Origin of the sequence: uncultured Brevundimonas sp. (assembly GCF_963974615.1) — a bacterium.
In the GTDB taxonomy this organism is placed as follows: domain Bacteria; phylum Pseudomonadota; class Alphaproteobacteria; order Caulobacterales; family Caulobacteraceae; genus Brevundimonas.
This window is the reverse complement of sequence record NZ_CAXBDH010000020.1, coordinates 1-40,856: the sequence shown is the minus strand read 5'-3', so window position 1 is coordinate 40,856 and position 40,856 is coordinate 1. Positions and strand designations below refer to the sequence as shown.

General features: G+C 68.0%; 39 protein-coding genes and 1 tRNA gene. 21 read left to right on the top strand and 19 right to left on the bottom strand.

Going from position 1 to position 40,856, the window contains the following annotated elements:
- Positions 1-247: 247 nt before the first annotated feature.
- The 5 genes from AAC050_RS13095 to AAC050_RS13075 all read right to left on the bottom strand — a co-directional run bounded on the left by AAC050_RS13095 (position 248) and on the right by AAC050_RS13075 (position 7,002).
- The gene (locus tag AAC050_RS13095; RefSeq protein WP_339915534.1) at positions 248-826 is read right to left on the bottom strand and encodes a hypothetical protein; all 579 of its coding nucleotides are present in this window, start codon (positions 824-826) and stop codon (positions 248-250) included.
- A gap of 518 nt (positions 827-1,344) precedes the next feature.
- Positions 1,345-2,784, bottom strand: a complete 1,440-nt coding sequence (gene lpdA, locus AAC050_RS13090; RefSeq protein ID WP_339915533.1) for a dihydrolipoyl dehydrogenase — start codon at positions 2,782-2,784, stop codon at positions 1,345-1,347.
- A gap of 165 nt (positions 2,785-2,949) precedes the next feature.
- Positions 2,950-4,689 carry a 2-oxo acid dehydrogenase subunit E2 gene (locus AAC050_RS13085; RefSeq protein ID WP_339915532.1) on the bottom strand — a complete coding sequence of 580 codons (1,740 nt, stop codon included), beginning with the start codon at positions 4,687-4,689 and terminating at the stop codon, positions 2,950-2,952.
- 1 nt (position 4,690) lies between these two features.
- The gene (locus AAC050_RS13080) at positions 4,691-5,767 is read right to left on the bottom strand and encodes an alpha-ketoacid dehydrogenase subunit beta (protein WP_339915531.1); all 1,077 of its coding nucleotides are present in this window, start codon (positions 5,765-5,767) and stop codon (positions 4,691-4,693) included.
- A gap of 2 nt (positions 5,768-5,769) precedes the next feature.
- Positions 5,770-7,002, bottom strand: coding sequence for a thiamine pyrophosphate-dependent enzyme (locus AAC050_RS13075; protein WP_339915530.1), 1,233 nt, complete (start codon positions 7,000-7,002; stop codon positions 5,770-5,772).
- 147 nt (positions 7,003-7,149) lie between these two features.
- Here AAC050_RS13075 and AAC050_RS13070 point away from each other — a divergent pair, with 147 nt between their 5' ends.
- The gene (locus AAC050_RS13070) at positions 7,150-7,638 is read left to right on the top strand and encodes an Lrp/AsnC family transcriptional regulator (RefSeq protein ID WP_339915529.1); all 489 of its coding nucleotides are present in this window, start codon (positions 7,150-7,152) and stop codon (positions 7,636-7,638) included.
- A 78-nt stretch (positions 7,639-7,716) separates the two neighbouring features.
- Positions 7,717-8,628 carry a pirin family protein gene (locus tag AAC050_RS13065; protein ID WP_339915528.1) on the top strand — a complete coding sequence of 304 codons (912 nt, stop codon included), beginning with the start codon at positions 7,717-7,719 and terminating at the stop codon, positions 8,626-8,628.
- An 11-nt stretch (positions 8,629-8,639) separates the two neighbouring features.
- Here AAC050_RS13065 and AAC050_RS13060 read toward each other — a convergent pair whose 3' ends face one another.
- Complete coding sequence (locus AAC050_RS13060) at positions 8,640-9,902, bottom strand: hypothetical protein (RefSeq protein ID WP_339915527.1); 1,263 nt, start codon at positions 9,900-9,902, stop codon at positions 8,640-8,642.
- Between the two features lie 137 nt (positions 9,903-10,039).
- The gene (locus AAC050_RS13055; RefSeq protein WP_339915526.1) at positions 10,040-10,999 is read right to left on the bottom strand and encodes an alpha/beta hydrolase; all 960 of its coding nucleotides are present in this window, start codon (positions 10,997-10,999) and stop codon (positions 10,040-10,042) included.
- Positions 11,000-11,050: 51 nt separating this feature from the next.
- Between AAC050_RS13055 and AAC050_RS13050 the strand changes: the two genes are divergently transcribed.
- A complete protein-coding gene (locus AAC050_RS13050; protein ID WP_339915525.1) occupies positions 11,051-11,887 on the top strand; it encodes an aldo/keto reductase in 837 nt (278 codons plus the stop codon).
- A gap of 515 nt (positions 11,888-12,402) precedes the next feature.
- A complete protein-coding gene (locus AAC050_RS13045) occupies positions 12,403-12,891 on the top strand; it encodes a hypothetical protein (protein WP_339915524.1) in 489 nt (162 codons plus the stop codon).
- A 151-nt stretch (positions 12,892-13,042) separates the two neighbouring features.
- Here AAC050_RS13045 and AAC050_RS13040 read toward each other — a convergent pair whose 3' ends face one another.
- Genes AAC050_RS13040 through AAC050_RS13030 form a run of 3 tightly spaced genes read right to left on the bottom strand, consistent with a single transcriptional unit; the run spans position 13,043 to position 16,832 of the window.
- On the bottom strand, positions 13,043-15,223 hold the full coding sequence (locus AAC050_RS13040; protein WP_339915523.1) for a 3-hydroxyacyl-CoA dehydrogenase NAD-binding domain-containing protein: 2,181 nt from the start codon (positions 15,221-15,223) through the stop codon (positions 13,043-13,045).
- Positions 15,220-15,621, bottom strand: a complete 402-nt coding sequence (locus AAC050_RS13035; protein ID WP_339915522.1) for a cupin domain-containing protein — start codon at positions 15,619-15,621, stop codon at positions 15,220-15,222. Before AAC050_RS13035 ends, AAC050_RS13040 begins: the two co-directional genes overlap by 4 nt.
- Positions 15,622-15,626: 5 nt before the next feature.
- On the bottom strand, positions 15,627-16,832 hold the full coding sequence (locus AAC050_RS13030; protein WP_339915521.1) for an acetyl-CoA C-acetyltransferase: 1,206 nt from the start codon (positions 16,830-16,832) through the stop codon (positions 15,627-15,629).
- Positions 16,833-17,070: 238 nt separating this feature from the next.
- On the opposite strand from AAC050_RS13030, the gene AAC050_RS13025 reads away from it, so the two are divergent.
- Positions 17,071-17,589, top strand: coding sequence for a hemerythrin domain-containing protein (locus AAC050_RS13025; RefSeq protein ID WP_339915520.1), 519 nt, complete (start codon positions 17,071-17,073; stop codon positions 17,587-17,589).
- Between the two features lie 6 nt (positions 17,590-17,595).
- Here the strand turns inward: AAC050_RS13025 and AAC050_RS13020 are convergent, their stop codons facing one another.
- A complete protein-coding gene (locus AAC050_RS13020) occupies positions 17,596-18,828 on the bottom strand; it encodes a PQQ-dependent sugar dehydrogenase (protein WP_339915519.1) in 1,233 nt (410 codons plus the stop codon).
- Between the two features lie 193 nt (positions 18,829-19,021).
- On the opposite strand from AAC050_RS13020, the gene AAC050_RS13015 reads away from it, so the two are divergent.
- Positions 19,022-19,098: transfer RNA gene (locus AAC050_RS13015), tRNA-Met, on the top strand.
- Between the two features lie 88 nt (positions 19,099-19,186).
- The gene (locus tag AAC050_RS13010; protein ID WP_339915518.1) at positions 19,187-19,510 is read left to right on the top strand and encodes a hypothetical protein; all 324 of its coding nucleotides are present in this window, start codon (positions 19,187-19,189) and stop codon (positions 19,508-19,510) included.
- Positions 19,511-19,537: 27 nt separating this feature from the next.
- On the opposite strand, the gene AAC050_RS13005 is transcribed toward AAC050_RS13010, so the two are convergent.
- Positions 19,538-20,182 carry a TlpA disulfide reductase family protein gene (locus AAC050_RS13005; RefSeq protein ID WP_339915517.1) on the bottom strand — a complete coding sequence of 215 codons (645 nt, stop codon included), beginning with the start codon at positions 20,180-20,182 and terminating at the stop codon, positions 19,538-19,540.
- Here AAC050_RS13005 and argH point away from each other — a divergent pair.
- Genes argH through lysA form a run of 3 tightly spaced genes read left to right on the top strand, consistent with a single transcriptional unit; the run spans position 20,163 to position 23,089 of the window.
- Positions 20,163-21,587, top strand: a complete 1,425-nt coding sequence (gene argH / locus AAC050_RS13000) for an argininosuccinate lyase (RefSeq protein WP_339915516.1) — start codon at positions 20,163-20,165, stop codon at positions 21,585-21,587. The genes AAC050_RS13005 and argH overlap by 20 nt on opposite strands.
- Positions 21,584-21,808 carry a hypothetical protein gene (locus tag AAC050_RS12995; protein ID WP_339915515.1) on the top strand — a complete coding sequence of 75 codons (225 nt, stop codon included), beginning with the start codon at positions 21,584-21,586 and terminating at the stop codon, positions 21,806-21,808. The genes argH and AAC050_RS12995 overlap by 4 nt, the downstream gene beginning before the upstream one ends.
- 3 nt (positions 21,809-21,811) lie before the next feature.
- Positions 21,812-23,089, top strand: a complete 1,278-nt coding sequence (lysA, locus tag AAC050_RS12990; protein ID WP_339915514.1) for a diaminopimelate decarboxylase — start codon at positions 21,812-21,814, stop codon at positions 23,087-23,089.
- 23 nt (positions 23,090-23,112) lie between these two features.
- Here the strand turns inward: lysA and AAC050_RS12985 are convergent, their stop codons facing one another.
- Positions 23,113-23,658, bottom strand: coding sequence for a phosphoribosyltransferase family protein (locus tag AAC050_RS12985; protein WP_339915513.1), 546 nt, complete (start codon positions 23,656-23,658; stop codon positions 23,113-23,115).
- The gene (locus AAC050_RS12980) at positions 23,651-24,544 is read right to left on the bottom strand and encodes an MJ0042-type zinc finger domain-containing protein (protein WP_339915512.1); all 894 of its coding nucleotides are present in this window, start codon (positions 24,542-24,544) and stop codon (positions 23,651-23,653) included. The genes AAC050_RS12985 and AAC050_RS12980 overlap by 8 nt, the downstream gene beginning before the upstream one ends.
- A gap of 71 nt (positions 24,545-24,615) precedes the next feature.
- Between AAC050_RS12980 and AAC050_RS12975 the strand changes: the two genes are divergently transcribed.
- From AAC050_RS12975 to AAC050_RS12955, 5 genes are read left to right on the top strand one after another with little or no spacing between them, the layout of a single operon-like run.
- Positions 24,616-25,326: an ATP-binding cassette domain-containing protein gene (locus AAC050_RS12975; RefSeq protein WP_339915511.1), complete on the top strand. Its 711-nt coding sequence runs from the start codon at positions 24,616-24,618 to the stop codon at positions 25,324-25,326.
- Positions 25,323-26,204 (top strand): ABC transporter permease, encoded by an 882-nt coding sequence (locus AAC050_RS12970; protein ID WP_339915510.1) that lies wholly within the window; start codon positions 25,323-25,325, stop codon positions 26,202-26,204. The genes AAC050_RS12975 and AAC050_RS12970 overlap by 4 nt, the downstream gene beginning before the upstream one ends.
- Before the next feature lie 8 nt (positions 26,205-26,212).
- Positions 26,213-26,851 carry a YdcF family protein gene (locus AAC050_RS12965; RefSeq protein WP_339915509.1) on the top strand — a complete coding sequence of 213 codons (639 nt, stop codon included), beginning with the start codon at positions 26,213-26,215 and terminating at the stop codon, positions 26,849-26,851.
- A complete protein-coding gene (locus tag AAC050_RS12960; protein ID WP_339915508.1) occupies positions 26,848-27,591 on the top strand; it encodes a lysophospholipid acyltransferase family protein in 744 nt (247 codons plus the stop codon). Before AAC050_RS12965 ends, AAC050_RS12960 begins: the two co-directional genes overlap by 4 nt.
- The gene (locus AAC050_RS12955; protein ID WP_339915507.1) at positions 27,581-27,865 is read left to right on the top strand and encodes a hypothetical protein; all 285 of its coding nucleotides are present in this window, start codon (positions 27,581-27,583) and stop codon (positions 27,863-27,865) included. Before AAC050_RS12960 ends, AAC050_RS12955 begins: the two co-directional genes overlap by 11 nt.
- A 44-nt stretch (positions 27,866-27,909) precedes the next feature.
- On the opposite strand, the gene AAC050_RS12950 is transcribed toward AAC050_RS12955, so the two are convergent.
- The gene (locus AAC050_RS12950; RefSeq protein WP_339915506.1) at positions 27,910-28,224 is read right to left on the bottom strand and encodes a type II toxin-antitoxin system RelE/ParE family toxin; all 315 of its coding nucleotides are present in this window, start codon (positions 28,222-28,224) and stop codon (positions 27,910-27,912) included.
- Positions 28,225-28,228: 4 nt separating this feature from the next.
- Positions 28,229-28,483 carry an addiction module antitoxin gene (locus AAC050_RS12945; RefSeq protein WP_339915505.1) on the bottom strand — a complete coding sequence of 85 codons (255 nt, stop codon included), beginning with the start codon at positions 28,481-28,483 and terminating at the stop codon, positions 28,229-28,231.
- A 315-nt stretch (positions 28,484-28,798) separates the two neighbouring features.
- Between AAC050_RS12945 and AAC050_RS12940 the strand changes: the two genes are divergently transcribed.
- The 5 genes from AAC050_RS12940 to AAC050_RS12920 are packed head-to-tail and all read left to right on the top strand — an operon-like array spanning position 28,799 to position 35,648.
- Positions 28,799-31,519 (top strand): ATP-dependent DNA helicase, encoded by a 2,721-nt coding sequence (locus AAC050_RS12940; RefSeq protein ID WP_339915535.1) that lies wholly within the window; start codon positions 28,799-28,801, stop codon positions 31,517-31,519.
- Positions 31,520-31,563: 44 nt separating this feature from the next.
- Complete coding sequence (locus AAC050_RS12935) at positions 31,564-32,613, top strand: DUF2125 domain-containing protein (RefSeq protein ID WP_339915504.1); 1,050 nt, start codon at positions 31,564-31,566, stop codon at positions 32,611-32,613.
- Complete coding sequence (locus AAC050_RS12930; protein WP_339915503.1) at positions 32,613-33,296, top strand: hypothetical protein; 684 nt, start codon at positions 32,613-32,615, stop codon at positions 33,294-33,296. Before AAC050_RS12935 ends, AAC050_RS12930 begins: the two co-directional genes overlap by 1 nt.
- Positions 33,297-33,310: 14 nt before the next feature.
- Positions 33,311-34,429 (top strand): histidinol-phosphate transaminase, encoded by a 1,119-nt coding sequence (gene hisC, locus AAC050_RS12925; protein ID WP_339915502.1) that lies wholly within the window; start codon positions 33,311-33,313, stop codon positions 34,427-34,429.
- 19 nt (positions 34,430-34,448) lie between these two features.
- The gene (locus tag AAC050_RS12920; protein ID WP_339915501.1) at positions 34,449-35,648 is read left to right on the top strand and encodes a winged helix-turn-helix domain-containing protein; all 1,200 of its coding nucleotides are present in this window, start codon (positions 34,449-34,451) and stop codon (positions 35,646-35,648) included.
- Positions 35,649-35,669: 21 nt separating this feature from the next.
- On the opposite strand, the gene AAC050_RS12915 is transcribed toward AAC050_RS12920, so the two are convergent.
- The 3 genes from AAC050_RS12915 to AAC050_RS12905 form a co-directional block, all read right to left on the bottom strand.
- Positions 35,670-36,482, bottom strand: a complete 813-nt coding sequence (locus AAC050_RS12915) for a TIGR02186 family protein (protein ID WP_339915500.1) — start codon at positions 36,480-36,482, stop codon at positions 35,670-35,672.
- Positions 36,479-37,402 (bottom strand): sulfite exporter TauE/SafE family protein, encoded by a 924-nt coding sequence (locus tag AAC050_RS12910; protein ID WP_339915499.1) that lies wholly within the window; start codon positions 37,400-37,402, stop codon positions 36,479-36,481. The genes AAC050_RS12915 and AAC050_RS12910 overlap by 4 nt, the downstream gene beginning before the upstream one ends.
- A 133-nt stretch (positions 37,403-37,535) precedes the next feature.
- Entirely contained in the window at positions 37,536-40,373 is a 2,838-nt protein-coding gene (locus AAC050_RS12905) for a hypothetical protein (RefSeq protein WP_339915498.1), read from the bottom strand.
- 221 nt (positions 40,374-40,594) lie between these two features.
- Between AAC050_RS12905 and AAC050_RS12900 the strand changes: the two genes are divergently transcribed.
- Positions 40,595-40,801, top strand: a complete 207-nt coding sequence (locus AAC050_RS12900; RefSeq protein WP_339915497.1) for a hypothetical protein — start codon at positions 40,595-40,597, stop codon at positions 40,799-40,801.
- The last annotated feature ends 55 nt before the right edge of the window (positions 40,802-40,856 follow it).

Sequence of the window (40,856 nt, the reverse complement as noted above, 5' to 3'; positions counted from 1 at the left end):
CCGGATCAAAGCCAGACTATCAGACGATCAACACACAAGGTGGGCGGCGGAGCCGTCCGGATGAGGGGGCTCTGTCCGGGGCACGATGGCTGGAGCGGGTTGAGTCTGATCGTTGACGGGGCGGCGGCGGAACCAGCCCCCTCATCCGTCTCGCGCTGCGAGCCACCTTCTCCCACAAGGGGAGAAGGACGTGAGGGACGGTCCGTGCCTGAACAGATCGCGCGGCGAGCGGCAGCGCTCCGGGACGTCAGCGAGGTTCCGCCCGCTCCCGGCACCAGACGTCAGACGGCAGACCCCAACTGCGGATCAGCGCTCCCAGTCGTTCGCGGTCGTAGTTCAGGCTATTGCTGTAGGGATGCAGGAAGACGCCCCCCTCGAACGGGAACAGCGCCGGAAAGGCGTCCGCACCGCTGCAGCAGAAGCAGACCCTGATCTCAGCGACCAGCGTCCCCACATCGTCGTAATAGCGGAAGAAGTGATGCGGGATGAAGCAGGCATCCACCGCGCCTCCCCGGCTTGACCGTTTCGACAGGGTCGCCTCAAACGCCGCCCTCTGGGTGGTGCTCAGGGGGCGGCCCTGCGGTTCGAGCCAGTCTCCGTCCGACGAGGGGTCATCGGTCTGGACGAACAGCCGAACCGTCTTCGCCTCGGGATAGGGATGGACGGCGGTTTCGGAAACCACCTCATAGGGCCGAGCCCCATGTTCATCCGGTGGCCAGATCCGGTTCTCCAGCGGTAGCGCCCAATGATCGACCGTCGCCCAGCCAACACCGACAATCAGGCCGACCGCGAGCGCCGCAAGGCCGAGAATTTTGTATCGCTTCATGGATCACCCCGCCCGGAAGGGACGAGAGGCCGACAAGTTTGTCAACCGGAGCTAGATACAGATCGCGTGATCCGCTCCCTACCCGAAACCCGGTGCCTCACGACAGCACTGGGTCCCCGCCCTGGCTGCTACGCGCCGCCCTTCGGGTCGCGGGGATGATCGGGGTTTGTTGCACTCTCCCGCTGTCGTCATCCTGCGGCGAGCGCCCGCGTCAGCGGGGGCGAGACCGGAGGACCCAGCGGCGCGCGGCAGCGCGAAAGGGTCCGGCACGATGCGGTGGACAGATTTCGCGATCGCTGACGCGACCGCGCCGCTGGGTTCTCCGGTCGCTCTGCGAGCGCCGCAGAATGACGACAGCTTTTGGGGGACTCGAGGGGAGAAGGGCGTGGCGGCACGGTCCCTGCCTGAACAGATCGCGCTCCGCGCGCCGCTGGGTCCCGGGGTTCGCTGCGCGCCCCCGGGATGACGACAGCAAAGGAGGGGGGGGAGGTCCCGCAGGGCCGACGACCGCGGTCCATTCAGATATGAATGGCGTGTCCCAGCGCCCGCAGGGATGCCTCGTGGAAGGCCTCGCCGAGAGTGGGGTGGACGTGGATAATGCCGGCGACGTCTTCCAGCACCGCGCCCATCTCCAGCATCTGGGCGAAGCTGTTGGACAGTTCGGCGACGTGCTGGCCGACGGCCTGGACGCCGAGCAGGCGGTGGTCAGACTTGGACGCCAGCACACGGACGAAGCCGCCGTCGTCGCCGGCCTCGATGGCCAGGGCGCGACCGATGGCGGCCAGCGGGAAGACGGCCTGAATGACGTCGTCGCGGCCCTCGACGTCGAGCGGGCCGAGGCCGGCGGAAACGATCTCGGGCTCGGTGAAACAGACGGCGGCGATGGTGACGGGGTTGAAGGTCTTTTCCTGGGCGCTAGCGCTCGCGGCGCGGCCGCTCGCTGCCTGAGCGCGCCCGGCGATGATCTCGGCGACGACCTCGCCCTGGGCGCTGCCCTTGTGGGCCAGCATCGGTTCGCCGGTCAGGTCGCCGACGGCCCAGACGTTCTTCATCGAGGTGGCGCAGCGCTCGTCGATCTTCACAAACGGCCCGGCCATGGCCACGCCCATGTTTTCGAGTCCCCAGCCCTGGGTGCGCGGGCGGCGGCCGACGGTGACCAGCACCTTGTCGGCCTTGAGCTTGATCTCTTTGCCGTCCTTGGTCGTGACGTTGAGCTGGCCCTTCTCGAACGACCCGGCTTTCGCGCCGAGGTAAAGGTCGACGCCGTGCTTCTCGAGCCATTTCTGCACCGGATCGGTCAGGGCCTTGTCGTAGAGCGGCAGCAGGCGGTCGGCCATTTCGACGATGGTGACGTCCGCGCCAAGTTTGCGGAAGGCGATGCCCAGTTCCAGCCCGATATAGCCGCCGCCGACCACGACCAGCTTGCCGGGCACCTTGTCCAGCGACAGGGCCTCGGTCGAGGAGATGACGTCGCCGCCGAATTTCAGGAACGGCAGTTCGACCGGCTCGGAGCCGGTGGCGAGAATGACGTGTTCGGCCGAGATGGTGATGTCGCCCTCGGCCGTCTTCACCGTGCAGGTCTTGGCGTCGGTGAACTCGGCCCAGCCCTTGATGACCTTGACCTTGGACTTCTTCAGCAGGGCGGCGACGCCGTTGTTGAGCTTCCTGACGATGCCGTCCTTCCACGCCGTGGTCTGGGCCAGGTCGATCGCCGGTTTGGCCGCCGTGATGCCCAGGGTGCCGCCGCTGGCGGCCTTGGCCACCGTCTCGAATTTCGAGGCCGCATGGATGATGGCCTTGGACGGGATGCAGCCGACGTTCAGACAGGTGCCGCCGAGGCCGTCACCACCGTCGACCAGCACGGTCTCGAGGCCCAGCTGGCCACAGCGGATGCCCGCGACATAGCCACCGGTGCCGGCGCCGATGATCAGGACTTTGGTTTTCAGGGTCTGGGTCATGTCTTGCTCGCCATTCTGACCCCTCTCCCGGCGGGAGAGGGAGGGGCCCACTCGCGAAGCGAGTGGGAGGGTGAGGGGTTACAGAGGTCGATCATCGGCACCGTAAACCCTCATCCGGCCGGGCTTCGCCCGGCCACCTTCTCCCACCGGGAGAAGGGTCTTCATTCACATCCACAACGTCGCCGGGTGCTCCAGCAGGCCCTTGATCCGCTGCACGAACACCGCCGCGTCGTGGCCGTCGACGATGCGGTGATCGAAGCTGGACGACAGGTTCATCATCTTGCGCACGACCATTTGGCCGTTCTTCACGACCACCCGTTCGGCGATCTTGTTGGGGCCGACGATGGCGACCTCGGGGTGGTTGATGATCGGGGTGTGGATGACCCCGCCCAGGGTGCCCAGCGAGGTGATGGTGATGGTCGAACCGGTCAGGTCTTCGCGCTTGGCGCTGCCGTCCTTGGCCGCGGTCGAGACGCGGCCGATCTCCAGCGCCGTGTCCCACGGATCGCGGGCCTCGGCGTGGCGGACCACCGGCACCATCAGGCCGTTCGGCGTCTGGGCGGCGATGCCGATGTGCACTCCGGCGTGGGTGGTCAGGACGCCGGCCTCGTCATCGTAGTGCGAGTTGATCGTCGGCTGGTCGCGCAGGGCCAGGATGATAGCCCGGGCGAGGAAGGGCAGCAGGGTCAGCTTGGGCTGGTCCCTGGTCTTGGTCGCATTCAGGTGGGCGCGCAGGTCCTCGAGCGCGGTGACGTCGATCTCCTCCACATAGGTGATGTGGGGGATGCGGCGCACGGACTCGGCCATCTTCTCGGCGATCTTGCGCCGGATGCCGATGATGCGGGTCTCGGTCGTGCCGTCGGCCTGGGCATAGGTCGATCCGGTCGATGATCCGGACCCGGACGATCCGCGACCGCCCGAGGCGACGAAGGCGTCCAGATCGCCGTGCTCAATGCGTCCGGCCGGGCCGGAGCCGGGCACGAACTGCAGTTCGATACCGAGGTCGCGGGCCCGGTCACGCACGGCGGGGGAGGCGAGGGGGCGTTGGTTGCGGGCGGACAATTTCCGGGAGCCCTCCCCCTTGATGGGGGAGGGTTGGGTGGGGGTGGAAGCGGTGGCCGGTTTCGCGCTGGAGGCGGCGGGGGCAGCGGCGGGCCGTTTGGCGGCACTGTCACCCCCATCCCCGGCCCTTCCCCCATCAAGGGGGAAGGGAGCAGAGGCGGCGGACGCGACAATGTTCCCCCTGCCCTCGACCTTGAAGCTGACCAGCGGGCCGCCGACGGCGAGTTGCTGGCCGGGTTCACCGTGCAGGGCGACGACCGTGCCGCTGACCGGGCTGGTCAGTTCGACGGTGGCCTTGTCGGTCATGATGTCGGCGACGATCTGGTCCTCGACGACGGTGTCGCCGACCTTCACATGCCAGCCGACCAGTTCGGCCTCGGCCGTGCCCTCGCCGACGTCGGGCAGTTTGAAGATGTGGTTGGCGCCGGGGGCGGACCCACTCGAGCCCTCCCCCTTGATGGGGGAGGGTTGGGTGGGGGGGACGGCGGGTGCGGTTTCGGCGGCGGCGGTCGACGCGGATGCAGTGTCACCCCCATCCCCGGCCCTTCCCCCATCAAGGGGGAAGGGAGAAGAGGCGGGCACCTCACCGGAATTGCCCGCGCCCTCGACCTCGAACTCGACCAGCGGCGAGCCGACGGCCAGTTGCTGGCCGGGTTCGCCGTGGGCGGCGGTGACGGTGCCGGCGACCGGGCTGGTCAGCTCGACCGTGGCCTTGTCGGTCATGATGTCGGCGAGGATCTGGTCCTCAGCGACGGTGTCACCGACCTTGACGTGCCAGGCGACCAGTTCGGCCTCGGCGGTGCCCTCACCCACGTCGGGCAGTTTGAAGACGAAACGACCCATCTCAGCGCGCCCCCGTGTTTTGGCCAGACATGACGGATTTCAAGGCGTCGGACACCCGTTGCGGGCCGGGGAAATATTCCCATTCGAACGCGTGCGGATAGGGGGTGTCCCAACCGGTGACCCGGGCGATCGGGGCCTCCAGATGATAGAAGCAGCGCTCCTGCACCAGGGCTGACAGCTCACCGCCGTAGCCCGAGGTCTTCGGGGCCTCGTGGACGATGACGCAGCGGCCGGTCTTCTTCACGCTGGCCTCGATGGTTTCGATGTCCAGCGGCACCAGGGTGCGCAGGTCGATGACTTCGGCGTCGACCCCGGCGTGCTCGGCCCCGGCCAGGGAGACCCAGACCATGGTGCCGTAGGCGAGGATGGTGACGTCATTGCCCTCGCGCATGATCCGCGCCTTGCCGATCGGCTCGATGTATTTGCCGGTCGGGACCTGGGCCAGGTCCTGGGTCTTCCACGGGCTGACCGGCTTCTCGTGCCAGCCGTCGAACGGGCCGTTGTAGAGGCGTTTCGGCTCGAGGAAGATGACCGGGTCGTCGTCCTCGATGGCCGCGGTCAGCAGGCCCTTGGCGTCATAGGGGTTTGACGGAATGACGACCTTGAGCCCGGCGATATGGGTGAACAGGCTTTCCGGCGACTGGCTGTGGGTCTGGCCGCCGAAGATGCCGCCGCCGTAGGGCGAACGCACCACGATCGGGGCGGTGAACTGGCCGCCCGAGCGGTAGCGCAGCTTGGCCGCCTCGGAGACGATCTGGTCATAGGCCGGATAGATGTAGTCGGCGAACTGGATCTCGACCACCGGACGCAGGCCGTAGCTGCCCATGCCGATGGCGGCGGCGACGATGCCGCATTCGCTGATCGGGGCGTCGAAACTGCGGGTCAGGCCGTGCTTTTGCTGCAGCTGGTCGGTGACGCGGAACACGCCGCCGAAATAGCCGGCGTCCTCGCCGAACGACAGGACGTTCGGATCCTCGGCCATCTTCACGTGCAGGGCCGAGTTCAGCGCCTGGATCATGTTCATGGGCGTGATCTGGGGCTGCACGGCAGCGGTCTCTTTATTGGCTTTGTCGCTCATGGTCAGACCCCGACCTCGCGGCGTTGCTCGACCAGACGCCAGTCCTCGGTCGCATAGACCTCTTCGAACATCGTCTTCACCGAGGGGCGCGACTGGCCGAGGGTGCCGATGGCCTCGGACTCCTTGCCGGCGGCGCGGACCTGGTCGACGGCCTCGGCCTCGGCGGCGGTCTGTTGGTCGTCGGACCATTCGCCGAGCGCGATCAGATGCTGTTTCAGCCGGGCGATCGGGTCGCCGAGCGGCCATTTGTCGTGCTCGTCGGCGGGGCGGTAGCGGCTGGGATCGTCCGAGGTCGAGTGCGGCGCACCACGGTAGGTGAACAGCTCGATGACGGTCGCGCCCTGGTTGGTGCGGGCCCGTTCCTCGGCCCACTGGGTCGCGGCCCAGACGGCGAGGAAGTCATTGCCGTCGACACGCAGGGCCGGGAGGCCGTAGCCGATAGCCTTGGAGGCGAAGGTCGTCTCAAGCCCGCCGGCGATGCCCATGAAGGAGCTGATGGCCCACTGGTTGTTGACGATGTTGAGGATGACCGGGGCGCGATAGACGCTGGCGAAGGTCAGGGCGTTGTGGAAGTCGCCCTCGGCCGTGGCCCCGTCGCCGATCCAGCTGATGGCGATCTTGTCATCGCCCTTGTAGGCGCTGGCCATGGCCCAGCCCACCGCCTGGGGCACCTGGGTGCCGAGATTGCCGCTGATGGTGAAGAAGCCGTAGTCCTTGGCCGAATACATGATCGGCAGCTGACGGCCCTTGATGGGGTCGGACGCGTTCGAATAGATCTGGTTCATCATCGCCACCAGCGGATAGCCGCGAGCGATCAGCAGACCCTGCTGACGATAGGTGGGAAAGCCCATGTCCTCGCGCGACAGGATCATGCCCTGGGCGACGGCGATGGCCTCTTCCCCGGTGCATTTCATATAGAAGCTGGTCTTGCCCTGGCGGTGGGCGCGATGCATCCGGTCGTCGAAGGCGCGGGTCAGGATCATGGCCTTGAGCCCCTTGCGCAGGGTGTCGGCGTCCAGACGCGGGTTCCACGGGCCGACGGCCTGACCATCGTCGTCCAGCACCCGGATCAGACGGAAGGCGTGGTCACGCATCTCATAGGGGGTGGTCGAGACCTGGGGCCGGTCCACGACCCCGGCGGCATCCAGCTGCAAGTGGCTGAAATCGGTCGCATCTCCCGGCCGGCCCGACGGCTCCGGCACGCGCAGCGACAGTGGTTGGGTGTTCTTCGTCATCTATCCTGCCGCCTGGTTGAACCGACCGCGTTTCCTCTTAGCGCGCCCCTTAGCATGAGACACGACCAATGGCTCGCTCAATTTTGACCTTGCACAAGGCCATTTTCGGGTATTTTATTGCGTCATAATTCCATTGGGAGAAACACCTTGGCGGACGAACTAGACCCCGTCGACGCTCGCATTCTCGACATCCTGCAACAGGACGCCGGGCTTTCGGTCGCCGACATCGCCGAACGGGTCGGGCTGTCTGCGTCTCCCTGCTGGCGTCGGATCAAGAGACTGGAGGATAGCGGTCTCATCCGCAAGCGGGTCACCCTGCTCAATGCCGCCATGCTGGGGCTGGATTTCGAGGTCTATGCCATCGTCAAGCTGAGCCTGCCGTCACGCGAAAACCTCGATGTGTTCGAGGCCGCCGTGGGGGCCTGGCCCGAGGTCGTGCAGTGCGCCACCATCACCGGCCGCGAGGACTATGTGCTGCGGATCATCACCTCGGACATGCATGCCTTCGACCGGTTCCTGCGGGAGAAGCTGCTGAGCCTGGGCATTGTCTCCGACTGCGAGAGCCATATCGTCACCCGCGGGGTCAAGGACATCACGGCCCTGCCGCTGGGGCTGGTCACGCCGCACGTGACCTGAATCCGGATCCGGGGGACTGGACGGCCGCGCCGGACCCGACGATCATGGTTCCGCTGAGTCCCGGCACAGGAGCCCCCCATGATCGAAATGGTGATTGACGCCCGGCGCAAGGACCTCGGCGGGTTCGAGGTCGGTCGCATCCTGCCCTTTCATGCGCGGCGCATGGTCGGCCCCTTCATCTTCCTCGACCAGATGGGACCGGCGGAATTCGCGCCGGGGGCCGAAGGGATCAATGTCCGCCCGCACCCGCATATCGGCCTGTCGACCCTGACCTATCTGTTCGAGGGCGAGATCATCCACCGCGACAATACCGGGGTGACCCAGGCCATCCGCCCCGGAGAGGTCAACTGGATGACCGCCGGCAAGGGCATCGTCCATTCCGAACGCACCGATCCGCTGAAGCGATCGACCGGTGGCCCGATGCACGGCATGCAGGCCTGGATCGCCCTGCCCGATGAGAGCGAGGATGCCGATCCGGCCTTTCACCATCACGACGAAATCGACCAGCCTTCCTATGAGAACAGCGGCCTGTTCGCCCGGCTGGTGGCCGGTGAGGCCTATGGGGCGAAGGCGGCAGTGCAGACCTCGTCACCGCTGTTCTATGTCCACTGGGAAATGCAGGCGGGTGTGCGCACCTCCCCGCCGCCCGGCAAGGGCACCGGTGGCATGAGCGAACGCGCCCTCTATGTCGCCAAGGGGCAGATCGAGGTCGGGGACCGCCGCTTCCATGAGGGCCAGATGATCGTGCTGGAACCCCAGGCCGAACCGACCATCCGGGCCATCATCCCGTCGACCGTGATGGTGATGGGCGGTGAACCGGTGGGCGAGCGGCTGATCTGGTGGAATTTCGTCGCCTCGTCACAGGCCCGGATGGATCAGGCCAAGGCCGACTGGAAGGCCGGACGGATGAAGCTGCCCGACGGCGACAGCGACGAATTCATTCCGCTGCCCGAGACCCCGGCCACGCCGGAACCTACTGATCCGGTCTAGGCCGGTCGGGTTCAGTCGGCCTCGCCCGGCGACGGATCATCTTCAGACACCCAGGGCGTCGATTCGGGACGGCCGTCACGACGATCATCCTCGCCCGGCAGGGTGATATGGCTGACGCCCGCCGCGCGGACCGTATCCTCGGCCTCATGCGGAACCTCATGGAGCAGGATGTTGCGGCTACGACGACGCATGGCGTCGAGCAGACGCGACAGCCGCCGGAACCCCCGACGGTGCAGTGCACCGTCAGCGGTCAGGGCGGTAAAGGCGTATTCACTCATCAAACGTTCGACCATGGCCGGTTCGGAGACGCGGGCCATCATCGACCGGACGAAGGGACGCATCAGGGAGACGGCTTCGCCGACGCGCCCGGTCGGCAGACCGGCGTGCATATCCTCGATTTCAAGCACGACCGCCTTGCGCATGACGTCGACCACACCAGCGCTGCGTCCGACCAGATTGTTACGCTGACGGCGGGCCGAGATGGATTCGAAATACACCGGCACGAACAGGGCGAACATGCCGCCCTCATTCTGGTACTCGACCAGCAGCTCATTAAGACGGGCAAAGGTCGCCAGGTCGATGGCCTCGCGATCCGCGTCGCTCAACGGTCCCAGGCTGTGCGGCAGGCGACGGCGCAGGGCATAGGCGGCGATGCCGCCGCCATCCAGCCGCCACACGGCGGTGACGTCGATAACCATGGGGATGGCTTCGCCCTTGGCGGTGACAAAGGGCGTGGCATAGCTGCGGCCAGCCAGCGGTGGCGTCCAGCTGGCCGGTGTGCAATCCGTTTCCGTGGCTTCCGAAGCCGTCGCCCCGGCCCGGGAAACCGGGGGAACCGCAGCCGGTCGAGGGGGCGGCGCACTCGGGTCGACCGGCACACAGCTGAGCTGGCCGCCGCTGACGTCAGACACCCGGGCCAGCTGAACGTCCTCGTCGGCGTTGCGGCCGAGAAAAAAGGTGAGGACGGAACGCAGCACCTCAGTGCAGGTCACCTGGGCGTCATAGCCGCTGCTGGAGGCGATGGCCGCGAGAACCGTGATGTCATCCAGACGAATAAACACATCCGGCGGCGGCAATTTGCGCAACAGGGCGCGCTCGACTCCGTCCCAGATATGGTCGCTGCGGGTGTCCCAGCGCGAACCAAGCTGCTCGCGGATCGGGGCCAGTGACAGGGTGAAGACCCGGCCCTCGCGGATCAGCCCCGCCTCGGCCATCCGGTCAATCTGATCGCGGCGCGAGGTGCTGATGCTGACGATCGAAACCGGACTGGACACATGCCTCTTCCAAACTGGACTACCCTCACAGGTAAATCACCGGACTTTAGGAAGTCTTACAGCACCGCAGTAGAAACGTCTGCAAATACAGACAGCTTGGCCGCAGAAGTCGGATTTTTCACTGTCGATTGAACTGATTACAAGTCGCGCAGAAAGCCGAGCAGGTAGTCGTTGACCTCAACCGGACGTTCCTGCTGCAACCAGTGACCGGCACCGGTCAGCACATGCCGACCGCGCAGGTCGACAAGCCAGTCGCCGAGTGTCGCCTCATGCGCGCCGGCATAGCGACGAACCGGATCAAGCTCGCCGACAAGGAACAGGGCGGGCACGGTGATCCTGGCGTCCTGAACAAAGGCCGTCAGGGCCCAATTGCGGTCGAGGCAGCGGTACCAGTCGAGCGGCCCCTTGAATCCACCGGCGGTAAAGGCGGCGACATAGTCGGCGAAATGGTCGGGACTGAGCCAGGGCGGCAGGGCCGCGTGGTCCGGGACGGCCTCGAGCATGCTGACGCCGGGCGGCAGCAGGCCGGTGGCGCGGTGTTCCGGTGCGGTAGCACCGTCATAGCTCCAGAAGCATTTGCGCAGGGCAGTTGCCGGGTCGGCATCAAACGCCAGGTGCGCGTCGGCCGCCTGAAAGCGCAGGATATAGATATCGCCCAGTCCGGCCCGCCGACCCATCGCGGCCATGGTTTCGGTCGGCCGGCCATTGGGGCGACGCGGCTGGAACGGGACCGACAGACCGGCGACGGCGCGGAACATGTCGGGTCGCAGCAGGGCACAGTGCCAGGCCACCGGCGCGCCCCAGTCGTGCCCCACGACGACGCATTCGCTTTCCCCCAGCGCCCGCACCAGATCGACCATGTCCCCGACCAGATGCAGCAGGGTGTGGTCGGCGGTCTCGCCCGGCTTGTCGGTGCCGCCATAGCCGCGCATGTCGGGGGCCACGGCGTGATAGCCGGCCGCCGCCAAAGCCTCGACCTGGGCACGCCAGCTGAGGCCCAGTTCGGGGAAGCCGTGGAGCAGCAACACCAGCGGACCGGTCCCGGCCTCGAGGATCTGCTGGGTCAGGCCGTCGGTTTTCAACCGTCTCGTCTGCATCGGACCTCCGGGGGAGTAGCGCCGGGCGCGGCATTGTGATTTGTGCCGGACATGACCCGCCTGACATCGCTTCCTGACGGTACGGCCGTTCCCATCCTTGGCCAAGGGACCTGGGAGATCGGCGACCATCCTGAAACCCGCGACGCCGAAATGCGCGCCCTGTCGCGCGGCCTCGACCTGGGCCTGACCCTGGTCGACACGGCCGAGATCTATGGCAATGGCAATTCCGAACGGCTGGTCGGCGAGGTCATCGCCGGGCGGCGCGACGAGGTGTTTCTGGTGTCCAAGGTCAAGCCGGACAATGCCAGCGAGATGAAGATGATGCTGGCCTGCGAGAAGTCGCTGGAGCGGCTGGGGACCGACCGGCTGGACCTGTATCTGCTGCACTGGGAGGGTCGCCATCCGCTGGAGGAGACCATCGCCGCCTTCGAGGAACTGGTCGACGAGGGCATGATCCTGCGCTGGGGCGTCAGCAACATCGACCTGAAGACCATGCGCAAGATGATGCGGATGGAGGGCGGCGACCAGTGCGCGGCCAATCAGGTCCTGTATCACCCCGGCTCGCGCGGCATCGAGTTCGACCTGCTGCCGTGGTCGCGGGCCCGCGACATGCCGGTGATGGCCTATTCGCCGCTGGGACGCGGCAAGCTGCTGAACGAACCGGTGCTGCAGCAGATCGCCGACCGCCACGACGCCACCCCGGCCCAGATCGCCCTGGCCATGGTGCTGCGTCAGGAGGGGATCATCGCCATTCCCAAGGCGTCCACGGTCGAGCACGTCGAGCTGAATGCTGCGGCGCTGGAGATCCAGCTGGACGACGAGGACATCGCCGCCCTGGACCGCGCCTTCCCGCCGCCGACGTCGGAACAGCCGCTGGATGTGATCTAGGGCCAAGGCCGGGAGCGGGCGGGTCCGGTGGTCAGGGCGCGGGCCGGTGAGCGGACGCGCGGAATGTCCGGTAGGGGTGGCTCAACCGGTGAACGCAACACACTAACTTTATCTTCGGAGATGAAACGTGGGTGATGAAGCAGCGTCGAAAGCGGTCAATCGACACGCCCAAAGGTCGGCTCACCTTGTCATCCCGGACGCTGCGAAGCGGCGATCCGGGACGGTGTGATCCCCGTGTTCGGGGCTTCCCGGAAATCGCGGCGCGATTGTCCGGGAGACGGGTTCCGCCACGCTGGATCCTGACCTGTCTCCCGGAAAGCGGCTGACGCCGCTTCCGGGAGGATTAATTTCTTTCACTCAAGCGTCCCGGACAGCGCCTCCGGCGCTTCCGGGATGACAACTGCCAATCGGTACCGTTCGGGCAAGGCCGGCATCAAGAACGGGTCGAGAGTGGTCAATCGGCAAATCGGCATAGCTGACTTGCGCTATGGGCGGCGGCGCGCTTTGATCGGCGGATGAAACCCCTGACTGCCGCCGCACTATTGGGCGCTCTGACGGCGTTCGCATCCCTGCAAGTCGCCGTCGCACAACCTTCAGCTCTGACCCGCGATTGGGCCCAACAGCTGGAAGCATCGCTCGATCTGAAGGTGGCGCTGAACGCCACGCCCCACCTGGAAGGCGGCGCTCCGAAGCCCGTCGCCGAATATGCTCGCTACTATCGAATGATCGAGAGGGATGGGCGTCAGATTGTCGAAGCGGTTTTTGCGCCTCCGGTCGAGCCGCATCCATCGGACTGGCGAACCTCCCGGTACACCCCGAACGGCATGGAAGATTTGGGGCCAACCCCACAGCCATCCGCGGAGGCTTTGCAGCGTGGTCGCCGCGACATCCACATTGACGAGCCGTTTCCCGTCGTTTTCGACGGCGGCTGTTCGGTCGTGACGCTTTCAATCGACTATGAAAGCCGCCGCATTCTTTCTGCCCATTGCAATGGTGTTGCCTGACGCACCCTGACGTCCGACTTGGGTCGATACCGGACTTGTGGTGGACGCCTGAAACCGGCCATTCACCGACCCCGCCCCCTGCCTCCGCAAGACAGGGGGCCCCGCAGCATCCCCCCTCCCCGCCGCGCCGCGACGGGGAGGATGGATCGGATCAGGCGGCCTTCTTCGCTCCGGCGAACTTGCCGTAGAAGGTCTCGCCTTTCTTGGCCATGTCGCGCAGCAGTTGCGGCACCTTGAAGCGGTCGCCGTAGCGGGCGGCATAGTCATCCGCCTGGGCCACGAATTCCTTCAGACCGGTCTGGTCGATCATCGTGATCGGGCCGCCGGTCCAGGGCGCGAAGCCCCAGGCCAGGATGGCGCCGACATCGGCCTCGCGCGGGTCGTCGATGACGCCCTCTTCCCAGCAGCGCGCGACCTCGACGGCCTGACGGTACAGCAGGCGCTGCTTCTGGTCGGCGACCAGTTCGGGCGTCGAGTCATTGATCCTGACCGGGGCCAGCTCGGCCAGGCCGGGCCAGATGACCTTGGGCTTGCTGTCATAGTCATAGAAGCCCTTGCCGTTCTTGCGGCCGTAGCGGCCCAGCTCCTCGACCATCTTCTGGACGATGTGCGAGCCCGGCAGCGGCTGGTATTTGTCGCCCAGATCCTCGGCGGTCTGTTTGGCGATCTTGACCGACAGGTCCAGGGCCACGTCGTCGTGCATTTCCAACGGACCGCGCGGCATGCCGGTCATGCGGCCGATGTTGTCGATCAGGGCGGGGGCATAGCCCTCTTCCAGCATGGCCATGCCCTCGGCGACATAGGTGCCGAAGCAGCGCGAGGTGTAGAAGCCGCGGCCGTCGTTGACGACGATCGGGGTCTTGCGGATCTTCATCACATAGTCGAGCGACTTGGCGATCGCCGCCTCGCCGGTCTTCTCGCCGAGGATGATCTCGACCAGCATCATCTTGTCGACCGGCGAGAAGAAATGGATGCCGATGAAGTCCTCGGGACGGACGGAAGCCTCGGCCAGACCGGTGATCGGCAGGGTCGAGGTGTTGGAACCGAACACCGCCCCCGGGGCCAGCTGGGCCTCGGCGCGCTTGGTCACGTCGGCCTTGATCTCGCGGTTCTCGAACACGGCCTCGATGACCAGATCCGAACCCTTGATCAGGTCGTAGTCGGTGGTGGCGGTGACCGATCCGAGCAGGGCGTCGAACTTGTCCTGGGTGATCTGGCCGCGCGACAGACGCTTCTTCAGCAGTTCCTCGACATGGGCCTTGCCCTTGTCGGCGTCTTCCTGGCTGCGGTCGATCAGGATGGTCTCGATCCCGGCCAGGGCCTGAACGAAGGCGATGCCCGCGCCCATCATGCCGGCCCCGATGACGGTGACCTTCTTCGGATCGGACTTGGGCTGACCGGCCGGGCGCACGGCCCCCTTGTCCAGCTCCTGCTTCGACAGGAACAGCGAGCGGATCATGGCCTGGGCCTGCGGCGTCATCAGGGTCTTGATGAAATAGCGGGTCTCGATGCGCAGGGCCGCGTCCATCGGCACCTGAACGCCCTCATAGACGGCCTTCATCAGATTGGTGGCGGCCGGATAGTTGCCGTAGGTCTGCTTGCGGATCATCGCATTGCCGACGAGGAAATTCTGGATCCCGACCGGATGGTAGGGACCACCGCCGGGCAGTTTGAAGCTCTTGTCGTCCCACGGCTGGACGGCCTTGCCGCCGCCCTTGATCCAGGCCTTGGCGGCCTCGACCTCGGTGCCCTTGGCCACGACCTCATGGATGATGCCCGCGCCCCTGGCGTCGTTGGGCCGGAAGGACTTGCCCTCGGTCATGGCCATCATCGCCGCCTGCACGCCGATCAGGCGCGGCAGCCGCTGGGTGCCGCCACCGCCGGGGAACAGGCCGACCTTGATCTCGGGCAGGCCCAGCTGGATCTTGTTGTCGTCACCGGCCACCCGGTAGTGGCAGGCCAGGGTCAGTTCGAGACCGCCGCCCAGCGCCAGGCCGGTGATGGCCGCGGCGACCGGCTTGCCGCAGGTCTCCAGCGCGCGCAGGGCCGCGTTCAGCTTCCAGCCGGCATCGTAGGCCTCCTGCAGCGAACCGCCGGCCAGCATGCCGCCGGCCATGTCGCCGAGGTCTGCCCCGGCGCAGAAGCCCGTGGTCTTGCCCGAGGTCAGCACCGCGCCCTTGATGGCGTCGTCGGTCCTGACCCGTTCGACCCACTCGGGGATCTCGGCCATGACCTTGCTGGTCAGGGTGTTCATCGACCGTCCGGGAACGTCGAAGGTGATCAGGGCGATGCCGTCGGCATCGACGTCGATTTTGAAATTTTCGAGGCTCATGATGCGTTCCCGTCAACTTGATGGTGGAGGTGAATGCGCTGGGCCGAGACCGTTTTCGTCTTCGACATCACGACATCGCCCGTGTGTTTGGTTTCGGAGGGTTCGAACAGAACCACCCAGCATTCTTCGTCCGCGACCGGATTGTGCTCGACGCCGCGAGGCACGACATGGACGTCCCCGGCACCGAGCCGGACCGGGGGGCGGTCGCGATATTCAATGACCATGCTGCCCTTCCAGATCAGGAACAGCTCGTCCTCGTCCGCATGGGCGTGCCAGGTCAGATCGCCCTGAATCTTGGCCACCTTGACGCTCTGGCCGTTCAGGTCCGCAACGACGCGCGGCGACCAGTGATCCGTCACCGCGGCGAATTCCTGATCGATCGAGCTGACGCGCCCCATCCCGGTCACACCCGCTCGATCACCGTGGCGACACCCATGCCGCCGCCGATGCACAGGGTGATGAGGGCGGTCGACTTGCCCGAGCGTTCCAGCTCGTCCAGCACCGTGCCGGTGATCATGGCCCCGGTCGCGCCCAGCGGGTGACCCATGGCGATGGCCCCGCCGCAGACGTTCATCTTGTCGTGGTCGACGTCGAGCGCCTGCATGAAGCGCAGCACCACGGCGGCGAAGGCCTCGTTCAGTTCATAGAGGTCGATGTCGGTCGACTGCATGCCCAGTTTGGCGAGCAGCTTCTTGGCCACGAACTCGGGGCCGGTCAGCATGATCGACGGCTCCGAACCGATCGAGGCCGCGCCGAGGATGCGGGCGCGCGGCTTGAGGCCTGCGCCCTGGCCGGCTTCCTTGGTGCCGATCAGCACCCCGGCCGAGCCGTCGACGATGCCCGAGCTGTTGCCCGGCGTGTGCACGTGATTGACGCGGGCCACCTCGGGGTAGCGCTGGTTGATCACGGAATCGAAGGCCATCTCGCCCATCATGGCGAAGGACGGCTTCAGCGACCCGAGGGTCTGCATGTCGGTACCGGGACGGATGGTCTCGTCACGATCCAGCTGGACCAGGCCGAGCTGATTCTTGACCGGGATGACCGAATTCTTGAACCGGCCCTCTTCCCAGCTACGGGCCGACCGCTTGTGGCTCTCGACTGAATAGGCGTCGACGTCGTCGCGGCTGAAGCCCCATTTCGAGGCGATCATGTCGGCCGAGACGCCCTGGGGCACGAAATAGGTCGGGAAGGCGCTGGAGGGATCGACCGGCCAGGCCCCGCCGTCGCTGCCCATCGGCACGCGGCTCATCGCCTCGATACCGCCGCCGACGGCGAAATCGGCCTCGCCGGACTTCACCTTGGCCGCGGCCATGTTCACGGCCTCGAGGCCTGAGGCGCAGAAGCGGTTGACCTGAACGCCCGAGGTGGTCTCGGCCCAGCCGGCGGTCAGCACGGCGGTGCGGGCGATGTCGGCGCCCTGCTCACCCACCGGGGAGACGCAGCCGAGGATGACGTCGTCGACCTTGGAGGTGTCCAGTTCGTTGCGGTCGCGCAGGGCTTCCAGCACCTGGGTCGCCATCGACAGGGCGGTGATCTCGTGCAGCGAGCCGTCCTTCTTGCCCTTGCCGCGCGGGGTGCGAACCGCATCATAAATATAGGCTTCGGCCATGGGGCGTCTCTCTTGGCTGGGGTCCCCGGCCCGGCTCTCGATGCCGGGCGACGAACGGGACGAACGGTTTGGAGCGTGCCCGTCAAGAACCCTACGTTTACGTCAACGTCAAGTATTTTGTCCCCAAAACCCGGCGAGACCGGGCCCTGTCGAGAACGACTCTCAGCTAGCGTGGCCGTAGGAACGGTCATGCGGGTCCGCGTCTTATCGGGTCAGTATCCCCAACAAGGACGAGGCCATGACCCAGACATATGAAGAGATGGACGCGATTGCGATGTTGAAGGCCGACCACCGCAAAGTGGAAGACCTGTTCGAACAGTTCGAGGCCGCCTCCGGCAAGGCGAAGAAGCAGACCCTGGCCGAGACCATCTGCCTTGAGCTGAAGGTGCATACGGCGATCGAGGAAGAGGTCTTCTATCCGGCCTGCCGCGGCCAGATCGAGGACGACCTCGTCGACGAGGCCTATGTCGAGCACGACGCGGCCAAGGTGCTGATCAACGAGATCGAGGCCGGCGGCCCGGATGAGAAATTCTACGACGCCAAGGTCAAGGTGCTGTCGGAGATGATCGAACACCACGTCGAGGAGGAAGAGAAGCGGGTCGAGGGTATGTTCAGCCAGGCGCGTTCGGCGGGTCTGGACATGGACGCCCTGGCCGACGACATGCGCGCCCACAAAAAGACCGCCACCGCGCGCTTCAAGTCGGGCAAACCTGCGCAAACCACCACCTTCGACGGTGACGCCGGCGTCGCTGCCTGATCTAGCTCACCGGGGGACGGCCAGCCTGACCAGCTTGCCGTCCTCTTCGTCGGTGATGGCCCAGACCGCCCCGTCCGGCCCGACGGCGACGTCGCGGACCCGTTCGCCCAGGCCGGTCAGCAACCGCTCCTCGCCGACCACCCGACCGTTTTCGATCACCAGCCGGGCGATGTGTTTTTCCTTCAGGCCGGCGACCAGAAGATTGCCGCGCCAGCCGGCGAACATGGCTCCGTCGTAGAAGGTGGCGCCGCCGGGGGCGATGACCGGATCCCAGTAATAGACCGGCTGTTCAGTGCCCGCGCGCGCGGTCAATCCGGCGTTGATCGGCCCGCCGCGGTATTCGATGCCATAGGCGGCGGCGGGCCAGCCATAGTTGGCCCCCGCACGGTCGAGATTGACCTCATCCCCGCCCCGCGCGCCGTGTTCGATCGTCCACACGGCCCCGGTGCCGGGCTGGGTCGCCACGCCCTGGACGTTGCGATGTCCCAGCGACCAGATTTCCGGCAGGGCTCCGGCCCGGTCGGCAAAGGGATTGTCGGTCGGCACCGAGCCGTCGGCATGGATGCGGATGGTCTTGCCCATGTGCGAGGCCAGATCCTGGGCCTGGGGCCGCATCGGTGCGTCAGAGCGTTCGCCCAGGGTGATAAACAGATAGCCCTGCGGATCGAAGGCCAGCGACGAGCCGAAATGCAGCACCCCGTCATAGGCGGGCAGGGCCCGGAAGATGACCTGCACTCCCTCGACCCGTGACCCGTCGCCGGACAGCCGGCCGCGCGCCACGCTGGTGGCATTACCGCCGTCACGGGCTTCGGCATAGCTCCAGTAGATCATCCGGTCGGTGCCGAAGTCCGGCCCGGTCACCACATCCAGCAGCCCGCCCTGCCCCCGGGCGTCGACCGCCGGCAAGCCGGCGACCGGGGTACTGATCCCGCCGTCGGCGGAGATGATCCGCAGCCGTCCCGGCCGCTCGGTCACCAACCAGCGGCCATCGGGCAGCAGGGCCAGGCCCCAGGGATGCTCCAGCCCGGCGGCGATCACCGTATGGCTCATTGCCGTTTCGGTGCGAACTCCCGGGGCCCGGGTCTGTCCTGGGAAGGCCGGTTGCTGATCCGGAGCATTGGCCGGGCGGGTCTCGACCGGCGCACCGGGCGCGGGCGCGACCTGTGCCGCGTCGCCAGCCCGGCAGGCGGCGGCCAAGGCGACGGCGGCAAGGGTGACGGCGAGGACGGTCAGACGCATGGGCTCTTCCCTTTTCACAGACGCGGACAGCCGGAGCGACCCGTCAATACCGCGCCTTCACGTCCGGGTCACGATCCCGTCGCGGCGGGACCCCGACCCTATAGACGTCCGACGACTTGAACCCGCGCCCGGCCCTCTATATAGGCACGCCTCTCCCGCGCCGGCCCCGGCCGACGGGAGGTCGAGGCATAGTGGCTGGGTAGCTCAGCTGGTTAGAGCGGTGGATTCATAACCCACAGGTCGGCGGTTCAAGTCCGCCTCCAGCCACCATTTCCTCAAGACCCCCGGCCCGACCGGCGCAACCGTTGCCGTAGCGCCGCGTTTCCGATGCAGGTTCAACCTGCTCCGGGAGCATTCCATGTCCATCCGTATCGCCACCCTCGCCGCCACCGCCGCCGCCCTGTCGCTGGGCCTCGTCGCCTGCACGCCGGCCGATCAGAACCAGGCCGAGGCCAATACCGAGGCGGCCGCTGACAATGCCGCCGACGCTGCCGCCACGGCCGGCACCCAGATCCAGGAAGGGGCCGCCGCCGCCGGTGAGGTCATCGAGGGCGGGGCCATGAAGGCCGCCCAGGCCGTCGAGTCCGGCGCGGGCAATGTGGCCGACCATCTGGAGGCCAATCAGGCCGAGGCCGCCGCCGAAGGCCGCCCGGGGGCCACCGCGCCCACGCCGCAGCAGTAGACACCTGTTGTCGGTCGGGGCGGGCGTTCAGCCTTCCTCGGCCAGCAGGGCGTCGATCAGGGCCCGGGCCTGGGGTCCGGCCCAGTCGGCCTCACCGGCGAAGGCGGCGCGGATGCGGCCCTGACGGTCCAGCAGGATGGTCTGGGGCATCTTGCCCTTGCCCGGAAACACGAACGGCAGCCGGAATTCCGGATCGTTGTAGAGCGGCAGGGGTTCGTGGACGTCGATAAAACTGGTGGCGTCGGCGATCGCGTCGGGGCCGGTGTCGACATTGACCGGCAGCACCACCAGATCGCGCCCGGCATAGAGTTCGGCCAGCCGGGCCAGGGTCGGCATCTCGGTGCGGCACGGCGCGCACCACATGGCCCAGAGATTGACCACCACCACCTTGCCGCGGAAATCGGCGAAATGAACATCCGCGCCGCCGCGGGATTTGAACACCTCGTCCGGGGCCTGAACCAGCGTCGCCGGGGTCTCGAGCCGGGCCAGCGGCCCGGTGGCGAAGCGGGCCAGGTCGCTCTTCGCGGCCGCCGCCGCAACCGGGGCTTTGAAGACTATGCCCCTGTTGGCGTATAGCAGACCCGCGCCGCCGATCCCGAGGATCAGCAGACCCGCAGCCGCAACCGCCCATCCCGTCTTCTTCGAGCCGCTCATGTCCACCTTGCCCGACACATCCCCGCCCTCCGAAGGGCGCGCCAAGGGGCAGACCCTATGGGGCGGGCGCTTCAACGCCAAGCCCGCGGCGATCATGCAGGCCATCAATGTCTCGATCGGGGTCGACCAACGCCTGTGGCAGCAGGATCTGGCCGGGTCGCGGGCCCATTGCCGCATGCTGGAGAAACAGGGGATCATCGCCGCCGCCGACGCCGCCGCCATCCTGGCCGGTCTCGACACCGTCGAGGGCGAGATCCGCGACGGCTCCTTCCCGTTCCGCGACGCCTATGAGGACATTCACATGAATGTCGAGGCACGGCTGGCCGAGCTGATCGGTGAGCCGTCGGGCCGATTGCATACGGCGCGCTCGCGCAATGATCAGGTGGCGACCGACTTCCGACTCTGGGTCCGCGACGCCTGCGACGGCACGGTGAGCCAGCTTGAGGGGCTGCAACGCGCCCTGCTGGCCCGGGCCGAACAGCATGCGGCCGACCTGATGCCCGGCTTCACCCATCTGCAGACGGCCCAGCCGGTGACCTTCGGCCACCATCTGATGGCCTATGTCGAGATGTTCGGCCGTGACGCCTCGCGCTTCGCCGATGCCCGCAAACGCATGAACGAGAACCCGCTCGGCGCGGCGGCCCTGGCCGGGTCGCCCTTTCCCGTTGATCGCCACATGACCGCCGCCGAACTGGGCTTTGACCGCCCGATGGGCAACAGCCTCGATGCCGTGTCGGATCGCGACTTCGCGCTGGAAAGCCTGGCCGCGGCCTCGATCTGCGCCGGGCATCTGTCGCGGCTGGCCGAGGAGATCGTCATCTGGATGACGCCGATGTTCGGCTTCGTCACCCTGCCCGACGACCTGACCACCGGCTCGTCGATCATGCCGCAGAAGCGCAACCCCGACGCCGCCGAACTGGTCCGGGCCAAGACCGGCCGGATCATCGGCTCGTTCGTGGCCCTGAGCACGGTGATGAAGGGGCTGCCGCTGGCCTATTCCAAGGACATGCAGGAGGACAAGCCGCCGGTGTTCGAGGCCTTCGACGCCCTCGACCTGGCCGTGGCGGCGATGACGGCGATGATCGCGGTGCTGCAGCCCAACACCGAAAACATGCGCGCCGCCGCCGGGGCCGGGTTCTCGACCGCCACCGACCTGGCGGACTGGCTGGTACGTGAACTGAACCTGCCGTTCCGCAAGGCGCACCATGTGACCGGCGCGGCGGTGAAGCGGGCCGAGGTCCTGGGTGTGGACCTGTCGCAACTTTCGCTGACCGAACTGCAATCGCTTGAACCCGGCGTCACGGAAGCGGTTTACAAGGTACTCACCCCTGAGGCTTCCTGCGCCAGTCGCCAGAGCTTTGGAGGCACAGCGCCGGAACAGGTCCGTGCGCGCATCGCCGAATGGAAGACCCGCCTGTCATGACCAGACTGCTCCTGTCGGGCGCGATCGCCCTTCTCGCCCTGTCCGTCTCCGGCTGCGGCCGCATCGCCGACCTTGAGGCCCCGCCTGCCCGCCAGACCGAACGCGCCCTGCCCGACGCGCGCGGCAAGACCCTGCCCGAGCCGGCGACGATCAATCGTCCGCCCAGTGAGAACCCGATCGACGGCGGTCCGGGCAGCAGCCCCTATGACGGTCCCCGCTAGGCCTTGCATCATTTTGACCTGATCGCCGGGACACTGCACGCCGAGGGCGTGTCGCTCGAGACCCTGGCCACTGCGGTCGGCACCCCGGCCTATGTCTATTCCAGCGCGACCCTGCGCCGGCACTACGGCCTGCTGCGCGACGCCGCCAACGCCTGGCCGGACGCCCTCGGCGAGGCGCTGATCGCCTATGCGGTCAAGGCCAACAGCAATCTGTCGGTGCTGGCGACCCTGGCCCGGCTGGGCTGTGGCGCGGACACGGTCTCGGAGGGCGAGATCCGCCGGGCCCTGACGGCCGGTATCCCGGCCCAGAGGATCATCTTCTCGGGCGTGGGCAAGACCGACTCCGAACTGGCCTTTGCCATCGACGTCGGCGTGCGCCAGATCAATATCGAATCCGCGGTCGAGCTGGACCGGCTGATCGCCGTGGCCGAGGCCCGGTCCGCGAACCCCGCCATCGCCATCCGCGTCAATCCGCGCATCGGGGCCGGGGGTCACGCCAAGATCACCACCGGTGGCGACACCGACAAGTTCGGCGTGCCCGTCGAGGAGGCCCTGGCCCTCTATGCCCGGGCCGCAGAGTCGCCCCACGTCACCCCGGTGGGGCTGGCCTGTCATATTGGCAGCCAGATCACGACGCTGGAGCCGCTGGAGGCGGCGTTCCGGGTGCTGCGCGAGATGACCCTGACCCTGCGAGCCCGGGGCCTGACCGTCAGCCGCCTCGATCTGGGGGGTGGTCTGGGGGTGCCCTATTCGGGCGCAGCCACGGTGCCGCCGTCACCGGCCGACTATGTGGCCATGGCCGCCCGGGTGCTGGACGGTCTCGGGGTCGAGGCGGCGTTCGAGCCGGGCCGTCTGCTGGCCGCCAATGCCGGGGTGCTGCTGAGCCGGGTCATCCAGGTAAATGAGCGCAGCGACGGTCGCCGCTTTCTGGTGCTGGACGCGGCCATGAATGACCTGCTGCGTCCGGCCCTCTATGATGCCGAGCATGAATTACTGCCGGTGCGCCCGCGCGCGGGCGACAGCCGTCCGTATGACGTCGTCGGTCCGGTGTGCGAGACCGGCGACACCTTCGCCCGCGACCAGCCGTTGCCGCCGTTGCAGGCGGGGGACCTGGTCGTCTTCATGGGGGCCGGGGCCTATGGGGCGGTCATGGCCGGGGAATACAACAGCCGCCCGCTGGTGCCCGAGGTGCTGGTTGATGGAGATCGCTGGGCCGTGGTTCGGGTCCGTCCGACCTATGACGAGATGCTGGCCCGCGAACCGAGGGCCGACTGGCTCTGAAACCCGGTCGGCGTCTGGCCGGTTCAGTCCAGGGCGCAGATGTCCGGCAGGCCGCGCAGGGCCCCGGCATGGTCGAGGCCATAGCCGACCAGAAACCGGTTCGGGGCCTCCCAGCCGACGAAGTCCGGTTCGGGCGCGCGCGGCAGGGGCCAGGGCTTTTTGGCGAACACACAGGTCAGCACCTCGGCCGCCCCGGCCTCGCGGGTGATGCGCACCGCCTCGGCCAGTGACAGGCCGGTGTCGAACACGTCATCGAGGATCAGCACCCGGCGGCCGGCGATCGGACGCTGGAACGGAGCCCGCACCTCAACCCGTCCACGGCTGGACTGTTCGTCGCCGTAGGAGGCCAGCCACAGGGCATCGAAATGAACGTTGCGGCCAGCTCGCGCCAGGGCCCGGGTCAGGTCCGCGGCGAACCACAGCCCCCCGGTCAGCAGCACGGCGGCCACCGTGTCGTCATCGATCACCGGGGCGATGCGCGCGGCCAGTTCGGTGACGATGCGCTGGATATCCGCCTCGGGCAGCAGAAGGGTCGGTTCAACCGGCTGGGCCGGGGTCGCATCAGCCATGTTGGCGGGGCTCCGTAGCCGGTGCGTGAGGGTCGCTTACGGCCACGGCATCGACGGGATGCAGGTCGACGGCCTCGGGCATCGGGCCGAGGGCCGGACGCAGTCCACCTTCGTCGGCCGAAGGCAGCGGGCGGGCGGTATGGGGCACATTGACCGGCCGGACCACCGGCACGGGCCGCGCCTCGTCCATCGACAGGAAGATCACATCGACCCCGGCGGCCTTGCCCCCCGGATCAGGGATCTGGACGGCGAAACCCTGCACCTTGCCGGGCAGGACCGGAGCGGCGTCGATGCGCACCACGGCATGACCGATTTCGGCCCCGTGGGCATCCAGCAGGGACAGGCGCACCGGCGGGGCGATGACCTCACGGGCCCGCACATTGCGCAGCGCGCCGGACACCAGCACCTGATCCGGCGAGTCCGGCCCGGTGCGGGCGGAAATGGCCTCGAACTCAAGACCCGTCGGATTCACCGGGGTTCCGACCGCCGCATAGGCCGCAGCGGCGCGGGGATAGAGGTCGACCACCTCGACCCGAAACAGCCAGCCGGCGGTCAGCAGGGCCGCGAAGGCCGAGGCGACCCCGGCCCAGACTACGCCATGGGTGGCGGCACGGCGCAGCCGGCGCTGTTGCTCGGCCCGGGCCCGGAAGGCCTTGGGCAGTTCGGGGGCCGGTGTTTCGGCCAGGGATTCGACGGGGACTTCGCGTTTGGCGACCGGCGGAGCGACCGGCTCCGGGGTCGGGCCGGCGTCCAGATCCAGCGGTTCTTCGGGGCTGGCCTGCCAGATATGGGCGCAGCTCTTGCAGCGCACACGACGGCCCGAGGGGCCAATCGCCTCGTCAGGGGTGAAATAGCTGGTGGCGCAGGACGGGCAGGTCAGTATCATGTGGTCTGACTGCGAGGCTTTGAGCCCCCTCCCGTCGAGGCGCTGTCACGCCCCGTTCCTATAAGTAGCCTATGCCCGAATCGCACCGTCGCGCCGCCGAAATCGATACCGCTGACGAAACCGTCCGCCTTGAGGGCGTGGGATTCGGCTATGCGGACGCGCCCGGCGTGCTGCGGAACGTCGACCTCATTCTGCCCCGTGGCTCTTTCCACTTCCTTACCGGCCCCTCAGGTGCTGGAAAATCATCGCTACTCAAACTTCTGACGCTGGCCGAGCGGCCGACTTCCGGCAGGCTGCACCTGTTCGGCGAGGACGTCACCCATATCCCGCGCAGCGCGGTCCCGGCAATCCGGCGACGCACGGGGGTCGTGTTTCAGGATTTCCGCCTGCTGGACCATCTGAGCGCCTTCGACAATGTCGCCCTGCCGCTGCGTCTGGCCCGACTCAAGCCCGAGGACTACGCCGCCGACGTCGAGGAAATGCTGAACTGGGTCGGGCTCGGGGCCCGTATGGCCGACCGGCCACCGGCCCTGTCAGGCGGCGAAAAACAGCGGCTGGCCATCGCCCGGGCCGTGGTCGCCCACCCCGGACTGATTCTGGCCGACGAACCGACCGGCAGTGTCGATGCCGCCATGGGCGAGAAATTACTGGGTCTGTTCCAGGCGCTGAACCGGCTGGGCACGACCGTACTGATCGCCAGCCATGACGAAACCCTGGCCGCGCGTTCCGGAGCCCGCATCCTGCGGCTGGACCGGGGTCGGCTGATCGGGAGCGGCGCATGATCGCTCGTCTCACCCGCCGTCCCGCGAATCTGTTGCCGCGCGACAGCGCCGGCGAGCCCTGGCTGGCGGCGGTGATCGCCATCCTGTGCTTTCTGGCCTGCCTCGCCGCAGTCGGAGCCACTTCGGCCGATCGGGCGGCGCACGGCTGGGCCGGTCAGTTACGGGCCGAGGCCACAGTTCAGGTGCGCCCGCGCGTCGGCGAGACCGGGGCCGGGGCCGCCGCGCGCGCCGCCGAGACCCTGGCCGGGGTCGACGGCGTGGCCGAAGCCGAGGCCATGGACCGCGAAACCGCCGAGGCCCTGCTGCGGCCATGGATCGGCGACGCCATCCTGCCCGACCTGCCGCTGCCCTATCTGGTCACGGTGCGACTGGACCCCACGGTTCCGGCCAGCGCCGTGACCCTGAGCCGGGCCCTGGCCGAGGCCGGTCTGGACGCCAGTGTCGACGATCACAGCCTGTGGCGCGGCGAGGTCGAGCGGGCGGCGATGATCATCAGCCTGCTGGCCGCCGCCGCCTTCCTGCTGACCGCCTCTGCGGCCGCCGCCGCCATTGCCTATGCCACCCGCGCGGCCCTGGCAGCGCAATGGCCGGTGATCGAGACCCTGAGCCTGAACGGGGCCGCCGACGGCACCATCGCCTGGCTGTACCAGAAGCGATTCGGTCTGCTGGCCGCCGGAGCCGGAGCCGGCGGGGCCGCCGCCGCCGCCCTACTGGTCGCGGGGCTGCGCGGACTGGGCGGAGCCGGCGGTCTCAGCCCGGCCCTGCCCCTGGCGTGGAGCGATCTGCTGCTGCTCTCGCCATGCCCGGTGCTGGCGGCTACGGTCGCGCTGGTCGCGGCGCGGATCACAGCACTGGCGAGCCTGCGGCAGCGGCGTTAGGAAGGGCCATGAAGTTTCTGACTCTCATCGCGATTCTGGTGCTGGTCTGGCTGGTCGGCCTGTTCGCCTTCGCCGACCGGGTGCACAATCTGACCCCGGCCGGTGACCCGGCCCGGGCCGACGCCATCGTGGCCCTGACCGGCCCCTCGGCCGAACGGGTCAATGTCGCCATTCGTCTGCTGGAACAGGACAAGGGCCAGCGCCTGCTGATTTCCGGGGTCAATCGCGAGGTGCGCCGCCAGGAGCTGCGGGCCCTGACGCCGGGCTCCAGCCGTTTGTTCAACTGCTGTGTCGACCTGGGCTTCGAGGCCGAAGACACCAACGGCAACGCCCGCGAGATCGCCGAATGGGCCCGGTCCAAACACTATGACAGCCTGATCGTGGTCACCTCGGACTATCACATGCCCCGTAGCCTGGTGGAGATCCGCTCGGCCGCGCCGGGGGTGACGCTGATCCCCCATGCCGTCTCGACGCCGTCGCTGGATGATTCCGGCTGGTGGCGAGCCGCAGTCACCGCCCGGCGCATGACGCTGGAATATATGAAATATCTCGCTGCCCTGACCCGGGCCGGGGTGCACCGGTTGGGCGGTAATCCGGCCCCGGCCGATGACACCGCGACCGACGAACCGGCGACGGCGACCCCGTGACCACCCTGCGTTCCCTGCTGTTCGTCGTCTGGCTGTACCTGTCGCTGGCCGTGTTCGCCGTCGGCCTGTCGCCGGCGCTGCTGATGCCCTATCGCCCGGCCATGTGGGTGATCCGCAACTGGGCCCGGTTCTGCCTGTTCGGCCTGCGCTGGATCGCCGGGGTCAAGGTCGAGTTCCGCGGTCTGGAGTATCGCCCGGTCGGGGCCGCCCTGATCGCCGGCAAGCACCAGAGCATGCTGGACGTCATCGCCCCGTTCGCCATCCTGCCGGACAACTGTTTCATCATGAAGCAGGAGCTGGCCCCCCTGCCCTTCTTCGGCTGGTTCGCGGTCAAGACGAAGATGATCGCCGTCGACCGCTCGGCCCACGCCAAGGCGCTGAAGGCCATGGTGCGCCAGGCCCGCGACCGCTTCGCCGAGGGTCGGCAGATGCTGATCTTCCCCGAAGGCACCCGCACCCCGGTCGGGGCCGCGCCCGATTACAAGCCCGGCATCGCCGCCCTGTACCGCGACCTCGACTGCCCCTGCACCCCGATGGCCACCAATTCGGGGGTGTATTGGCCCGCGCATGGCTTCCGGCGCTATCCGGGCACGATCGTCTATGAGTTCCTGCCGCCGATCCCCGCGGGCCTGAAGCGGGATGTGTTCATGGCGCGGCTGGAGCTGGAGCTGGAGGCGGCGTCGGGGGCGTTGCTGGCGAAGAGCCCAGGCCAGTCAAAGGGCGCGGAACGTGCGCTCTAACTATTATGCGTTCCTGACCATCGCTCTCATTTGGATGGCGATCATCATGGGGTTCGCCGGCCAAATCATGTCGGTCATCGGCCCGTTCTGGTACCTGCTTTTTGGGGTGAGTGCCTTGGTGACGCTGGTCGTCGGCCAATGGTTCGTCTGCCCCTACTGCGATCATCCACTGGTCCGGCCAAAGATGATTGTCGGCGACCGTGAGGTCACAGGCTACGGAATGTTTCCGGGCCGCACCTGCACCTCATGCGGCGAAGACGTGACCCGGAATTAGACTTGCGTCTTCTCCACATGCGCGCAGATGCACAAAGGCGCTGTCTAAAGCCCCAAATCTTTCCGCAACCGGCCGATCTGGTGCATCCGCTCGTGCAGCACGGTGACGATGCCGATGTCGCCGTTCGACAGATGTCGCCAGTAGACGAGGTGGCGTTCGTAGCGAAAGACATAGCCGTCCACGCCGAACGCGGCGGGGATCGGCCGGGACGCCACGCCATGCGTCTCGATCCGGCCGAAGGCGTCGAACAGGCCGGTGATGTAGGGCTCCGCCCGGGCCTCGCCCCAGCGGTCGCGGGTGTAGCGATAGATGGCGTCGAGACGGTGCGAGGCCGCCTGCTGGACGCGGACGGCGGCCACCCGGTCAGGTCCGATTACGGGCGATGACCTCGGCCGCGGTCAAGGCGACATAGGATGACTCCGGCGCGGCGAAGGCCTGGGTCAGCTCCGCCTTCAGGCGATCGAAGGCCTCCTGCTCGCGGCGGTCCATGTCACGGCGGACGAGGTCGCGCACATATTCGCTGATGTTCTCATAGGCCCCGTTTTCACCGACGTTCGAGGCCACGAACTCGCTCAGCGCGCCGCTGAGCCGGACAGTCATTGTGGTGGTGCGGGACATGGTCACCTCCTGTTTCGTCTTCAAAATACGCAATATTGAAGACAACACAAATTGGTGCGGCCCGGTCTGTCAGTGAAGGGACCATTGCCGCATGTTCCCGTTCCGTTTCAGCCGCCGACCCGCTATCTGTGGTGCGTGTCCGACGAATCCGTCATCGCCGCCGCCGCCCACCCCGCCGTCACCGGTGCGGAGCCGTGGCTGGTGCTGCCGCCCGCCCTGGCCATACCGCCGGGCGCGGGGGCGATCTGCGATGCCGACGGGGCACGCAAGATCGGGCGCGGGGCGGCCGAAGGGGTCTTTACCGGCGGTCCGGTGATGGTGGCCCATGCCAGTCTGACGGCGCGGCGGCTGGGTCTGGCCCCGCCGCCGCGGTCGACCGATCTGCTGGATGTGCTGGAGCTGTTCGCCTTTGTGCGACCGGCCCGGTTCTGCGCCCCGTCGCCCAGTGGGCTGGCCCTGGCGCTGGGCATGAGCGAACCGAAGGGGGCCGAGGCCCAGGCGGTGGCCCTGCGTCACGCCGCCGACGCCCTGCTGCGCGAACTGGCCGGGCCTGATTATCCGCGGCGCGAGGACGCGATGACCCTGATCGAGACCCTGTCCAAAGCCGGCTGGGCCTGGGGAGAGCGCGTGTCGGGGGCGCTGCAGCACCAGCCGGTGCGGGCGCGCCAGTATCGCGGCTCGGGCCTCGATGTCTGGAGCCGGATGACCGAGTGGGAGGATGAGGCCCCGCGTGGCGAGTCCGGGTCCGCCCCCGTCGACTCTGAGTCCGCCCGTATCCGGCTGGAAAAGCTGTTGCAGGCCTCGGGTCTGGACGAGACCCGTCCGACCCAGTCCGACTATGCCGCCGAGGCCGCCTATGCCTTCTCGCCGCGCGACGAGGAGGGCCGGCCGCGCATGCTGCTGGCCGAGGCCGGGACCGGGACCGGCAAGACGCTGGGCTATCTGGCCCCGGCCTCGCTGTGGGCCGAGCGCAATCAGGGGGCGGCCTGGGTCTCGACCTATACCCGCGCCCTGCAGCGCCAGATCGACCGCGAGAGCGCCGCCCTTTGGCCCGACCCGGCCGAGCGCAAGCGCAAGGCCGTAGTGCGCAAGGGACGTGAGAACTATCTGTGTCTGCTGAACCTGCAGGACATGGTTCAGGCGGCCCAGCTGGGCAACGGTGACCTGATCGGCATGGCGCTGGCGGCGCGCTGGTCCCTGCATTCACGCGACGGCGACATGACCGGCGGTGACTATCCGGGCTGGCTGCCGGGCCTGTTCGCGGTCGGATCGGGCCAGCAGGCCAGCGCCGCCAATCTGGTCGACCGGCGCGGCGAATGCGTCCACGCGGCCTGTCCCCACTACCGGCTGTGCTTCGTCGAAAAGACCATCCGCGCCAGCCGCCGCGCTGATCTGGTCGTGGCCAACCACGCGCTGGTGATGACCCAGGCGGCGTTCGACGGGGCCCGTTCGGCCCGGGGGTTGAAGCAGGACGGCGAGACGGCGGCGCTGAAACGGATCGTCTTCGACGAGGGCCACCATCTGTTCGACGCCGCCGACAGCGCCTTTTCCGCCTGTCTGTCGGGCCAGGAATCGGCCGAGCTGCGCCGCTGGATCCGCGGGCCCGAAGGGCGGGGGCGGCGCGGGCGCGGGCTGGAGCAGCGGCTGGGTGATCTGTGCGCGGACAATGAGGCGGCGCAGAAGGCCCTGAACGATGCGGTGCGGGCCGCGGCCCAGCTGCCGGGCGAAGGGGTGTCGGGTCGGATCGCCCCGGCTTCGGGCGAGGTCAATCCGATCGGGCCGATCGAGACCTTCCTGCTGGCCGCGCTGGAACAGCTGCGGGCCCGGGCCGGTGACGGCGGCGCGGGCGGCACGGAGTTCGGTCTGGAATGCGCGCTGCGGCCGGTGACCGAACCGGTGCTGGAGGCCGCGCGCGCCGCCGCCCAGGCCCTGGCCGCCGTCGAGGCCCCGCTGTTGGCCCTGTCGCGGCATCTGGAAGACGTGCTGGACGATGAGGCGGCCGATCTGGACGGATCGCAGCGCGCCCGCATCGAGGGGGCCCTGCGGGGTCTCGACCGCCGCGCGCGTATGACCCTGCCCGGCTGGCGGTCGATGCTGGCGGCGCTGGACGAGGGCAGCGACGAGGCTGACCCCGATTTCGTCGACTGGCTGACCGCCGAGGCCGCCTTCGGTCGTATCCATGACGTGGCCCTGCGCCGTCACTGGATCGACCCGACCGTGCCGCTGGAGGCCGCGGTGATCATGCCCGCCCACGGCGTGCTGGTGACCAGCGCCACCCTGTCCGATCCGCTGGCGACGACCGGGGACGGCGACCCGTTCGACATGGCCCGAATGCGCACCGGCGCGGCGCGGCTGATCGAACCGGCGCGGACCCTGAAGGTCGAGAGCCCGTTCGACTATGCGGCCCACAGCCGGGTCATCGTCGTCAACGACCTGATCAAGGACGACGCCCGCCAGACAGCGGCGGCGATGCGCGAGCTGTTCCTGGCCGCGGGGGGCGGCGGTCTGGGCCTGTTCACCGCCATCCGCCGGCTGAAGGCCGTCTATGAACGGCTGGGGCCCGATCTGGCCCGCGAGGGCATCCCCCTCTATGCCCAGCACGTCGATCCGCTCGAGGTCGGGGCGCTGGTCGATGTGTTCCGGGCCGAACAGGACAGTTGTCTGCTGGGCACAGACGCGGTGCGCGACGGGGTCGATGTGCCGGGCCGCAGTTTGCGCATCCTCGCCTTCGACCGGGTGCCGTGGCCGCGACCGGACCTGCTGCACCGGGCCCGGCGTGAACGGTTCGGCGGACAGGGGGCGCAGGGTCGGGCCTATGACGACGCCCTGGCCCGGGCCCGCATCGCCCAGGCTTTCGGCCGGCTGATCCGGCGCGGCGACGACAAGGGGGTGTTCGTGATGCTGGACGCCGCCACCCCGACCCGGCTGTTCGCCGGCCTGCCTCCGGGAACCGAGGTGTTACGCATGGGTCTGGCCGAGGCCGTCGAAACGGTCAGCGGATTTCTGGAGCCCCGGCCGGAAGCGGCAAAAGGGTGACCGACACGCTTTTTTTGGCCGTGGTCGGCTGATACGGAACGGACATGACCGTGCCCCCGCCGATCCTCCGCCACAGCCGCAAGGGCCTGTACACCCCGCTGCTGATCGCCCTGGCCGTACTGGTCGCCTGGACCGGCTGGTGGTTCTACCTGACTCATCAGATCGAGAGCGGCATCGAGGCCCGCGCGGTCGAGATGCGGGCGGCGGGCTGGGAGATCGGGCACGGCCGGATCACCACCACAGGCTGGCCCTTCCGGACCCGGATCGCCGTCGCCTATCCCACGGTGACGGCCCCCGATGGTCGCGCCGTGTCCGCACCGTCCCTGATCGCCGAGGCCAGCACCTACAATCCGGACAAATGGGTGCTCATCGCCCCCAAAGGTCTGGTCCTGACCCGGGCCGACCACAGCAAGATGGCGGTACGCGGCCAGGCCCTGCGCATGAGCGTCAGTCACCTGAAGGCGCGCTTCCCCGACCTGCGGATTCAGCTGGACCAGCCGGTCTTCACCCCCCACCCCGGGGCCGAACCCTTCCCGATCCTGCGCGCCGGACAGCTGCAGATCGAGGCCCGCCCCCATCTGGTCGACGGGGCGGCAACCAGCGCGGACGTTGATGTGCTGTTCCGCCTGACCGACGCCCGCGCCCGTCCGGGCAGCCTGCTCGACGGTCTTGCCGTCCAGGGCCCGGTCGAGGGCTGGATCGAGACGACGATCGCGGGCGCGGATCATCTGCGGGGTCGGGCCATACTCGGCGATCTCGAAACCTGGGCTGATGCGGGCGGACGCTTCACCGCCGTACGTGGCGAACTGAAGGCCGGAGTCAGCACCGCCACCCTGTCCAGCGATGTCCTGACCATCGACACGAACGGCCGCCTGCAGGGCACTGTCGCCCTGATCGCCGACAAGCCCCTGCCGGCCCTCGCCGGACTGGCCCGTTCGGGAGTCACCGGCGTCGACCGGGCCGCCGCGGCCGGGGCGGCCACGGCGACGGCGCTGACGGGCGAGACCTCGGCGATCAATCTGCCGCTGGTGTTCCGCGACGGCCGCACCTGGGTGGGCCCCTTCGCCCTGTCACCGGCCCCGAAACTGTTCTGATGCTGATCGAGCCCGACCGGGACGCGGCCCGCGACGCCCTGGATCACGCCCTGATCGCTGCCGCCCGGGCCCGGATCGCCGCCGGGGCCCGCACGACCCCGGACGCCGAGGCCATCGCCCTGCGCGAACAGCTGGCCGACATCGCGCCGGATGAGGTTCCGCTGTTGCGGGCCCTGCTGGGACGCCTCGAGGCCGCCACCGCACCGCCGCTGACGATCTGGGGCGGTGTCGCCCGGACCCTGGCCGCCGATCGCTTCGGCCTGTCTGCCCGGCTCGCCACCGACCCAGAGACGGCGCTGACGGCCGTCCGGAACGGGCACCGGGCCCTGATCGACCTCACCGGTGACCGGCCCTGGTGGGGCCGGTTGCTGGCCCAGCCCGAACTCCGGGTGACCGCTGCCCTGCCCGACGACCGCCACGGCCGTCCGCTGGCCCTGATGGTCGACCGTCGTCCCTCCGGCCCGACCGGCGACGACCGGACCTTCTGGGTCAGTGACAGCGGGCAGGGTGACGCCAAAATCGTCACCGCCCTGGGTCAGGCCGGACTGGCCGCCACCCCCCTGATCGCGGCAGGCGGCTTGAAGCTGTTCATACTGGCGGGCTATGTGCAGGCCGACGACAGTCGCCTGAACGGTGCGCCCGGCACCCTCGCCGGTATCATCGGCGCGGCTCCGGTATTCTGAACTCGAGGACGACCATGACCGACGACACGACCGCCGCCTCCGCGCTCCGGGGCCCGATCGCCAAGCCCGGCATCCTCGACATCGCCCCCTATGTCGGCGGCAAGTCGGCCATCGCGGGCATCACCGAACCGATGAAGCTGTCGTCGAACGAGAATGCGCTCGGGGCCGGCGAGAAGGCACGCGAGGCCTATGCCGCCGCCATGGCCAACATCCATCTGTACCCGGACGGCCGGGCGACAAAACTGCGCGCCGCCGTGGCCGAGCATCACGAACTGGAGCCCGAGCGGCTGATCTTCGGTAATGGCTCGGACGAGGTGTTCGCCCTGCTGAACCAGACCTATCTGACCGCGGGCGACAATATCGTCACCGGCCAGTACGGCTTTCTTGCCTATCGCATCAGCGCCAAGGCCAACCAGGCCGAGGTCAAGCTGGCCCCCGAGCCCGGCTACAAGGCCGAGGTCGATGCCCTGCTGGAACAGGTCGATGAGCGCACCCGCTTCGTCTATGTCTCCAACCCGTCCAACCCGACCGGCAGCTACAATTCCGGCGAGGAAATCCGTCGCCTGCATGCGGCCCTGCCGTCCTCGATCCTGCTGGTGGTCGACGAGGCCTATGCCGAATTCGTGGTCGAGCCCGACTGGGAGACCGCCTTCCCGCTGGCGCGTGACGCCGCCAATCTGGTCGTAACCCGCACCTTCTCGAAGATCCACGGCCTCGGTGGCCTGCGCATCGGCTTCGGCTATGCGCCGCTGGCCGTGGCCGAGGCAGTCGACCGCATTCGCCTGCCGTTCAATGTCTCGGTGCCCGGGCTTGAGGCCGCCACCGCCGCCCTCGGCGACGAGGCCCACCAGAAGGCCTCGCGCGATCTGGTCCAGACCTGGCGACCGCGCCTGACCCAGGCCATCCGCGGCTTCGGCTTCGAGGTCATGCCCAGCGCCGGCAATTTCGTCATGGTCCGCTTCCCGGACGAGGCCCGCAACGCCACCGCCGCCAATGACTATCTGAACGGCAAGGGCATCATCGTCCGCGCCGTCGGCGGCTACGGCCTGCCCGACTGCCTGCGCATCACCATCGGCACCGAGGACCAGAACCGGGCCGTCATCGACGCGCTCAGCGAGTTCGCGGCCCGATAGGCCCGGTGTGGCCGGGCCGGTGCGTCTCTCCGCCGCCCAGGCGCGGCGCATCGCCCTGGCGGCCCAGGGGTTCGGCGTCGCCCGACCCGACACGGCCTCGGCACGCCATCTGCGCAAGACGGCCCGCGATCTGGGCGTGATCCAGATCGACAGCGTCAATGTCGTCAGCCGCACCCACTATCTGCCCGCCTTTTCGCGCCTCGGTCACTATCCGCGCGAGGCCCTCGAGGCCGAGGCCTGGGGTCGAACGCCCAGCTTGTTCGAATACTGGGGCCATGAGGCCTCGCTGCTGCCGCTGGAGAGCCAGCCCCTGTTTCGCTGGCGCATGGCCCGGGCCGAGGCCGGCGAGGGTCTGTGGAGTGGCACGGCCCGGTTCGGGCGCGAGCGACGCGACTATATCGACGGCATCCTGGCCGAGATCGAAAAGCGCGGCCCGGTCACCGGCGGGGATTTCGCCACGGGTCCGCGCGGCGCGCCGGGCTGGTGGTCATGGTCCGACGGCAAGCGGGCGCTGGAGTGGCTGTTCTGGTCCGGCAAGATCACCACCACCACCCGACGCGGGTTCGAACGCGTCTATGATCTGACCCAACGGGCCCTGCCCGCCGCGGTGCTGGACCAGCCGACGCCGACCGAGGCCGGGGCCCAGCGTGATCTGGTTCGCCTGTCAGCCCAGGCCATGGGCGTGGCCACCGCCGCCGACCTGCGCGACTATTTCCGCCTGCCCCTGGCCGATACCCGGGCCCGGATCGGCGAACTGGTCGAGGCTGGTGAGCTGGTGCCGGTCACGGTCGAGGGCTGGGACAAACCGGCCTTCATGGACCCGGCCTGTCGCAAGCCCCGGCGCATCGCCGCCCGGGCCCTGCTGTCACCGTTCGACAATCTGATCTGGTTCCGAGAGCGCACCGAACGGCTGTTCGGGGTGAAGGTGCGGCTGGAGATCTACACCCCGGCCCACAAGCGGGTACACGGCTACTATGTCCTGCCCTTCCTGCAGGACGAGGCGATCACCGCCCGGGTCGACCTGAAAGCTGATCGCAAGACCGGTATCCTGCGGGTCCAGGCGGCCTGGCGCGAACCGGATGCGACGTCAGAGACGCCGACAGCCCTGGCGCAGGAATTACGTCTGACCGCCCGCTGGCTGGGTCTGGACCGGGTCGAGGTGGTCGATCGGGGCGATCTGGCCGCAGATCTGACGGACAGACTGAAATCGGGCGACTGATTTGAGCGCGCCCGCGATGGATCAGTTGCGCCGGAAGATCCGGCTCGCCGCCCAGCCGGTGAAGGTCGCCAGCATCACGCACAGAATACCGTAGATCCACGGACGGGTCTGGGCGAACTCATAGACGTCCCGTTCGATGCCGACTTTCTCAACCGTCAGGGTCAGGTTGGAAACCGACAGCGGGGCTCCGTCCTGGAACAGCCAGACCTCGGCGAAATATTGACCCGTCGGGGCGACCGTCGGCAGGTCGACCTCGGCGCGGAACAGGCCCTTGTCGACGAATTGCACGCCGTGCGGATCGGTATCGTACAGGGCCGCGGCCTCGCGCAGGCGGATCACCGCGCGGCGCCAGTCCAGATAGTCTTCGCCCAACCGGCTGATGACCACGTCTCGCACCCCGTAGCGGGTCACCGTGCTGGCCTCCTGCGGGGCGTCGATGCGCAGGTGATCGACCCCGACACCGAGACGGCGCAGCTGACCGAAATCGGCGATATCGCCCAATGGCCGGGTCGAGGCCGTCATGTAAAAGCCGGGTGCCCCCTCAAACAGCACCGGCCGGCTGTTGAGCCAGACACCGAGGGTGCGGGATTTCTTGACCAGGCGCAGCGGGGCGTCGGGACCACGCACCACCACCACCACATCCGCCGGCCGGTCGGTTGGATTGAACACCGCGCCATACAGGACGATCGAGGCCCCGCGGAAACTGGAGTCGACATTGACCCGGGCCTCGGTCAGGGCCGCCGCGACACGCAACTCCTGCTGGGTCGCGACCGAGCGCTCCGGGGCCGGAGCCTCGAAAGCGGGCAGTTGCGGCGGGAGAGCTTGCACCATCATCCGGCGATTCCCGGAGCCAGGCTGAAGATGTCACCGGGCCGCACGAACAGCTCCAGCCCCATATAGACGCCTACGCCGAGGACAATGAGCCCCAGGGCCGCGCGCAGGGACTCGGCGCGGAACCGGCCTGACAGGCGCGCGCCGTACTGGGCCCCCACCACGCCCCCGAACAACAGCAGGGACGACAGGACGATGTCGACCGTCTGGTTGCGTCCGGCCTGGAGGATGGTGGTCAGGGCCGTGGTGATAATGATCTGGAACAGGCTGGTACCAACCACCACACTGGCCCGCATGCGCAGCACATAGAGCATGGCCGGGATCAGGATGAAGCCGCCGCCGACTCCCATGATGGCCGACAGCACACCGACAAAACTGCCGAGACCGATCAGCGGGATGACGCTGATGTACAGACCCGAGCGCGGGAAGCGCATGCGGAACGGCAGGCCGTAGAGCCACATCGGCCGTCGACGTTCCTTGCGCGGGGCGGTCTCGCCGCGGCGGCGGCGCAGGATCTGGGTCAGGCTTTCCTTCAGCATCAACGAGCCGATGGCCCCGAGGAACAGCAGATAGGACAGGGCCACCACCAGATCGGCCTGTCCCAGCAGCCTCAGATAGCGGAACAATTCCACACCCAGCAGTGCGCCCAGCGCGCCACCGGCCGCCATGATGCCGCCGATACGGTAGTCGACCAAGCCCTGGCTGGAATAGCTGATGACGCCGGAGGTAGAGGAGGCCACGACGTGGCTGGCCTGGCTGGCCACGGCCACGGTCGGCGGTATGCCCATGAACACCAGGATGGGGGCCATCAGGAAGCCGCCGCCGATGCCGAACAGCCCGGACACAAAGCCGACGACCGCGCCCAGGATCACCAGGAACGGCCAATTTACCGAAACCTCGGCAATCGGTAGATAGATATCCAAAGGACGCGCCTTCGGCTGGAACGAACGCTAGGCGCCGGGAAGGCGACGGTGAAAATCTCTTAGTGGTCCGGGAGGGTCATCACCACCCGTTGCACGCAATAGCTTGCGGAATTCGTCAGAATCCAGCGGTGACTCAGGCCAGAGGCTCCACCTGGAAGGCGGCGGCGGCGGTCCGGGCCGTCCGGCGCACGGTCGAGGACAGGCGGGGCTCCAGCCGCGCCGCCGCGTCACGCGCATCGGCATCGGCCGCATTCGCCGCGATCAGGTACCATTTGTAGGCTTCACCCGGATTGGCGGCCACACCCTCGTCGCCGCTCTCATAGATGCGGGCCACATTGAACTGACTGTCGACCAGACCGCGATCGGCGGCCTTCAGCAGCCAGTCCAGGGCCTCGCGACGGTTACGCGCACCGCCGACCCCGTCGAACAGATACATGCCGTAGGCATGCATGCCCCGGGCGTCGCCGCCGTCGGCCGCGCGTCGGGCCCACAGCCGGCTTTCCTCGGCGTTCACGGTCACGCCCCCCTGACCGGTCTCATACAGGCCCGCCAGATGCAGTTGGGCGGGCGCATAGCCGAGGCTGGCGGCCCGGGTCAGGGTCTCGATTCCGCCGGTATCACCCGCGTCCATCTGCTCAACCGCGGTGGCATAAAGGGTCGCCAGCTCGGCCGTTTCTTCGGGCGTGGCGGGCGTAAGGGCCGTCGGGGTCGTGGCGAGGGCCAGCAGGGGAGCGTCCGTCGACGGGCTGGTGCCGCCCAGCGAAAACTGCGGCAGGACCATCCCCGCGCCGGTCAGCTCGCCATAGGCGTAAAATCCGCCGGCCGTCAGCAGGACGGCGGCGGCCGAAGCCCCCAGCGCCTTGCGGACGGTACCGCCGTCACGCGCCGCCTGTTTGTCCAGTCGTTCCTGCAGCCGGGACTTGCCGCCGCGCTTCAGGCCGAAGCCGGCCCGCGGGGGCTCCTCGACGGCCGGCGGGGCCATGGCGGCACGGGCCGCATCGATGGTCTGGCGGGTCGAGGCAGCACGACCGGCCGCCGCCGCCGCGCGCAGGGCCCGGGCATCAACGAAATCCGTCTCTGCGGCAAAATCCTCATCGACATCCGCGAAGCCGGCGGGAGCCTCCGTAACAGGCACGGACGCGGTCACCTCAAGCGCATCGGAGACATCGGCCCCGCCGAAGCTGACCGAAACAGGGGCCGTCCCAGCGGGGCTGCCGAACGGGACCGCGACGGCCTCCGGAGCCGGCGGAAGTATCGGCTCGGAGGCAGGCTGTGTCTCAGGCTCGACCTCGGGCTCGGCCTCGGGCGCGAGCAGAACCGGGTCGCGCACGGCTTCAGCAGCGACGGCAGAACCGAGCGGGGCAGCGGCGGCCACAGCACCGGGGAAGGGCGCGGGATCGCCGGCGGCGGCATGGTCCGACCACCCGTTGCCGTCATCGAAATCGCTGCTGAAATCGTCGTCCTTGAAGACGTCGGCCCGCCAGTCGGGCTGGGCCAGGCTCGACGCCAGATCCGGGGGCGGAGCCGGAGCCGGAGTCGGAGCCGGAACGGGTTTGGCCCGCTGCTCCATGCTGTCGCGCGCCTCGACCAGCAACCGCGCCGTGCGTTCCTCGCTGAGGCGCATGCGCTCAGCCAGTTCACCCGAAGCCCGGTCATAGCGTTGCTCGATCGTCGAGGAACTGTCCGCCATTCGCTTGGCGATATCTTCAAGCGCCTGGGCCGAGCGGCGCTCGGACTGGGCGATACGGTCGCTGAGCCGGTCGGAGATACGGGTGATCTCACCGCCCAGCTTCTCGAGGGCCAGGGCGTGACGATCGTCCGAACTGACCAGCCGCTGATCGACGACCTGGACATAGCGCCCCATGTCCTTCTCGACCTTTTTGGTCAGCTGGTCACCGAGACGGGCCAGCTGGCCGGGCACGTCGGCCTCGACCTTGCCGATCCGGCCGTTCAGATTCTGGGCGATGCGCAGCACCTCGCGGCCCATCGATTCGACCGCCTGGGCCGAACGCTGATCCGAGGTCCGGGCCTGTTCGCCGATCGCTGTAACCGCCTTCTCGATCCGGGCCATACGGCCTTCGGTCTCGGCGGTATCGAGCCGACGCATCATGTCGGTGCGGTTGGCCTCGATCTGGCGCGTCAGGGTTTCGGCCAGCTTCTCGAACCGGGCGGCCTCGCGGCTGCTCTCCGGCTCGGCCCGGGTTTCGGCGGCCCGCAGACGCTGGTCGAGGCCGGCGAACGACCGCTCAAGCCCGCGCAGGGCCTCACCGGTCGAGGCCTGGGCGGCATCCAGACGCGCAGCCACGGTCGCCAGCAGATCACTGCCCGGGCCGGGACCGGCGACGGTCTCCAGCTGTTCCATGCGCTGGCGCAGCTCGTTGACGCCGGTGCGCTGGCGCTCCTCTATATCGTACAGACGCCCGGCCAGGGCCCCGATGGAGGTTTCGACCTTGTCGAAGGTCTCGAGCGTCCGGGGACCGACTTCCTGCTCGAAGTGGCGCAGGCGTTTGTGGCCCTCCCGCAGTTCCTCGGCGATGTCGTCGATGCGGCGGTTGTGAGCGGCCCCCGCCTGATCCTGCCCCTCGAGCCGGCGCACCAGTCCGGTCACGGCCTGGTCGACCCCCTGGATGGCGACGGTCGAGCGACGCTCTGACGCTTCCAGACGGGCGGCGATGGCGTCGATCGAGGCGCTCAGACGATCCCGCGACTCCTCGGGCGGCGAATAGGGGGGCGTATACGACGGCGTATAGGCGTCATCGACCCGACGATAGCGCCCGCGGCGCTCAACGGTGTCAGCGGCGTGGCTGCGGCGTGCCAGCGGCACGACACCCTCTTCGCCGTCATCGTCTTCGAGAATCATGGTGTTGAGCCACTCGCCCAGCGTCATGCCGGAGCGCCGCGCGAGATCCTTGGCGATCTCACGCGCCTTGGGCTCGATACCCTTTACGCTCCACGGCGCGGCTGCGCTCACTGATTCGCCTCCCGACCTCTAGATGTGAACGCTAGACGTCCAGATCAGGGGTGTAAACGCATGGTTAACCCCAAGATGTAGGGGGCGGGCCAAGTTCCTGTGGAAAGCGTCACCCGCCTGCCGATTTGTCGCCTGATCGTGGTTAACCAGAGGTGAAGATTAACTTCCCGGCAAGGAATTGGCCCTTGCGCCCGATCCCGGCGTCGCCCACCTGCTGACGCGTGACCCTGACCGTGACCCTGACCCTGCTCGCCGCCGCCCTGGCCCTGACCCTGTTCGCCGGATGGCGCGGGGCCCGGCCGCCGGACATCCGGCGTGGTCCGCGCCTGATGCCGTGGCGGTTCCTGATGATCCTGTCGGCGGCGGTGGTTCTGTTGACGGTCATCCATCTGGGCACCCTGGCCGGGGTGGCGCAGCGGCCCTACTAAAGCAAAATCGGTTGAGTTGGACGCAGTCCAACTCGGCTCAGATTTCGCTCCAGTT

What these genes read in the sequence shown, in the direction of transcription:
- AAC050_RS12915 (WP_339915500.1), bottom strand. Translation starts at nt 36,482, where the DNA reads ATGATGGTGCAAGCTCTCCCGCCGCAACTGCCCGCTTTCGAGGCTCCG.
- AAC050_RS12940 (WP_339915535.1), top strand. Translation starts at nt 28,799, where the DNA reads ATGGTGGCCCATGCCAGTCTGACGGCGCGGCGGCTGGGTCTGGCCCCG.
- AAC050_RS12965 (WP_339915509.1), top strand. Translation starts at nt 26,213, where the DNA reads ATGAAGTTTCTGACTCTCATCGCGATTCTGGTGCTGGTCTGGCTGGTC.
- AAC050_RS12975 (WP_339915511.1), top strand. Translation starts at nt 24,616, where the DNA reads ATGCCCGAATCGCACCGTCGCGCCGCCGAAATCGATACCGCTGACGAA.
- AAC050_RS13080 (WP_339915531.1), bottom strand. Translation starts at nt 5,767, where the DNA reads ATGAGCGACAAAGCCAATAAAGAGACCGCTGCCGTGCAGCCCCAGATC.
- AAC050_RS13075 (WP_339915530.1), bottom strand. Translation starts at nt 7,002, where the DNA reads ATGACGAAGAACACCCAACCACTGTCGCTGCGCGTGCCGGAGCCGTCG.
- AAC050_RS13050 (WP_339915525.1), top strand. Translation starts at nt 11,051, where the DNA reads ATGACCCGCCTGACATCGCTTCCTGACGGTACGGCCGTTCCCATCCTT.
- AAC050_RS13065 (WP_339915528.1), top strand. Translation starts at nt 7,717, where the DNA reads ATGATCGAAATGGTGATTGACGCCCGGCGCAAGGACCTCGGCGGGTTC.
- AAC050_RS13095 (WP_339915534.1), bottom strand. Translation starts at nt 826, where the DNA reads ATGAAGCGATACAAAATTCTCGGCCTTGCGGCGCTCGCGGTCGGCCTG.
- AAC050_RS12930 (WP_339915503.1), top strand. Translation starts at nt 32,613, where the DNA reads ATGCTGATCGAGCCCGACCGGGACGCGGCCCGCGACGCCCTGGATCAC.
- AAC050_RS12995 (WP_339915515.1), top strand. Translation starts at nt 21,584, where the DNA reads ATGACCAGACTGCTCCTGTCGGGCGCGATCGCCCTTCTCGCCCTGTCC.
- AAC050_RS12935 (WP_339915504.1), top strand. Translation starts at nt 31,564, where the DNA reads ATGACCGTGCCCCCGCCGATCCTCCGCCACAGCCGCAAGGGCCTGTAC.
- AAC050_RS13010 (WP_339915518.1), top strand. Translation starts at nt 19,187, where the DNA reads ATGTCCATCCGTATCGCCACCCTCGCCGCCACCGCCGCCGCCCTGTCG.
- AAC050_RS12945 (WP_339915505.1), bottom strand. Translation starts at nt 28,483, where the DNA reads ATGTCCCGCACCACCACAATGACTGTCCGGCTCAGCGGCGCGCTGAGC.
- AAC050_RS13055 (WP_339915526.1), bottom strand. Translation starts at nt 10,999, where the DNA reads ATGCAGACGAGACGGTTGAAAACCGACGGCCTGACCCAGCAGATCCTC.
- argH (WP_339915516.1), top strand. Translation starts at nt 20,163, where the DNA reads ATGTCCACCTTGCCCGACACATCCCCGCCCTCCGAAGGGCGCGCCAAG.
- AAC050_RS13035 (WP_339915522.1), bottom strand. Translation starts at nt 15,621, where the DNA reads ATGGGGCGCGTCAGCTCGATCGATCAGGAATTCGCCGCGGTGACGGAT.
- AAC050_RS13040 (WP_339915523.1), bottom strand. Translation starts at nt 15,223, where the DNA reads ATGAGCCTCGAAAATTTCAAAATCGACGTCGATGCCGACGGCATCGCC.
- AAC050_RS12970 (WP_339915510.1), top strand. Translation starts at nt 25,323, where the DNA reads ATGATCGCTCGTCTCACCCGCCGTCCCGCGAATCTGTTGCCGCGCGAC.
- AAC050_RS13030 (WP_339915521.1), bottom strand. Translation starts at nt 16,832, where the DNA reads ATGGCCGAAGCCTATATTTATGATGCGGTTCGCACCCCGCGCGGCAAG.
- AAC050_RS13045 (WP_339915524.1), top strand. Translation starts at nt 12,403, where the DNA reads ATGAAACCCCTGACTGCCGCCGCACTATTGGGCGCTCTGACGGCGTTC.
- AAC050_RS13020 (WP_339915519.1), bottom strand. Translation starts at nt 18,828, where the DNA reads ATGCGTCTGACCGTCCTCGCCGTCACCCTTGCCGCCGTCGCCTTGGCC.
- AAC050_RS13025 (WP_339915520.1), top strand. Translation starts at nt 17,071, where the DNA reads ATGACCCAGACATATGAAGAGATGGACGCGATTGCGATGTTGAAGGCC.
- AAC050_RS12985 (WP_339915513.1), bottom strand. Translation starts at nt 23,658, where the DNA reads ATGGCTGATGCGACCCCGGCCCAGCCGGTTGAACCGACCCTTCTGCTG.
- lpdA (WP_339915533.1), bottom strand. Translation starts at nt 2,784, where the DNA reads ATGACCCAGACCCTGAAAACCAAAGTCCTGATCATCGGCGCCGGCACC.
- AAC050_RS12980 (WP_339915512.1), bottom strand. Translation starts at nt 24,544, where the DNA reads ATGATACTGACCTGCCCGTCCTGCGCCACCAGCTATTTCACCCCTGAC.
- AAC050_RS13085 (WP_339915532.1), bottom strand. Translation starts at nt 4,689, where the DNA reads ATGGGTCGTTTCGTCTTCAAACTGCCCGACGTGGGTGAGGGCACCGCC.
- hisC (WP_339915502.1), top strand. Translation starts at nt 33,311, where the DNA reads ATGACCGACGACACGACCGCCGCCTCCGCGCTCCGGGGCCCGATCGCC.